44 protein-coding genes, 4 tRNA genes and 1 pseudogene (2 of these 49 cut by a window edge) are annotated in these 57,671 nt (G+C 49.8%); 22 read left to right on the forward strand and 27 right to left on the reverse strand.

Annotation, left to right across the window (positions count from 1 at the left end; translation table 11 throughout):
• The 5 genes from AAG834_RS02940 to glgB all read right to left on the reverse strand — a co-directional run.
• Positions 1-222 carry the 5' end (the start) of a glycogen/starch/alpha-glucan phosphorylase gene (locus AAG834_RS02940; protein ID WP_342031194.1) on the reverse strand. The gene continues 2,265 nt to the left of window position 1, outside the view, so the window shows 222 of its 2,487 coding nt (coding positions 1-222); the start codon lies at positions 220-222; its stop codon lies beyond the left edge, outside the window.
• Between the two features lie 318 nt (positions 223-540).
• Positions 541-2,541, reverse strand: coding sequence for a glycogen debranching protein GlgX (glgX, locus tag AAG834_RS02945; RefSeq protein ID WP_315338825.1), 2,001 nt, complete (start codon positions 2,539-2,541; stop codon positions 541-543).
• Between the two features lie 179 nt (positions 2,542-2,720).
• On the reverse strand, positions 2,721-3,776 hold the full coding sequence (locus tag AAG834_RS02950; RefSeq protein WP_342031195.1) for an HlyD family secretion protein: 1,056 nt from the start codon (positions 3,774-3,776) through the stop codon (positions 2,721-2,723).
• Between the two features lie 20 nt (positions 3,777-3,796).
• Positions 3,797-4,468 carry a TetR/AcrR family transcriptional regulator gene (locus AAG834_RS02955; RefSeq protein WP_342031196.1) on the reverse strand — a complete coding sequence of 224 codons (672 nt, stop codon included), beginning with the start codon at positions 4,466-4,468 and terminating at the stop codon, positions 3,797-3,799.
• 707 nt (positions 4,469-5,175) lie between these two features.
• Positions 5,176-9,486: a 1,4-alpha-glucan branching protein GlgB gene (gene glgB / locus AAG834_RS02960; protein WP_342031197.1), complete on the reverse strand. Its 4,311-nt coding sequence runs from the start codon at positions 9,484-9,486 to the stop codon at positions 5,176-5,178.
• A gap of 515 nt (positions 9,487-10,001) precedes the next feature.
• Between glgB and AAG834_RS02965 the strand changes: the two genes are divergently transcribed.
• Both AAG834_RS02965 and AAG834_RS02970 read left to right on the forward strand, forming a co-directional pair.
• Positions 10,002-10,247: a hypothetical protein gene (locus AAG834_RS02965; protein ID WP_003761186.1), complete on the forward strand. Its 246-nt coding sequence runs from the start codon at positions 10,002-10,004 to the stop codon at positions 10,245-10,247.
• Between the two features lie 58 nt (positions 10,248-10,305).
• On the forward strand, positions 10,306-10,635 hold the full coding sequence (locus AAG834_RS02970; RefSeq protein WP_003761187.1) for an NGK_0946 family protein: 330 nt from the start codon (positions 10,306-10,308) through the stop codon (positions 10,633-10,635).
• 161 nt (positions 10,636-10,796) lie between these two features.
• Here the strand turns inward: AAG834_RS02970 and nrdD are convergent, their stop codons facing one another.
• Together nrdD and nrdG are read right to left on the reverse strand one after the other, a co-directional pair.
• Positions 10,797-12,578 (reverse strand): anaerobic ribonucleoside-triphosphate reductase, encoded by a 1,782-nt coding sequence (nrdD, locus tag AAG834_RS02975; RefSeq protein WP_342031198.1) that lies wholly within the window; start codon positions 12,576-12,578, stop codon positions 10,797-10,799.
• Positions 12,579-12,612: 34 nt separating this feature from the next.
• Positions 12,613-13,149, reverse strand: coding sequence for an anaerobic ribonucleoside-triphosphate reductase activating protein (nrdG, locus tag AAG834_RS02980; protein WP_342031199.1), 537 nt, complete (start codon positions 13,147-13,149; stop codon positions 12,613-12,615).
• 549 nt (positions 13,150-13,698) lie between these two features.
• Between nrdG and uvrA the strand changes: the two genes are divergently transcribed.
• The 5 genes from uvrA to AAG834_RS03005 all read left to right on the forward strand — a co-directional run bounded on the left by uvrA (position 13,699) and on the right by AAG834_RS03005 (position 19,173).
• Positions 13,699-16,569, forward strand: a complete 2,871-nt coding sequence (gene uvrA, locus AAG834_RS02985; protein WP_342031200.1) for an excinuclease ABC subunit UvrA — start codon at positions 13,699-13,701, stop codon at positions 16,567-16,569.
• A 57-nt stretch (positions 16,570-16,626) separates the two neighbouring features.
• Positions 16,627-17,502 (forward strand): pentapeptide repeat-containing protein, encoded by an 876-nt coding sequence (locus tag AAG834_RS02990; protein WP_342031201.1) that lies wholly within the window; start codon positions 16,627-16,629, stop codon positions 17,500-17,502.
• Between the two features lie 4 nt (positions 17,503-17,506).
• Complete coding sequence (locus AAG834_RS02995) at positions 17,507-18,127, forward strand: nucleotidyltransferase domain-containing protein (protein WP_342031202.1); 621 nt, start codon at positions 17,507-17,509, stop codon at positions 18,125-18,127.
• Positions 18,117-18,416, forward strand: coding sequence for a hypothetical protein (locus tag AAG834_RS03000; RefSeq protein WP_342031203.1), 300 nt, complete (start codon positions 18,117-18,119; stop codon positions 18,414-18,416). The genes AAG834_RS02995 and AAG834_RS03000 overlap by 11 nt, the downstream gene beginning before the upstream one ends.
• A gap of 280 nt (positions 18,417-18,696) precedes the next feature.
• The gene (locus AAG834_RS03005) at positions 18,697-19,173 is read left to right on the forward strand and encodes an REP-associated tyrosine transposase (protein ID WP_342031204.1); all 477 of its coding nucleotides are present in this window, start codon (positions 18,697-18,699) and stop codon (positions 19,171-19,173) included.
• Here AAG834_RS03005 and AAG834_RS03010 read toward each other — a convergent pair.
• From AAG834_RS03010 to AAG834_RS03025, 4 genes and pseudogenes are all read right to left on the reverse strand, one after another.
• Positions 19,097-19,600, reverse strand: coding sequence for a hypothetical protein (locus tag AAG834_RS03010; RefSeq protein WP_342031205.1), 504 nt, complete (start codon positions 19,598-19,600; stop codon positions 19,097-19,099). The genes AAG834_RS03005 and AAG834_RS03010 overlap by 77 nt on opposite strands.
• A 155-nt stretch (positions 19,601-19,755) precedes the next feature.
• Positions 19,756-20,247: a hypothetical protein gene (locus tag AAG834_RS03015; RefSeq protein WP_070515494.1), complete on the reverse strand. Its 492-nt coding sequence runs from the start codon at positions 20,245-20,247 to the stop codon at positions 19,756-19,758.
• A gap of 485 nt (positions 20,248-20,732) precedes the next feature.
• Positions 20,733-21,494 (reverse strand): annotated as a pseudogene (locus tag AAG834_RS03020) (RHS repeat domain-containing protein); the annotation flags it as partial.
• Positions 21,495-21,507: 13 nt separating this feature from the next.
• Positions 21,508-22,479, reverse strand: a complete 972-nt coding sequence (locus AAG834_RS03025; protein WP_342031242.1) for an IS30 family transposase — start codon at positions 22,477-22,479, stop codon at positions 21,508-21,510.
• A 204-nt stretch (positions 22,480-22,683) separates the two neighbouring features.
• Between AAG834_RS03025 and AAG834_RS03030 the strand changes: the two genes are divergently transcribed.
• The 5 genes from AAG834_RS03030 to AAG834_RS03050 all read left to right on the forward strand — a co-directional run bounded on the left by AAG834_RS03030 (position 22,684) and on the right by AAG834_RS03050 (position 27,628).
• Positions 22,684-23,688, forward strand: a complete 1,005-nt coding sequence (locus AAG834_RS03030; RefSeq protein WP_342031206.1) for a 3-oxoacyl-[acyl-carrier-protein] synthase III C-terminal domain-containing protein — start codon at positions 22,684-22,686, stop codon at positions 23,686-23,688.
• Positions 23,685-24,665 carry an NAD-dependent epimerase/dehydratase family protein gene (locus AAG834_RS03035; RefSeq protein WP_342031207.1) on the forward strand — a complete coding sequence of 327 codons (981 nt, stop codon included), beginning with the start codon at positions 23,685-23,687 and terminating at the stop codon, positions 24,663-24,665. Before AAG834_RS03030 ends, AAG834_RS03035 begins: the two co-directional genes overlap by 4 nt.
• A 4-nt stretch (positions 24,666-24,669) precedes the next feature.
• Positions 24,670-25,494: an MBL fold metallo-hydrolase gene (locus tag AAG834_RS03040; protein WP_342031208.1), complete on the forward strand. Its 825-nt coding sequence runs from the start codon at positions 24,670-24,672 to the stop codon at positions 25,492-25,494.
• 59 nt (positions 25,495-25,553) lie between these two features.
• Positions 25,554-26,840, forward strand: a complete 1,287-nt coding sequence (locus AAG834_RS03045) for a F390 synthetase-related protein (RefSeq protein ID WP_342031209.1) — start codon at positions 25,554-25,556, stop codon at positions 26,838-26,840.
• Between the two features lie 332 nt (positions 26,841-27,172).
• Complete coding sequence (locus tag AAG834_RS03050) at positions 27,173-27,628, forward strand: hypothetical protein (protein WP_342031210.1); 456 nt, start codon at positions 27,173-27,175, stop codon at positions 27,626-27,628.
• Positions 27,629-27,810: 182 nt separating this feature from the next.
• On the opposite strand, the gene rtcR is transcribed toward AAG834_RS03050, so the two are convergent.
• From rtcR to AAG834_RS03065, 3 genes are all read right to left on the reverse strand, one after another.
• Positions 27,811-29,439, reverse strand: coding sequence for an RNA repair transcriptional activator RtcR (gene rtcR, locus AAG834_RS03055; protein WP_342031211.1), 1,629 nt, complete (start codon positions 29,437-29,439; stop codon positions 27,811-27,813).
• 88 nt (positions 29,440-29,527) lie between these two features.
• Positions 29,528-34,855: a RecQ family ATP-dependent DNA helicase gene (locus AAG834_RS03060; RefSeq protein WP_342031212.1), complete on the reverse strand. Its 5,328-nt coding sequence runs from the start codon at positions 34,853-34,855 to the stop codon at positions 29,528-29,530.
• Positions 34,856-34,868: 13 nt separating this feature from the next.
• A complete protein-coding gene (locus AAG834_RS03065) occupies positions 34,869-35,624 on the reverse strand; it encodes a tRNA(His) guanylyltransferase Thg1 family protein (protein WP_342031213.1) in 756 nt (251 codons plus the stop codon).
• A gap of 895 nt (positions 35,625-36,519) precedes the next feature.
• On the opposite strand from AAG834_RS03065, the gene AAG834_RS03070 reads away from it, so the two are divergent.
• From AAG834_RS03070 to AAG834_RS03095, 6 genes are all read left to right on the forward strand, one after another.
• Entirely contained in the window at positions 36,520-36,990 is a 471-nt protein-coding gene (locus AAG834_RS03070; protein ID WP_342031214.1) for a hypothetical protein, read from the forward strand.
• Between the two features lie 9 nt (positions 36,991-36,999).
• The gene (locus AAG834_RS03075) at positions 37,000-37,413 is read left to right on the forward strand and encodes a hypothetical protein (RefSeq protein WP_342031215.1); all 414 of its coding nucleotides are present in this window, start codon (positions 37,000-37,002) and stop codon (positions 37,411-37,413) included.
• A 235-nt stretch (positions 37,414-37,648) separates the two neighbouring features.
• Complete coding sequence (locus AAG834_RS03080; protein WP_342031216.1) at positions 37,649-39,220, forward strand: RNA-binding protein; 1,572 nt, start codon at positions 37,649-37,651, stop codon at positions 39,218-39,220.
• 72 nt (positions 39,221-39,292) lie between these two features.
• Positions 39,293-39,871 (forward strand): hypothetical protein, encoded by a 579-nt coding sequence (locus tag AAG834_RS03085; RefSeq protein ID WP_342031243.1) that lies wholly within the window; start codon positions 39,293-39,295, stop codon positions 39,869-39,871.
• Positions 39,872-39,897: 26 nt separating this feature from the next.
• Positions 39,898-41,376 (forward strand): RNA ligase, encoded by a 1,479-nt coding sequence (locus AAG834_RS03090; protein WP_342031217.1) that lies wholly within the window; start codon positions 39,898-39,900, stop codon positions 41,374-41,376.
• Between the two features lie 33 nt (positions 41,377-41,409).
• The gene (locus AAG834_RS03095) at positions 41,410-42,027 is read left to right on the forward strand and encodes a hypothetical protein (protein ID WP_342031218.1); all 618 of its coding nucleotides are present in this window, start codon (positions 41,410-41,412) and stop codon (positions 42,025-42,027) included.
• A gap of 182 nt (positions 42,028-42,209) precedes the next feature.
• On the opposite strand, the gene AAG834_RS03100 is transcribed toward AAG834_RS03095, so the two are convergent.
• Positions 42,210-42,653: an RpiB/LacA/LacB family sugar-phosphate isomerase gene (locus AAG834_RS03100; protein WP_342031219.1), complete on the reverse strand. Its 444-nt coding sequence runs from the start codon at positions 42,651-42,653 to the stop codon at positions 42,210-42,212.
• Between the two features lie 111 nt (positions 42,654-42,764).
• On the opposite strand from AAG834_RS03100, the gene AAG834_RS03105 reads away from it, so the two are divergent.
• Both AAG834_RS03105 and AAG834_RS03110 read left to right on the forward strand, forming a co-directional pair.
• Positions 42,765-43,439, forward strand: a complete 675-nt coding sequence (locus AAG834_RS03105; RefSeq protein ID WP_342031220.1) for a phosphoesterase — start codon at positions 42,765-42,767, stop codon at positions 43,437-43,439.
• Positions 43,440-43,893: 454 nt separating this feature from the next.
• Entirely contained in the window at positions 43,894-44,619 is a 726-nt protein-coding gene (locus AAG834_RS03110; RefSeq protein ID WP_342031221.1) for a metal ABC transporter ATP-binding protein, read from the forward strand.
• A gap of 131 nt (positions 44,620-44,750) precedes the next feature.
• Here AAG834_RS03110 and AAG834_RS03115 read toward each other — a convergent pair whose 3' ends face one another.
• The 10 genes from AAG834_RS03115 to AAG834_RS03160 form a co-directional block, all read right to left on the reverse strand.
• Positions 44,751-45,323, reverse strand: a complete 573-nt coding sequence (locus AAG834_RS03115) for a 50S ribosomal protein L25/general stress protein Ctc (protein ID WP_342031222.1) — start codon at positions 45,321-45,323, stop codon at positions 44,751-44,753.
• Between the two features lie 66 nt (positions 45,324-45,389).
• A complete protein-coding gene (locus tag AAG834_RS03120) occupies positions 45,390-46,373 on the reverse strand; it encodes a ribose-phosphate pyrophosphokinase (protein ID WP_045072760.1) in 984 nt (327 codons plus the stop codon).
• Between the two features lie 243 nt (positions 46,374-46,616).
• A tRNA-Gln gene (locus tag AAG834_RS03125) sits at positions 46,617-46,692 on the reverse strand.
• A gap of 11 nt (positions 46,693-46,703) precedes the next feature.
• Positions 46,704-46,779: transfer RNA gene (locus AAG834_RS03130), tRNA-Gln, on the reverse strand.
• Between the two features lie 11 nt (positions 46,780-46,790).
• Positions 46,791-46,866 (reverse strand) — tRNA-Gln (locus AAG834_RS03135).
• A gap of 6 nt (positions 46,867-46,872) precedes the next feature.
• Positions 46,873-47,721: a 4-(cytidine 5'-diphospho)-2-C-methyl-D-erythritol kinase gene (gene ispE, locus AAG834_RS03140; RefSeq protein WP_342031223.1), complete on the reverse strand. Its 849-nt coding sequence runs from the start codon at positions 47,719-47,721 to the stop codon at positions 46,873-46,875.
• Positions 47,722-47,735: 14 nt separating this feature from the next.
• Entirely contained in the window at positions 47,736-48,326 is a 591-nt protein-coding gene (gene lolB / locus AAG834_RS03145; protein ID WP_342031224.1) for a lipoprotein insertase outer membrane protein LolB, read from the reverse strand.
• A gap of 80 nt (positions 48,327-48,406) precedes the next feature.
• Positions 48,407-50,290 (reverse strand): tetratricopeptide repeat protein, encoded by a 1,884-nt coding sequence (locus AAG834_RS03150; RefSeq protein WP_342031225.1) that lies wholly within the window; start codon positions 50,288-50,290, stop codon positions 48,407-48,409.
• Positions 50,291-50,659: 369 nt separating this feature from the next.
• Entirely contained in the window at positions 50,660-52,024 is a 1,365-nt protein-coding gene (locus AAG834_RS03155; RefSeq protein ID WP_342031226.1) for a sodium-dependent transporter, read from the reverse strand.
• Positions 52,025-52,310: 286 nt separating this feature from the next.
• Positions 52,311-52,387, reverse strand: a tRNA-Pro gene (locus AAG834_RS03160).
• 408 nt (positions 52,388-52,795) lie between these two features.
• Between AAG834_RS03160 and AAG834_RS03165 the strand changes: the two genes are divergently transcribed.
• A complete protein-coding gene (locus AAG834_RS03165; RefSeq protein WP_342031227.1) occupies positions 52,796-53,113 on the forward strand; it encodes a helix-turn-helix domain-containing protein in 318 nt (105 codons plus the stop codon).
• A 49-nt stretch (positions 53,114-53,162) separates the two neighbouring features.
• Complete coding sequence (gene glnD, locus AAG834_RS03170; RefSeq protein WP_342031228.1) at positions 53,163-55,724, forward strand: [protein-PII] uridylyltransferase; 2,562 nt, start codon at positions 53,163-53,165, stop codon at positions 55,722-55,724.
• A 39-nt stretch (positions 55,725-55,763) separates the two neighbouring features.
• On the opposite strand, the gene AAG834_RS03175 is transcribed toward glnD, so the two are convergent.
• Positions 55,764-56,171, reverse strand: coding sequence for a DMP19 family protein (locus AAG834_RS03175; protein ID WP_342031229.1), 408 nt, complete (start codon positions 56,169-56,171; stop codon positions 55,764-55,766).
• Between the two features lie 127 nt (positions 56,172-56,298).
• A protein-coding gene (gene argH / locus AAG834_RS03180; RefSeq protein ID WP_342031230.1) for an argininosuccinate lyase crosses the window boundary here: on the reverse strand, positions 56,299-57,671 show its 3' portion. The gene runs 7 nt beyond the window's last position; only the last 1,373 of its 1,380 coding nucleotides appear in the window; the start codon falls outside the window, past its right edge; its stop codon occupies positions 56,299-56,301.

The raw sequence follows: 57,671 nt of genomic DNA on the forward strand, positions 1-57,671 counted from the left end.
GCCGTTGTCGATGTGGGCGCGGCGGGTTTGCAGGAAGTCTTCCGCAATCAGGTCGCGCGCGGCGAGCATGGCGGCGTTGAGCCATTGGTGTTCGGTCGCTTCTTTCGGATCGACGCCCAAAATGAAAATCAATTTATAGACGATGGACTTGCGGATGGTTTCGGCATCCGGTTTCGGCATGACATAATCAAAACCTGAAATGGGTTGTTTTTTCTTAGCCATGATAGCCTTTCTCTGTTGAGGATGGGGTGATGAAGCGGGGAATTTATCGGTTTGTATAGTGGATTAACTTTAAACCAGGACGGCGTTACCTCGCCTTGCCGTACTATCTGTACTGTCTGCGGCTTCGTCGCCTTGTCCTGATTTAAATTTAATCCACTATATCTTCTGACGGTCTGAGGTCGTCTGAAAAACCAAATGCCTTTATTTTCCGTCAAGCAAAGTCAATCAAGTAAATTTATTACTAATTCTCAGTATTATAACTGATACAGCAGGAATGATAATATTTTGTTTTAAAAACATATAACTAATCACAAAGTATTATTTATCTGGCGATGCATCCGTACGATGCAAAACCCAGATGCCCATATGTTCGACTGTCAGTTTGCCGTCTTGATTATAATTAAACTTCTCAGATGGTACGCAAGAAAGCTGCCAACTTCCTTGAGGCAGGTTAAATAACTGTCGGCCACGTTTGGCGTTGACCAACAGTAGCCACTCATCGTCCAGCATAATTTGCATGGCTTTTGCGCCGCGATTGTGCCAACAAATCTCGCTCATCGGTTCGCCTTCTGCATTGAGCCAGCCGACACGCTCTTTTTCCCACCAGACGTCATCGCCGAGTAATTTAATTTCTTGACGCAGGCGGATTAAATCGCGCGTATAGTTTTGCAACGCTTCGTCCGCCTGATGCCAATCCAGCCAAGTAATCGGGTTGTCCTGACAATAGCTGTTGTTGTTGCCCTGTTGGCTGTTGCCAAACTCATCGCCCGCCAGCAGCATGGGTGTGCCATTGGCAAGGAACAGCGAAGTAAGCAAGGCTTTGGCGGTGTAGGAACGGTCTTCCAAAACCGCCGCATCTTCGGTTTCGCCTTCGATACCGTGGTTGTAGCTGATGTTTTCGTTATGCCCGTCGCGGTTGTCTTCGCCGTTGGCGTGGTTGTGTTTTTCGTTGTAGCTGACCAAATCACGCAGCGTAAAGCCGTCATGCGCGGTGATGAAATTGATGCTGGCAGAAGGATGGCGGCCGCTGTGGTTGAAAATATCAGACGACCCCGCCAGACGTTCGGCAAACGCGCCCAAATTGCCGCTTTCCCATACCCAAAATGCGCGCATATCGTCGCGGAAACGTCCGTTCCACTCGGCAAAAGGCTGCGGGAAATTGCCCAAGTGATAGCCGCCCTCGCCGATGTCCCACGCCTCGACAATCAGTTTGCAGCGTGCTAACACGGGGTCTTGGTACACCACCTGAAAAAAACGTCCGTAAGCCTGAAAATCGGGTTCGCGCCCCAATACCGTTCCCAAGTCGAAGCGGAAACCGTCCACATGAAACTCCTCCGCCCAATAGCGCAGGCTGTCCGCCGCCCAACGGGTTACGTCGCGGCGGACGATGTTCAGCGTATTGCCGCAGCCCGACCAATTTTCATAGCTGCCGTCGGGCTTCATCCAATACCATAAAGCATTGTCTATGCCGCGCTGGCACAACATCGGGCCTTTTTCGTCCTGCTCGGCGGTATGGTTGTACACGACATCCAAAATCACTTCCAAACCTGCTTGGTGCAAGGTTTTGACGGCTTGTTTGAACTCCTCCGCCGCGCGTTTGGCATCGGCGGCATAAGACGGCTCGACGGCAAAATGGGAGTAAGTGTTGTAGCCCCAATAATTGCTCAAGCCCATTTTTTGCAGGTGGTATTCGTCCAAATGCTGGTGTATCGGCAACAGTTCGACGGCGGTCACGCCCAAAGTTTTCAAATAATCAATCACGCGCGGATCGGTCAGCGCTTGATACGTTCCCGCGTGTTCCAAATCGGGAAACTGCTTGGTAAACCCTTTAATATGTGCCTCGTACACTATTGTCCTACCCCACGGATGGTTCGGACGGTGGTCGTCGCCCCAATCAAAATCATCATCGCCCACTACCACGCTTTTGGGCGCTATCGCCGCATTGTCCCGTCCGTCTTCCGGACGAAACCACGCCATTTCCTCATCATCCCGATAACTCGGCTTGCCGTCGATTTTTTTGGAATACGGGTCGATTAACAATTTGTTCGGATTGAAACACGAGCCGCTCGGCGCATCAGCGCGTCCGTAAACACGAAAACCATACCGCTGACCTGCCCCGACCTCCGGCACAAAGCCGTAAAACACCGATCCTCGCCGCGAAGGCATTTCCAAACGGGTTTCTTCTCCCTTGTCAAAGAGACACAGCTCGACTTTTTCGGCATGGATGGAAAACAGCGCAAAATTCGCTCCTTCCTCGGTCAGCGACACGCCCATCGGATAAGGCGCACCTTCTTCAATGCGCCATGGTTTGGTTTTCATTTTGTTTGTCCTGATTTGATGGAAACGCGTTTGGCGGCGTTTCCGGATATGCGTTCTTTTTATAGTGGTGGTACTCAAGTTAAAAGAGGTCGTCTGAAAAACGAAATCCCGTTTTCAGACGACCTCTTTTAGCCATAAACCTTTGTTTTCATATCAAGGCCGTCCGAATCCGTCAGATGCTAATTCGGCAACCTCACCGCCAGCTCGGCGGGCCATACCCCTTTGTCGTCGGTTTTCACAAAACCGTTGCCCGTCAGCCCACCTTTCAGCAGACGGTTGTATTTCACCGCCGTCTCACGCGGCACTTGCAATTTCACTTTAAACATCAGCTTCGCGCGTTCATCGACCGTTTCCACCGACTTGGGCGTAAACTGGGCGTCCGTCGCGATAAATTTGATTTTGGCGGGGAACACCGCATCAATGCCGTCCAAACGGATACGCGCATCGTCATTGACTTTCAGACGGCTCATGCTGTCGGTCGGCAGGAAAATATTCATCGAAACATCGGCAGGATCAAGCAGGCTGACCACTTTAGAACCCGCCGCGACCACGTTGCCTGCTTCCGCAATGGTGTATTCCACCCTGCCGGCTATCGGCGCGCGGATATTCATATCATCGTTGGCTGATGTGGCCGATTTGACTGCCGCCCTCGCCTGTTCGACACCGGCGCGTGCTTCTGCTTGTGCGGCGGCACTTTGCGCTACCGTCGCCTGCGCTTCGTCCCGCGCCGCTTCAGCCGCCTTGACCGCCGCAACAGCGCGCTCATAATCCGCCTGACGCTTGGTGACTTCCGATTGCGACACCAGCTGGTCGGCAAGCAATTTGCGCGCATTGTCCAGCTCCATTTTCGCCACGCGCAGCTGCTGCCTGTTCGCGTCTACATTCGCCTGCGCACGCGCAACCGTCTGCTTCATCTGCGCTTCGGCAGCTTTGGCGCGACCGACCGCCTCTTCTTGCCGCAATTCCGCCGCCCGCGCTTCTTCCAAACGGCTGTTGCTGGTTTCAGACGACAGTTCCGCCAGAATATCGCCCTCTTTCACATCTGCGCCCTCTTCCACCAATACTGCCTTCACCCGCCCCGGATACAGGCTGGCGACATCGATGCGGTTCAGTTCCAACCGCCCGTTGGATTGCGCAATCCATGCCGGTAGGGTTTCTTTTTGGTTTTGAAGGACATACCACACGCCGCCCGCAGCCAGCGCGACGGCAAGAGAAGCAATAACAGCTTTTTTCATGTTGCGTTACACCTTAATCGTCAAAACGGACGCGCCTTAGAGCGGTAATGCGGAAACAGCGCGGCAAACGCCCAATCTATCCTTTGGTGGATGGACGAATCGGTCAGCAAATCCTCATGCCGCCCGTTCATCTCATCGGTCAGTATCCCCAGCATCCGATAGCGCGTGTTCATAATCATCGGCGAGATGACCGCGCCGTTGAGAAACTCAAACTGATTAAACAGAGCCAATTCCGGCACATCCTCCCTGCCGTTGCACGCCTTAATATGCTGAATCATCCCGCAGGCAAGCATCTTATGCTGCTTTTTCAAAGCCTTGGTAATCAAATCCACGCCTTCTTCGCTGTCCAGCAGCATCCTGTGTATCCACGCCAAATGCTCGCGTATCGTCACCGCCAGCCGCCAGACAATCTGATACAGCCGCTCCGTATCTTCGATATTTTGGGCAAAATCGAACGACACCCGCCCTAAAGCCCGATTGCTGTATTCGATCAACATCGCCTTCACAAATTCGTCTTTATCGGCAAACATCTTGTTAAACGTTTCCAAATTCGAATTTAAATGCTCCGCGATCGCCTGCTCCGACAGCCGCTTGTAGCCGCATCTAGGATAAAAACAAATGCCTGCGGAAATAAATTGCGCACTGGTCACACCGTTCATTATCTTCACCTCATCTGCCTGTATTGTTGTCATAGGACAAATATCCAAGACCCAAATGAAACAAAAATCTTCTGAAATATCAGACCGCCTGCGGACGCTGCCGTCGCAAACCACGCCTCATCCCAAGCCGAGCCGATACAAATGCCAACCAACCGTTATTTTATCAAGCACGCAAAACGCCCCGATTCCGTCATCCAGTCTGTTTTTTTATTTCACTATATAACAAACCGCCCCCGCCTTCAATGCAAGCCATCTTCCAATTATCATTAAAATCCGATAGTTAAATTTGTTTTAAGAGGATATGGGTCGTCTGAAAAAACGGTTTCAGACGATTTGAAGAAAGCATCAATATAAACCAATACCCTTAAAACCCTGCATCGTTGAACTGCAAGCCTGACGGTTTGCCGCCATTCTTGCCCGAGTAACAACGGCTGAGCAAACATAAATGAAAATATAGTGGATTAAATTTAAACCAATACGGCGTTGCCTCGCCTTAGCTCAAAGAGAACGATTCTCTAAGGTGCTGAAGCACCAAGTGAATCGGTTCCGTACTATCTGTACTATCTGCAGCTTCGTCGCCTTGTCCTGATTTTTGTTAATCCACTATATCAGGACGAAACTTTATTCGTTCCCCCAAAAAATTTCAGACGACCCCTTCATCTCAAAAGGTCGTCTGAAACAGGCAAAGCGGTTGGTTTGAACTTGTTTTTCTATATTAAAAAACCAAGTTCAGTTCAAGCTTACGCTTCGCCTTCTACTTTATCGGCGTCCTCTGTTCCACTGGCTTCAGCATCTTTGTAGAGGTAAACCGTTGCCAGCGGCGGTACTTTGACGGCGAGCGAGTTGGGTTTGCCGTGCGACCAGATTTCTTCGGTTTGCAGGGTTTGTCCGGCGGATACGCCGCTGCCGTTGTAGCCGGGGTCGTCTGAATTGATGATTTCGCGGTATTCGCCGGCTTCGTTTACGCCGAAGCGGTAACTGTCGTGGACGACGGGCGTGAAGTTGCTGATGACGATGACGCGGTTGCCTTCGCGGTCGCGGCGTTCGAAGACAAAGACGGAATTGTTGCCGTCGTCGGCGACCAGCCATTCGAAGCCTTCCGGCCATTGGTCGAGCTGGTAAAGCGGCGCGGTGTCTTTATAGACGCGGTTCAAATCGCGCACGAAGTTTTGTACGCCTTTGTGCCAGCCGCCTTCTTGGTCGAGCAGGAACCAATCCAGTCCTTCGTTGTAATTCCACTCTCTGCCTTGCGCGAACTCGTTGCCCATAAACAGGAGTTTTTTGCCGGGGAAGCCGTACATGAAGCCGTAGTAGGCGCGCAGGTTGGCGAATTGCTGCCAGCAGTCGCCGGGCATCCTTCCGAGCAGCGAGCGTTTGCCGTGTACGACTTCGTCGTGCGAGAGCGGCAGGACGAAGTTTTCGCTGTATTGGTACATCATGCCGAAGGTCATTTTGTTGTGGTGGTATTTGCGGTTGATGGGGTCTTCCATCATGTAGCGCAAGGTGTCGTTCATCCAGCCCATGTTCCATTTGTAACTGAAGTTCAAGCCTTCTTGACGGGTTACGTTGGCGAACGAGGTGGATTCTTCGGCGATTTCGGTAGCGGAGGGGACAACCTCTTTCAGCATGGTGTTGGTATCGCGCAGGAAGGCGATGGCTTCGAGGTTTTCATGGCCGCCGTATTGGTTGGGTATCCATTCGCCGTCTTTGCGCGAGTAGTTGCGATAAATCATGGAAGCGACGGCGTCCACGCGGATACCGTCGAAACCGAAACGCTCTATCCAATACAAGGCATTGCCTTGCAGGAAGTTTTTGACTTCGTTCCTGCCGAAGTTGTAAATCAGGGTGTTCCAGTCTTGGTGGTAGCCTTCGCGCGGGTCGGCGTGTTCGTACAGCGCAGTGCCGTCAAACTTGGCAAGCCCGTGGTCGTCGGTCGGGAAGTGTCCGACCACCCAGTCGAGGATGACGCCGATGCCTGCATCGTGTGCGGCTTTAATCAGGGCGCGCAACTCGTCGGGCGAACCGAAACGGCTGGTCGGCGCATACAATCCGGTCGCCTGATAGCCCCACGAGCCGTCAAACGGGTATTCGGAAACGGGCAGGAATTCGATATGGGTGAAGCCCATGTCTTTGACGTATGTGACCAATTCTTTGGCGAGCTGTTCGTAAGTCAGCCAGAAGTTGTTTTCAGGATTGCGTTTCCACGAACCCAAATGCACTTCATAAATACTGATGGGCGCGTCAATGGCGTTGGCACGGGCGCGGAAGTCGGGTGTGTCCACTTTTTCCGGCAAACCGCGCACGACAGACGCCGTATTCGGACGCAACTCTGCGCCGAAGGCATACGGGTCGGTTTTTTGCCGTACATTGCCGTTGGCATCGCGGATTTCAAATTTGTAGAGGGCGTTGAGTTTGACGGTGGGGATGAAGATGTCCCAAATGCCGTTGTCGCGGTGGAAACGCATGACGTGGCGGCGGCCGTCCCAGTGGTTGAATTCGCCGATGACGGACACGCGCTGCGCGTTCGGCGCCCATACGGCAAAGCTCACACCTTTCACGCCGTCCACTTCGGCAAAATGCGCGCCTAAAGTTTCATAAGGACGCAGGTGTTTGCCTTCCGCCAGCAACCAAGAATCCATATCTTTCAAGGCGGAGCCGAAGCGGTATGGGTCTTCTTCGCGCACAGGCTCGGCATCTTCGGTATAACGGACGTTCAAAGCATAGTCGGGCGCGCCTTCGGGCAGCACGGCAACGAAGAATCCGCGTTCATCGACTTTTTCAGACGACGTAATCACCTCGCCGCTTTCACGGTTGACAATATCCACGCCCCAAGCGTTCGGAATCAGAGTCCGCACGACCTCGTCGCCTTCGACAAGGCGGTGTCGTCCCAAATAGGCGAACAAATCGCTGTGGGTGGCAAGAAACAGGCTTTCAACCGTGTCGCGTTCGACTTGGTCAAGCTCGTGATAAGGCTTCATCCGGCTGTTTTTCTTCATGCGTACCTCTCCAATCATGGCAAGTTGGCCGCCCATCAGGCGGTTGTGGGGAAAATCTTCAAGCGCGACGGGCATTTTGCGCGCCCAGTTGGGATAACCCTCGGAAACGCCCGGCACATTCAGGTTGTCGCTCATGCCCAGCAGGTTTTCCAGTTGCACCGCATACAGTTTGCTGCGGCTCATGGCGGCATACCGGTGCAAGGCGGTTAACAGCGTTTCATCAATTTCAGACGACATCTCGGCGTCGGCAGGCAGGCAGCCTGCGTGTTTCAACTTATCGAACAAATCCGCCTTATCGTGTTCGCGCGCTTCCAAGGTCGTCTGAAAAGTTTCCGCATCGGGAATCGTACCCAAGCGGAACATCAAATCCAAATCCTTGCCCGTCCAATAGCCTGCCAAGGGCGCGACATCGTGCGTACTGACCACCGTAATCGCCTGTTCGGGATATTCTTCGGGCAACTCAAAGCCGTGCCAGCCTTTGCTGAAATACACGACCTTATAAGAAAACACCTGATAGCGGTTCAGCAAATACCGCGCTTGGTCGGGTACCGTTCCCAAATCCTCGCCGATGACCACGCATTGATTCCGCCGGCTTTCCAAAGCCAGGATGGCAAACATCACATCTGCGTCGTAATGCACATACGCGCCAAAGTCCGCCGTCTTGCCCGCAACCCACCACAGACGGCACAAAGCCATCACATGATCGATGCGCAAGATGCCGTAAAGCCGCATATTTTCACGCAAAAGGCGGACGAACTTCTCATAGCCCGTGTGCTTCAACATCATCGGATTGAGCGGCGGCAAATCCCAGTTTTGCCCCGTCGGGCTGAATGGATCGGGCGGCGCACCGACCGCCATATCCATGCAGTAATCGGCGCGGTTAAGCCAAGTGTCCGCGCTGCCGCGTGCTACGCCGACCGCCAAATCGCCGTAAATCCCCAGCTTCACGCCGCGCGCCGCAGCCGCCTCGTTCACTTCGCGCAACTGCTCCGCGCAAAGCCATTGCAGCCACATATAAAAACGGATTTCGCGGCGATGACCCTGTGCAAATCTTTGAACTGCCTCACCATGCGGATCATGAAACTCCGCCGGCCAAGACAGCCAACCCACTTCGCCGGAGCGGTTGTAATACTGATCCAACGCCTCAAACAAACCGAAGCCTTCCAAAGCCCAGCCACGTTCTTCGACAAAGGCGTCAAATGCCGCCCGCTCTTGTTCGGCGGCTTCGCATCCGTCGTTTTCAAACGCGTCAAACGCCCTCTGCAAAGCATCGCGCTTGAACGCCCAAACCGCCGTATAAGCGACGGTTTCCGTAATCCGCAACGCCGCAATGCGCTGGCAGATATTCGGCTGCTTGAGCCAGTTTTTCAGCTTTTCGTTGTAAGTAAACGCGCCGACCTTTTCCATATCCAGATAAATCGGATTGAGCCATTCGCGCGAAGACGGGCTGTACGGGCTGGCAAAAGCAGGCTTGGCGCTGAAAAGCGCATGCAGCGGATTGATGCCGACGAAATCCAGTTGCTTATCCGCCGCAAACGCCATCAAATCCAGCAAATCGGTAAAATCCCCGATGCCCCAGTTCCGTTGCGAACGCAGGCTGTACAAATGCGTCGTCAGCCCGTTCATCCGCAAACCGCGCTCCAGCATTTTCGGCTGATAAACCGATTGCGGCGCAACCACCAGCCGTACCTTGCGAACAATGCCTTCCACTTCCGCAGACAAAGTGTAATAGCCGCAAGCCAAAGCCGGCAGCGCAACCCAGAGCACGCCGTCTTCGCCATGGTTCAACGCCAAAACCTGCCGTCCGCCCGCTTCGTCTTCCAAGCAAATTTCAGCCGCGCCATAAAACTCAGCAGGAAGTTGTAAAGATTCCCGACCGTTTTCATGCGCAACCAAAGTATCCGTATAAAGGTCGTCTGAAAAACCGTCCTGCTGCAAAGCCTTAACAATCCCTTCCAAAACCTCGGGCTTGGTCGCATGATAAATTCCACCGATGTCGTGGAAACCCAAATCAATACCCAAGCTCGCAGCCTGCTCTTCCAAATGTTCGCTCATGACACAATTCGCCTATTTACAATAAACCGAATCTTAATATAAATAAGATTGAATGTTTCCCATAATTCAGAGAAAACAACCGTTCAGACCAGAATTTCCCTGCTTAGTTTGACTTATCCCAAAATTTTGATTGATGACTCTAAAGACATGCTGACAAAACGGCGGGAAAATTTCTATTATCATAATATTCTAAATAGCAGCCATCTTTTTCGTTGTTTCAGCAGCAAACCTAAGTATTTCTCATTTAATCTCTGAAATTCGTTTTTCGTAAGATTTAAATAAGTTTTCCAAGTAATAATTTATCGAGGAACTTCTATAAAACCCAATATTGTCATACAGTTTCATTGCAAAAAACGATTTGATTTGTTTCTTTCATATATGAAATAAATTCCAAAACATTCGTTAACATACTTTTTTGAATTACGACAGAAGTTTTAACTTGTAAATTCCATAAGATTAAAATAATATACAGAAAATTTTTCACCAGCCCTTCTTTTCATCTGAGATTATTACCTATGTTAAAACAAGCTATTTTACTGACTGCTCTGATTGGTGCGCTTACCGGCTGTACTTACGGCCATATGCACTACTCACCATCCTATGAACAAGAAGCCACCATGCGTGCCGACTCCCGCCGCGTTCAAGCTGACGAACGTGCAGAGCGTGCAGAGCGCCGCCGCGAACGCCGTCAAGAAATGATGGACGAAGCCGACGCTATCAACCGCGCCAACCGCAACAACCGCATCTACATCCTTCACTGATCACCGGTCCTTACGGATTATTGGATTCCTAATACTTATATTTCAAACAGGTAACATCATGAAAAATAAAATCGCAGCCCTGCTCCTGACTTCTTTCGTTATTACCGGTTGCTCTGCCCCCGGAGGCTCCGTAGGCGATTTGGCTATCGGTAGCGACTCTGCAGCCATCAAAGCAGGCCGCAACCGCGAATCTGCACAACTCTCCCGTGCCGAGCTGGAACAACACCGCCGTCAACGTACCAACGTTTCAGAAGAGCTGGCATTGGAACGTGAAAAACGCCAAGACAAACGTGACCAAGTCAACGGCGCAATGGGTACGGCAGCCAATGCAGTCGGCTTGATCGGCGGTATCGCAGGTACTGCCGCTCTGATCAAAGCTTGGTTCTAATTTAGCAGGTATTCGTAAAAACGACCGGTACGGCGTATCGGTCGTTTTTCTTATTCTCTGCTTCAAACTCGTTCATCCCGAATAAAGTCATAGACAAAACCCAAAAGGTCGTCTGAAACTTGAAACCCAAGTTTCAGACGACCTTTATCTATTGAATACCATCAAGCCGCTTTACGGTGGTAGTGCCGCAGCGCATGTTCTTTGCGACGACCGCTACTGAAGGCGGATACGCGTTTCAGATAACCAATAACGCGGGTGCCGTAGTCGATGTCGTGACTGCCACAGGCGGAGCAGGCATGCAGGGTGCGTTTGTCGATATGACCGCATTCGTTGCAGATGGTGATGCGCACGTTCACGCAGAAGTAGTTGCAGCCGGTTTGTGCGGCGATGTCCAACAGCGAGCGGTAGCCGGTTTCGGGCAGGGCTTCGTCAAGGTTCAGGTGCAGCGCAGAGCCGCCGTCGAGCCAGTCCACCAGTTCTTTGCCGTGCAGCAGGAATTTGTCGAGCGCGTTGATTTCTTCGTCTTCGACGACGTAGAAATAGGAGTTGTAGCATTCGCGACTGACTTTGTAGCCGTCGGCTTTGTCCCATTTGGCGTTTTTCACGCCGAGGTTTTCGGCGGGAACAAACTCGGTGTTGAACTTCACGCCGTAGTGTTTGCTGGCGGCTTGGTTGGCTTCGAATATGGTTTTCAGACGACCTTGGACAAAGTTGATGTAATCGTCGTTGTAGCCGACTTTGATGCCTTGCGATTCGGCGGCTTCCGCCATACCGTTGATACCGATGGTGAGGAATTGTTTGTCCAGCGTGATGAAGCCTGCATCATAAACGGGCAGCATTCCGGCGGCTTGGTATTCTTCCATCAGTTTGCGGTAGGCGTATTGGTATTTGTGGATTTTGGCGACTTCGGCGGCAAGGTCGCGCCCGTCTTGTTCCAGCCGGTTCATGTTGATGGTGATGACGTTGATGGAACCGGTCGCCACGCCACCCGCGCCGAGGGTATAGCTAAAAGTGCGGTCTTCGATGGCGTTACGCAGACGGCAGCAGGAAGCCAACGAGTCGGGATTATCGGAAAGATAAACGAAGAAGGAATTGCCTTCCGCCAACTCTTTCGCCATTTCGTCGGCAAACACGGTGTCTTTGCATTTGCCGCCGTCGGTCAGCATCGCGGCGGTCACGACGGGGAAAGTCAAAACGGCTTTGGTGCGTTCCTGATTGAACCATTTGAGGAAGAAGTTTTGCAGCTTCGCCACTCTCGCCCACACCGGTTTGCTGAAATCGGGGAAGACGAAATCGCCGAACATCGCATCGAAATAATATTGATCGTAAACGGAAATATTCCAAAATACGCTCTGATAGCCGCGCGCGGCAGCGGGCTGGTTGATGCTGTACACCACCTGCTGCATATGGTTGGCAATTTCTTTGCCGTGGGTTTCCAAATAATCATCACCGTAGTCTTTGCGGGCGAAGTAGTCGAAATAAGTCAGAAATTCCACCGTCGCCACCGCGCCGGCAAACTGCGCACTGATGGCAAACACCAGGTTGATAAACGAACCGCAAAACGATGCCAGATGCTGCGGCGCCTTGGATTCGCCGCCGAGTTTGCTTAAGCCGTCGAGCAGGAAGGGATACAGCGTAACCGACACACAATAAGGCTTGAGGCTGGTTTCGTCGTGCACATAAATCTCATGCGCCTCAATCTGGCGGATGTATTCGTCGGCAACGGATTGGTCGAAAATTTCGGCGATTTTGCGCGACACTTGGGCGCGGTTAATCTGCACGAAAAAGTCTTTCATGATTTCCGCTTCCATCGTGGCGATGTTTTTCTGGGTAACGTTGGCGTTGGCGTCCATTTTCGAACCGTCCGCCGCGTTTTGCGCACTGATGTAGTCGTGCATGAATTGCAGTTTGCCGTTTAACTGTTCGGGATGCAGCCGAATCATGTTAAGTCCTCCTGTGTGGGTTGGATAAAAAGCCTCAGGCCGTCTGAAAAGCCGCTGCCTGCGGCTGAGTTGTAATCGGGATAATTTTGGGCGCGGGTTGGTCTTTGATAAACAAGCGGTTCAATACCTCGCCCGTGCGCAAATCGATAAATTTCTGATTGGTTGTCGGGCTGTCCAAGCCGCCCAGCTCCATCTGCCAGCGGCCGGTTTTCAGATACGTCAGATAAGGCAGGATGCCGTCTGAAACCGCTTCCAGCTCCTCACGCTCCAGACCGGTGTACAAACAGGCTTGCAAACCCGCCTGCGTCACGATGCCCAACATTTTCTGCAAGGCTTCCGGCTGCCATTCCCCGCCCATAAACAACACGCAGCTAATCAACCCGCGATAGCGTTTCAGACGACCTCTCAAATAATCCTCAGTCAATTCCGTGCCGATACCTTCTTTCCACGCATCGGCACTGTGGCAACCCTTGCAGCGCAGCGGGCAGCCTGAAAACAAAAACGCCAGCGACACTTCGCCCGGCACTTCCTGCCATACGATTTGCTCGATTGTGAATTTCAACGCCGCCATGACTTGCTACTCATAAATACAATATATGGTGCAAATTAAATCATAAGAACACAAGATATGGTATTTTTATTTAACAATGCAACAAACCGATACGATAGTTTTTGATAATTCACTATATTAAAAATTCAAATCACAAAGCAGCTTAAATATAAAAAAGCCGTACTCAGAAACACGCTTCACATTTCCAAATACAGCCATTACGCCATCATGTTTTTTAAAATATAGTGGATTTAATTTAAATCAGGACAAGGCGACGAAGCCGTAGACAGTACAAATAGTACGGCAAGGCGAGGCAACGCCGTACTGGTTTAAATTAAATCCACTATACACTTCCTTTTCTTATAGTACGAACTTGTCCAGATAGCCAAAACCAAAAAGATAAGCAAACTCCGTAATAACAAAAGCCATTAACAATCCATTCCCTCCCAATGACCAAAGGTCGTCTGAAAATCCTCGCCTCCGCTTTTCAGACGACCTCCCACAATCTGAAATCGAAGCGAAAAGTGTTACAATAGCCGTTTTATTTTAGCCGCTTAAGACAGTCCGACCATGTGCAACCACCATCATCAAAACGACAGCAAAACTCCCCGTTCAGAAGCCCGCGACAACGACACCATCCGCATCCGCGGCGCGCGCACGCATAATTTGAAAAACGTCGATTTGGACATTCCGCGCCACAAGCTGGTGGTGGTCACAGGGCTGTCGGGTAGCGGCAAGTCGTCGCTGGCGTTTGACACGCTGTATGCCGAAGGGCAGCGGCGTTATGTCGAGAGCCTGTCCGCCTATGCGCGGCAGTTTTTGCAGATGATGGACAAGCCCGATGTCGATTTGATTGAAGGCCTGTCGCCCGCGATTTCCATCGAGCAAAAATCCACCAGCCACAACCCGCGTTCCACCGTCGGCACAGTAACGGAAATCCACGATTACCTGCGCCTTTTGTACGCCCGCGTCGGCACGCCGTATTGCCCCGAACACAAGCTGCCGCTATCCAGCCAAACCGTGTCGCAGATGGTCGATGCCGTGTTGAAGCTGCCGGAAGACACGCGCGTGATGATTCTTGCGCCGGCGGTGCGCGAGCGTAAGGGCGAGTTTGTCGATTTCTTTGCCGACTTGCAGGCGCAGGGTTTTGCGCGGGTGCGCGTGGACGGCGAAGTTTATCAGTTGGACGAAGTGCCGAAGCTGGAAAAAAACATCAAGCACAATATCGACGTGGTCATCGACCGCGTGAAAGTGAAGGCGGACATCAAGCAGCGGCTGGCGGAAAGCTTTGAAACCGCGCTGCGCCACGGCAACGAACGCGCGCTGGCGATGGAAATGGACAGCGGCGAAGAACATTGGTTTTCCGCGCGTTTCGCCTGCCCCGTGTGTTCGTACAGCCTGCCCGAATTAGAGCCGCGCCTCTTTTCGTTCAACAACCCGATGGGTTCCTGCCCAACTTGCGACGGCCTGGGCAACACCAATTTCTTCGACCCCGAAAAAGTGGTCGCGCATCCCGAATTGTCGCTGGCAACCGGCGCGATTGACGGTTGGGACAAGCGCAACCAGTTCTATTTCCAAATGATTCAGTCGCTGGCGCGGCATTACGGTTTCGATGTGCAGGCTGCTTGGGAAACGCTACCTGAAAAAGTCAAAAAAGTCATCCTGCACGGTTCGGGAAAGGAAGTCATTGATTTCACTTACCTGTCTGAACGCGGCACCACCTTCAACCGCAGCCACGCCTTCGAGGGCATCATCCCCAATCTCGAACGCCGCTACCGCGAAACCGACAGCGAAACCGTGCGCGAAAAACTGCGCGAATACCAAAACCACCGCGCCTGCCCAAGCTGCGGCGGTGCACGTTTGCGCAAAGAAGCCCGCTACGTTTACGTCAGCGGCGAACCTTTACACGAAGTTTCTGCCTGGCCGCTGACCAAAACCCACCAATTCTTTGAAACGCTGGATTTGGACGGCAACAAAAAACAAATTGCCGAAAAAATCCTCAAAGAAATCACCGAGCGGCTCGGCTTCCTGATTAACGTCGGGCTGGATTACCTGAATCTCTCCCGCTCCGCCGAAACCCTCTCCGGCGGCGAAGCCCAGCGCATCCGCCTCGCCAGCCAAATCGGCAGCGGCCTGACCGGCGTAATGTATGTGTTGGACGAACCCTCCATCGGCCTGCACCAGCGCGACAACGACCGCCTGCTCGCCACCCTCAAACGCCTGCGCGATTTGGGCAACAGCGTCATCGTGGTCGAACACGACGAAGACGCCATCCGCGAAGCCGATTTCGTCGTCGATATGGGCCCCGGCGCGGGCGAACACGGCGGCAACGTACTGATTGCCGACACGCCCGAAAACGTCGCCCAATGCGAAAAATCCGTTACCGGACAATACCTCAGCGGCAAAAAATCCATTGCCGTGCCGTCTGAACGCACGCCCGTCAATCCCGACCGGATACTCGTCCTCAAAGGCGCACGCGGCAACAACCTCAAAAACGTTACCCTCGAACTGCCGCTCGGTTTGATTACCTGCATTACCGGCGTATCCGGCAGCGGCAAATCCACCCTGATTAACGACACCCTCGCCAAAATCACCGCCCGCGAACTCAACCGCGCCCAAGAAGAACCCGCCCCATACGACGATATCAGCGGCCTCGAACACCTCGACAAAGTCATCAACGTCGACCAATCCCCCATCGGCCGCACCCCGCGCTCCAACCCCGCCACCTACACCGGCCTGTTCACCCCCATCCGCGAACTCTTCGCCGGCGTACCCCTCTCGCGCGAACGCGGCTACAACGTCGGCAGATTCTCCTTCAACGTCAAAGGCGGCCGCTGCGAAGCCTGCCAAGGCGACGGCGTGATCAAAGTCGAAATGCACTTCCTGCCCGACGTGTACGTCCCCTGCGAAGTCTGCCACGGCAAACGCTACAACCGCGAAACGCTCGAAATCCAATACAAAGGCAAAAACATCAGCCAAGTCCTCGACATGACCGTTGAAGAAGCCCGCGAATTTTTCGACGCCGTCCCCACCGTATCGCGCAAACTGCAAACCCTGATGGACGTAGGCCTCGGCTACATCCGCCTCGGCCAGTCCGCCACCACCCTCTCCGGCGGCGAAGCCCAACGCGTCAAACTCGCCTTGGAACTGTCCAAACGCGACACCGGCAGAACGCTCTACATCCTCGACGAACCCACCACCGGCCTGCACTTCGCCGACATCGCCCTACTGCTGGAAGTGATAGGCCGTCTGAAAGGCAAAGGCAACTCGATTGTGATTATCGAGCATAATCTTGACGTGATTAAAACCGCGGATTGGATTGTGGACTTAGGGCCGGAAGGCGGCGATGGAGGCGGCAGAATTATTGCGGAAGGTAGCCCCGAGCAGGTGGTGAAAGTAAAAGAGAGTTATACTGGAAAGTATTTGAAATTTATTCTATAAATATTCTAAATATGTTGCCTGCTATATATTTACTTAGAATTGAAAGTCACGATATATATGTATAAACCTTGTAATAAAAAACAAATTCCTGAAGCATTGAAACCAAGTGGAAAAAGAATCTATTTAGATTTATGTTTTTCAAAACCAGAGGGTAGCAATACCCTAGATATGCTCAAATTTCCTCAAGAACAACAAAATTTATACCGAAATTCCGTCTATGTTCGTGTTTATCCAGAAAAAAAAATAAAGTTTAAAAATTTTAATTTTGAACATTCTTTTTTTGAAGACTGTTCTATGAGAAATGTTGAATTTGAAGATTGTAATTTTACAGGTTGTAAATTTAAAAATTGCGATTTTAAGGGTAGTACTTTTAAAAATTGTAAATTATGGTATACAAAATTTGAATCAACTTATATTTATAAGGAAATTTTAGATGATTCAGGTCCAAGAGAAGAAAATTTAAAATTTAAACTAGCTAGAAATTTAAGAAAAAATTATTTTGAACTAGGATTATTACAAGAAGAAAATTTTGCACTTAATGAAGAGTTAGAAGCCCAAAGAATATATTTATATAAAAGTTGGACTGGGGAAAAACCTTACTATCATATAAAATATCAAGGAATAAAAAAAATTTATAAATTTTTTAGCTGGTTATTTTTTAAATTTAATCAACTAATTTGGGGGCATGGAGAAAATTTTTCCCGATGCCTGATGAGTATATTAGTATTTTTAATTTTTTTTAGTATACTAATTTCGATAGGAAACAATGGAACAGATTTTTTTCAAAATATTAAGTATATTTTCATGTACTTTATAGGTTCTGAAACAAATATAAAATTTGGAGAATGGATCGCTATGATATTAACCTTATTCAGAATGATATCATTTGGTTTATTATTAGCAATTATTATAAAAAAATTAAGCTCGAGATAATACTATGCACATTTATGCGTTTGGATCAATCTGTAGAGGCGAATACAGCCAAAATTCTGATATAGATATACTTATTTGTATCAATAAAGATGAATATCATGAATTTAGCCTAGACAAATTTTCAATTTATCATTACGAACGGATAGCTGAATTATGGAAAGAAGGTAACCCTTTTGCTTGGCACTTACATTTAGAATCTAAATTAATATACTCATCTAACAATATTGATTTTATTAATACTTTAGGAATACCAAATAGTTACAGGAATATAATTATAGATTTTGAAAAATTCAAAAACCTATATATTGAATCTAAAAATGATTTTATGAAAGGAAAAAATATTGTATTTAATCTATCTTGCATATTCTTAGCACTAAGAAACATTTCTACTTGTTATTCACTAGTCTGTAAGAAACCAATATTTTCGAGACATTCTCCTTTATTAATTGATAATCCTATAAGGATCGATAAATCTATTTTTTACATATTAGAGAATGCAAGAATTTTATCTACAAGAGGCATTGGTGAGAAAATTAATCAAGACATGACTTTAAAAGTAAAAGAAAATATTAAATATCTTGACATTTGGATGATAGATATGGAAAGGTTTTGCTATGCAATCTAACTTTAAAAATAGAATAGATACCCAACGTAATATTTTAGATATTGTTAACTCTTACTCTTGGAATGAAGAATTATACGGCTTATCAAATTTAGCTATTAAAAGATGGGAAAATAATAATCCAAATATTGATAATAATATTATCAATACACTAATAGAAATTAGTGATAATTTGTTTTTTCTTGGAGCCAAAAGCCAAGAGCAAATTACAGAGGATTATAGAAATTTAAGTACAAAAATTTCCTACTTAGAGGAACAGTTAATAAATTTATTAAATTCTAACCTAGAATAGCAAGCCGTAGTCTGCATACCCACCCAACCGCGTGCGTGGCTGCGCCACACACCCTACCTGTGAATTACGCGGAACTTCAAAACCAACGTGTAGGGTGTGTGCGGTACGCACGCACGCGGTTGTTTGATTGACGGTTTGCCGTTTCAATTTTTAACTTCGTTGAAGCTAGCGCTTTCAGACGGCCTCCAATGCCGTCTGAAAACGTCAAATTTAACAAAGCTAAAACCTAAAAACAATAAACCGTTCCTTCTCCAACACCCAAACCACAAGCAAAAATCCTATGGCGCGTTATCGCAGAAACTTCATTGCCGGCGGCACATTCTTTTTCACCGTCAAACTCGCCAACCCGAAATCGCGCCTGCTTGTCGAACATATCGACCTATTGCGTGCGGCTTATATGGATGTGCAAAAACAATATCCCTTTGAAACCGTCGCCGTATGCGTGCTGCCGAACCATATTCACGCTATTTGGACGCTGCCGCCCGACGATGCAGATTATTCCCTGCGCTGGCGGCTGATTAAAACCAAATTCTCCGCACATTTCCCGCATGCCGAAAACCTGTCCGCCAGCAAACAGCGGCGGAACGAACGCGGTATTTGGCAACGGCGTTTTTATGAACACACCGTGCGCGACAAAACGGATTTGCAACGTTGCACGGACTACATCCATTTCAATCCCGTCAAACATGGATTGTGCGGCAATGTCCGCGATTGGGCGTTTTCATCGTTTCACCGTTATGTGCGGGACGTTCTTTAACATATCCACTGCTACCAGCACTTAAATTACAAGATACGCGAGCTATATTTACATCATCTAAGTTCCCGGTTTTCGTCAAAACCGTACACTTCTGTCCCAATGCGTCAGTAACGGCGGGATGGTCTTTGCGGTAGTCGAACGTCCATTCTTCGCCGAGGTTGTTGCTGCTTTTAAGCACTTTGCCGTCGGTGTCGTAACGGTCGTATTCGTAGCGGGACACCAGTCCGTCGGGCCGGTTGTGTTCGACCATGATGTGGTTGCGGTAGGCGAAACCGCGCAGTTTTTTGCCGTCGCGTCCGTAAACGGCGGTCAAATCGCCGTAGCCGTCGTAGTCGTAGCGCACCAGTTCCTTGCCGTTGAAGGTGACGGAAGTGAGGCGGTTGACGTAGAAACGTTCGTCTTCGGAAACGAGATTGTTAAAGAACAAATGGTTCAGACGACCTCAAAGAAGATTGTGAGGTTGTCTGAAAAACAGGAACTGTGTGCGTGCGTACCGCACACACATTACGTTGAGATTAGAGGCTTCATGCGGGCTACGGCTTGCTAACACTCGCTGCGTAAGAATTTGAAGTCTCATACAGGCTACAGTTTGCTACTGAAGTCATCTATTAAATATATCAATTTTTGTATATCAGATTTATTCAAAAAATTAGAATTCTTAGATGATAAGTCAAGCATTAACTGTGCTATCCAAAAATCTTCTTCATTTCTAATTCTGTTTTTCTTGATGATACGTAAAAAATTTCTATAAAAAAAATTTTCAACTATTTCTTTTGTTTCATTATTACTTATTTCTTCATTATATATAGCCAAAGCCACCTCAAATTCCTTTTTCGTCAATAAGTTCTTAAGTATCAATGGTATTTCACACAGCCCTTGCAGTAATCCATTTTGTAACTTATACAATGGAGTATTTCCATCTTCAATAATTTGTTCATATTTGGAAACGCTAAAGTCGAAGCTATATTTTAATGGTTTAAGTTCAACAGGATAAATATCATACAATCTATTGATTATAAAGCTGTAAGTTTTAATTAGATTATAGATGCTTTGTTTAGTAATCTTTACTACCATAGTCTCATTCTCGCAGGGGAATTATCAGGCAAGGCTCCGAATTCTGCTGTAGAAGCCCAGTTATAATATGGTCCATTCGGGTTCCAAGCAGAAACCCCATTAATTTTATTTCTAGCAGTACCTCCAACACTTTGCGCACCTCCATGAAAATCAATCAACTGTTGCTCCCTGCCACGAATAGCTTGTGGACTAGTGGAATATTTATCCAACACGGGCGGTGAGAACCCTTCCGCATTTAAATGTTTTTGTTGTAACCCTCTTCTGTGTACTAAATAATTAGGATCTCCTATACCATGAGTTCTTCCGCAATAAACTTGTCCTGTAATAGGATGTGTTCTAGTGTAAGTAGCATAATAAAACGGTTCTTTATTAGGAGTATCTCCTGATAGTGATAAAACAACATCAAGAAGCCCCGCTCTACCAATTGGTTTAACTTTAGAAGTTGATAAAGTTACATTTTTAGGAGGACTTAATACTGCTTCCCCTGCAAGTCCTAATGGATCAATCCACGCTAAAGCATTATTACTAAAAGTATAAGAATTCGCCCCACCCAGCAACCCAATCGGATCCTGATTCACAAACCGCCCGGCCTCAGGCTCATAATAACGCATCAGGTTGTAATGCAGCCCGGTCTCTTCATCAAAGTACTGGTTTTGCAATCTGAACGGCTGGTGCGCATTCCGATAGACCCGCCCGTCCTTTTTCAGACGACCCCAAGCGGTGTATTCGCCGTACCATAAGAGATTGCCGTGGATGTCGGTCATCTCTTTCGGTATGCCGACTTGGTCGTTGTGGAAATAGGCGAGGTATTGGGTTTCGTCTTTGGCGTTGTCAAAGACTTGCGCCAACGGTTCGTAGCTGTCTTGGTCGGTGTAGATATAGGTGTAGCTGCCTTTGTAGGTGTACTCCTGAAGTAATCGCGTTCCGTCCCAGACGAAGTGGGTGCGTTTCGGTTCGGTACTCGTCCAGGCAAGTTTGTCTTGGCGTTCTTTGGAAAGGCGTCTTCCGAACGGGTCGTAGGCGTATGTCCAGATTTCGGTATTGCCGGCGGGCTTTTTGATTTCGGCGCGGACGAGTTGGTTTTCTAAATCGTATTGGTAATATTGGTTTTCGCCGTCGGGCAGCTGGCGGTAGATCAGGTTGCCCAGTGCGTCGTAGGTGTATTCGATGCCGTTGTATTCTTTGAGGCGGTTGCCGCTGACAAGGTTAGGGTTGGCAGGTGATTTCAGACGACCTTGGATTCGGATTTCAAGTGCAACACTAGTGTATCAGTGGTTTGAACAGATTCAAGAATAAAACACTTGGCGTTTCGTAGCCAAGTGTTTTTCTTGGCCGGTGGTTCAACTCATCTTGAACCCTGCGTATCTCCCGATCGCTGATGTTTCGGAAATCGGTTTGCTTGGGGAAATATTGTCGGATGAGTCCGTTGGTGTTCTCATTCAGCCCTTTTTCCCAAGAATGGTAGGGGCGGCAAAAATAAGTCTCCGCTTTCAATGCTTTGGCTATTTTGGTGTGTTGGTAAAATTCTTTACCGTTGTTCATGGTGATGGTGTGCACTCTGGCTTTATGTGCCCTTAATACCCTAATGGCTGCCAGAGCAGTGTCTTCGGCTTTGAGGCTGTCCAATTTGCAGATGATGGTGTAGCGGGTAACGCGTTCGACCAAGGTCAGTAATGCGCTTTTCTGTCCTTTGCCGACGATGGTGTCGGCTTCCCAATCACCGATGCGGGTTTTCTGGTCGACGATGGCGGGTCGGTTTTCTATGCCGACGCGGTTGGGCACTTTGCCTCCGGTCCATGTGCTGCCGTAGCGTTTGCGGTAGGGTTTGCTGCATATTTTGAGGTGTTGCCACAAAGTGCCGCTGTTGCTTTTGTCTTGGCGGAGGTAGCGGTAAACGGTGCTGTGATGGAGCGTGATCCCGTGGTGTTTGCGCAGGTAGGCGCATACTTGTTCGGGACTGAGTTTGCGGCGGATAAGGGTGTCGATGTGTTGAATCAGCTGCGAATTGAGTTTATAGGGTTTTCGCGGGTGCTGTTTGGTAAGCCGGTTTTGCCGTTGCGCTTTTTCGGCACTGTATTGCTGTCCTTGGGCACGGTGCCGTTTGATTTCGCGACTGATGGTGCTTTTGTGGCGGTTAAGCTGTTTGGCGATTTCGGCGATGGTGCAGTGGCGGGACAGGTATTGGATATGGTATCGTTCGTCTTGGGTCAGTTGTGTGTAGCTCGTGGCAATCTTTCTTGCAGGAAAGGCCGTATGCTACCGCATACTGGCCTTTTTCTGTTATGGAAAGTTGCACTTCAAATGCGAATCCCCGTCGTCTGAAAAGCCGTTTGCAGGTTTTCAGACGACCTTTTTTTGAGTTTGCCGCGGATATAAACGTTGACAATGACAAAATATTAATACTATGCTGAAGTATTACTCACTAGCGGATATATTATGCAAACGACTCATCCGAACCCATCCCTCCGTCTCAACATCATCGGCACAGGCAAAGGACTGCCTTCGCGGCTGGTTCCTTCCACCGAAATCGACGCCCTGCTCGGTATCAAAGAAGGCCGCACCGAAAAACTCAGCGGCTTGGCGCAACGCTACTTTCTGGCAGAAGGCGAATCTGCCGATGCGATGCAGCTTCAAGCCGCGCAAAGCGCAATGGCGGCGGCAGGCATCACGATTGACGATGTGGACTGCGTCATCAACGCTTCGGGTATCGACCGTCAATGCATTCCCTTCAACGCCGCGCATACCTTGCGCCTGCTGAAGCCCGCGCGCCCGATTGCCGCATTCGACGTCAATATGACCTGTTTGTCGTTCTTACGCAGCTTGGATTTGGCGGATTCTCTGTTACACAAATATCCCACCATTTTATTGATCAGCTGCGATGTCGCCTCTGTCGGCTTGGACTGGAACGATTTTCACAGCTCGACCATTTTCGGCGACGGCGCGGCGGCGACAGTCATCAGGTCGTCTGAACGCGGCGGCGTGCTGACAAGCAAATTCGAAGTACATCCCGAAGGCTACGAATTTTGCACCATTCCTGCGGGCGGCTATGAAAACCACCCATCCAAACATCCCGAAAGCTATGTCTCCCAAGCCTATTTCCACATGAACGGCAAAAAGCTCTACAAGCTTGCCGCCGAAGCCATACCCGGCTTTTTGGATGAAACTTTGGCTCAGGCAGATTTGACGTTGGCAGACATAGACTGGATCGTTCCGCATCAGGCAAGCCGCGGCGCTTTGCAACACATCATCAGTCGTCTGAAACTCGATCCGGCTAAAATCGTCGATATTTTCAATACCCACGGCAACCAAATCTCCGCCTCCATCCCCTCCGCGCTGCACCACCTGATGACCGATTTTCCTGTCCGCTCAGGTGACAAAATTTTGCTGTTCGGCACATCCGCAGGCGTCGGCTTGGGCGCATTGGTTTGGGAAAAACCATGAAAAAGGCGATCGTCACCGGCGCGACCGGCGGACTGGGGCGCAACCTCGTGCAGACGCTGCTTGCCCAAGGCTGGCAAGTAGCCGCCTGTGGGCGCAATGCCGAAATCGGCAAAATGCTGGGGACGGAATTTCATGCCTTCGATTTGTCCAACCGCAATCAGACCCTAAAGGCGTTTTCCGAAGCCGATATCGTGTTCCATTGCGCCGCCCTGTCTTCGCCGTGGGGGCGATACGAGGATTTCTACCGCGCCAACGTGACCGCCACGCAAAACGTCTTAGCGGCGATGCGGCACCACCATATCGGCAAGCTGATACACGTTTCCACGCCCAGCATCTATTTCGACTACCTCGACCAGCACAAAGTCCCCGAAACCTTCGTCAGCCGACACTTCGTCAACGACTACGCCTACACCAAATTCCTTGCCGAACAAGAAGTCACCGCCGCCACCGACATTTCCAGCGTCATCATCCGTCCTCGCGGCATTTTCGGTGAATACGACACAGCCGTCCTGCCGCGCCTGCTCAAAATTTCCGAAAAAGGCTTTCTGCCGCTGATTCGACGCAGTGGCCACGAAGCAGGCGGCGCATTAGTGGACGTTACCTATGTCGGCAATGTCGTTCACGCGCTGATGCTGGCTGCCGAAGCCGATGTGCCCCGCGCCATGCCGTTCAACATCACCAACGGCGAGCCGCAGACCATCGCCACACTCTACCGGCAAATCATCGACACCCTGCATCTCGGATGTCGTCTGAAACCCGTTTCCTACCGCCTGATCGACAGCGTTGCCCGCATCTTGGAAACGCAGGCGCGGCTGACCCGTTCCTTTCGCGAACCCCTTGTTACCCGTTACAGCATAGGCACGATTTCCTTCGACCAAACCCTAGACATCAGCCGCGCCCGTTCGCTGCTCGGCTACGAACCCCAAATCAGCGTTGCCGACGGACTGCGGCAATACGCCCGCTCCTTGAAAGGCTGAATCCATGGACATCCGCTTCTACCACACCGGCTACTGCACCCATCCCGAATGTATGGTCGAACGGGGCGGCAGCCTGCGTAAAGCCGCCTTTCCCGCCATGACCGCCCACATTACCCACCAAGGCGGCAAACTGCTTTTCGATACCGGCTACGCACCCCGCTTTTTCCAAGCCTGCCGCCGCTTTCCCGAGAAATTTTACGCGCTGACCACGCCCGTCACCCTCAGCCAACCGACCATACGCGAGCGTTTGGGCGATGCCGCACACGACATCAACCAAATCTTCCTGTCCCACCTGCACGCCGACCATATTGCCGGACTCAAAGACTTCCCCGACGCAGAAATCATCCTTTCCCGCGCCGCCTACGATTTTGTTTACCGTACCGACAAACCCGAAAGCCTGACCAACCGCATCATCGAAGTCAAACAAGGCTTCCTGCGCGAGCTGCTGCCCCAAGACCTGCCGCAGCGCGCCCGCTTTATCGAAGATATGCCCGAAGTCCGCCTTGACGAAGCGTTTTACCCGTTTGAACAAGGCTACCGCATCAGTGCCGATTTGATTGCCGTCGCCCTGCCCGGCCATGCCGCCGGACAATACGGTCTGATAGCCGGAGAATTTTTCCTGATTGCCGACGCCGTTTGGCGGTTTGCAACCATCAGCCACAACCGCCGCCCCAACCCCCTTACCAGCCTTATCGCCCAAAACCGCAACGCCGTCCAAGCCACCATAGACCTCCTGCAACACCTCCACCGCCGCAACCGCGAAATCATCCTCGTTCCCAGCCATTGCGAACCCACCTTGCGTCGATTGGGCATGGAAGGCTTGGATTAAAACAGGTCGTCTGAAAATCCGACGAGCCAACGCCCCTCAACCGCCTCAAAGAACACACCATGAAACCTTCAAAATGGCAAATCCTCAAATCCTTCTTCAACACCCGAGATTACACAGACCGCGCCGCCCTTGAAGCACACCAGCAAAAACAGCTCGACCGCCTTTTGAATAACCACAACAGCCGCTTCTACCCGCACAGAGCCAAGCTGCAAGACTACCCCGTTATCAACAAACGCATCTTCATGCAGCATTTCGTCGATATCAACGCCTACGGCATCAGCGAAAAAGATGCCCTCTCCGTCGCCCTCAAAGCCGAAGAAAGCCGCGACTTCAGCCCCGTTTTTCAGACGACCTCGGGCAAAGAAATCACCGTCGGACTTTCCTCCGGCACCAGCGGCAACAGGGGCATTTTCCTCGTTTCCCCCGAAGAATCCGCCCTGTGGGCAGGCTATATGCTCAAACGCATGCTGCCCCGCCCCTACCTCGCCCGCCACAGCATCGCCTTCTTCCTGCGCGCCAACAGCAACCTCTACACCGCCGTCAAAAGCCCGCTGATACGCTTCGAGTTTTACGACCTGCTCGACACCTTGGATGCACACATCCCAAGGCTCAACGCACAAAACCCCACCATCCTCATCGCCCCCGCCCAAGTATTGCAGCAGCTTGCCCAGCATTCCGACCTCGCCATACGCCCCAAAAAAATCATCTCCGTTGCCGAAGTCTTGGAACCGCAAGTCAAAACCCGCATCGAACAACGCTTCGGAACACAGGTTCACCAAATCTACCAATGCACCGAAGGCTTCCTTGCCCACACCTGCGCCCACGGCAACCTGCATCTGAACGAAGACATGGTCTATATCGAAAAAGACTGGATAGACCGCGAAAGCGGCCGCTTCGCCCCCGTCATTACTGACTTCAACCGCAAAAGCCAACCCGTCATCCGCTACCGCCTCGACGACGTTTTGATTGCCAACGACGCACCCTGCCCCTGCGGCAGCGCATTCGCCCGCATCAACGCCATCGAAGGACGCTGCGACGACATCCTCGACGCACGCACGACAGGCGGCAAACCTTACGCCCTCTACGCCGACTTCATCCGCCGCGCTATGATTTCAGACGACCTCATCCAAGAATACCGCGTCGAACAACACGGCAAAGCCCTGTACATTTTCCTCACGCCCGACACAGAGCAAACCCGCACCGCCGCCACCCGTGCCCTAGACCGCCTGTGGCAGACGCTGCAACTTCGCCCCTTTGATTACGTTTTCCAGTCGGAACAAACCCGCCCCCTGCACCAAAAACGCCGGCGCGTGACGAAAATTTCCCCGTATAGCGAAAATCCGTAATCGTTTAAATCCTTATCCTTCAAACTAAAGACAATAAAGGTCGTCTGAAAAAATTTCAGACGACCCTTCCAGTAAAAAGAAAAACGCCGTACCCGACCTTACCTTCCTATAGTGGATTAAATTTAAATCAGGACCAGGCGACGAAGCCGCAGACAGTACAAATAGTACGGAACCGATTCACTTGGTGCTTCAGCACCTTAGAGAATCGTTCTCTTTGAGCTAAGGCGAGGCAACGCCGTACTGGTTTAAATTTAATCCACTATACTTTCCGTAATACCTGCCATGTTAAGCTTGCAGTAACGCCCAACACTCTTTCAGACGACCTAAACCTTATGCGCCACCTTATCCCCCTCTTCTTCCTGTCATTTCCGTTAGCAGCCTATGCAGGCGGTGATTTTTCAAAAGCCCAAGTCCTCAGTATTGTAGGCAGCCACGGTTACTATCGAATTTCCGTCCGCCAAATAGAACACCCAATTTATAACGATGGATGTACGACATACAATATCCGTATTACTCCTCCTAGAAAAACCTTTTGGGATCTGCTTGGTCTGGGACGAGCCGACGACCATCCCACCGCCGAACAAACACAAGCTGCTGCCGCAGTGTTGAAACAGTATGCTGCCAATCAGCAAACGCTAGAAATCGGCTATTTGGGCGGCGGACTATATCCCGATCCTCGACAAAAATGCCTTTATCACGGTACTGGGATGAGGTTTGATGCACCGGACTATTTAGCCGTACTTCAAGACGGACGCATGGATCTATATCCTTATCTGACCAAACCATAAGTCCATCCTCGCCACAAAGCAAAAGGTCGTCTGAAAACGGACGCAGTCAGTTTCTGCAGAGCTAAAACGAACTCAGTGAATCTTGAGAACAGTTTTTTCAGACGACCTTTCCCTCGTTTGACCATACCAGCCAATCGAAATAGAAACCTCTCCCGCTCCAACCCGCCAGCACCAATCCTCATCTACTGCACGATATCGCCCCACTCCAAACCGAATTTCTGCAAATATTTGCGCAGCCTGTCGCTGTCATTGGTTTTGGCACGGCTGTTTCGGGAAACATGAAACAATGCCCTTCCCGCCTGCGCCATGTTTTGGTGTTTGCGGCATTCATCAATCACGCTCTGCAACTGCAACTGGTCAAACAAATCCAAATTTTCCCAATCGATTTTGTCGGGGTAGTTATCCGCCTTTTCAGACGACCCCTTGTGTAAAAGGTCGTCTGAATCCGCCTCTTCAGCCCACAACCATTTGAGCCGCTCAATTTCCGCCGCCACTTGTTCCGTCTGTATCCTGCCCTGCGGGGCAAGTGTGGCAAGACGCATGATGCTGGCGGCAAGATCGCGGAAATTGCCGCGCCATCGGGCTTCGCTTGAATGGGCGAAGGCAAGGTAGGCGGACAGGGCTTCTTTATTGAAACGGGTGGCGCGACCGAGTTCCTGCGAAGCGAGTGCGAGCTGGTGTTCGATGTTCGGCTCGATGTCTTCGCGGCGGTCGGCGAGCGCGGGCAGTGGGTAGTTCCAGATATTGATGCGGGCGAATAGGTCTTCGCGGAAGCGTCCGGCGCGGATTTCCCGCCTCAGGTCGCGGTTGGTGCCGGCGATAAGCTGGAAGCTGCTTTGCACTTCCTTGTCGCTGCCGACGGGATAAAAATGTTTTTCTTCAATGGCTTTGAGCAACATGGCCTGCTCGTCCAAGCCCAATTCGCCGATTTCATCCAAAAACAACACGCCGCCGTCGGCGGTTTTCAAATAGCCTTCGCGCTTTTCCGCTGCGCCGGTAAACGCGCCTTTTTTGTGGCCGAACAGGGCGGAAGCCGCACCGTCGCCGCGCAAGGTGGCGCAGTTCACATCGACAAACTCGCCTTTAATCAGATGGCGCGCTTTTTTCAATTCGAAAATCCTGCGCGCCAGCATCGATTTGCCCGCACCGGTAGGGCCGGAGAGCAGAATCGGCGACGGGGAATGCAACGCGACTTGCTCGATTTCGGCAATCATGCGGTTGAAGGCGGCGTTTTGGGTGGAGATGCCGCTTTTCAGATAGCGCACCGCGTCATCACGCACGGCGGCGAGGCGTTCGGCAAGCACGTCGTAACGTGCCAAATCTAAATCGATGATTTCATAACTGCCGACATCGCCTTTTCCCATGCTGCGTTTTTGATTTTTCGGCGGCGCAGTCTGCAACAGCACGCCGGGGATTTGGCGCGATTCTACCAATAAAAACAGGCAGATTTGCGCAACGTGCGTACCCGTGGTGATGTGGGTGAGATAAGTTTCTTCTTCAGTATCAAATGTATAGCCCGCCGCCCAATCGTGCAGTTTGGTGTAAACCTCAGAAAAATCCCACGGGTTTTCCAGCTCCATAGGCACGAGATTGACGGCGGTGTGCGGCGACACCTGCTGAATATCGGCTTTTACATGATCCGCCAGATCGCGGTATTTCTCCGAATAAAACAGCTCTATACGGTCAAGATGAAAATCCTGACGCTGATTCATGGCGACATTCGGCCGCCACTTCTGCCAACGCCCTTGACCGAAACCGCTGTCCAATACCGTACCGAGAAAGCTGACGGCGACTTGTTTTTTGTTACTCATCTTTTATTCCGTTTATTCCGTTTGAGTCTCAGACAGCCTTGTATTCAAGCTGCCTTCTTCATGTTTGAGATAGCCTGAAAAACTCTTTTTACTCAGGCGGTATCACTAACATAGGAATAACAAGCGTCCATTTTTCCAGCTTTTTAGTGCCGATTTTTTCTGGAATACGTTGGCGAAATGATTCTCCGACTTCGTCTAAATAACGTACTCTGAAAGTGTTGGCATAGGCGGTAGTTTTTGTCGGCAACGGTGGTAATTTGACGGTACGGGCAACTTCAATATCATCAGAAAGGAAAATATATCTGCCATCCTCCGTCCGCTTCATTTCCAGTGGGTCGTCTTTTTTCAGCTTCGCAGCAGCAAACAGACGTTGTTTCACAGTTTCGACATTGTTGTGACAGACAATGAAGTCGATATCCAAATCACTTTTGCTATCGGTTTCTCCCTCGACTGCCGTGTTTCGATAAGCTGCCAAACGTCTGTATTCGGTATTCAACTCAGGTAATTCGGTAAAGATTTGAGCCACGTTTTCAATATCATCAGGTAGCTTTGTCATCCAAGGATGCTCTGGAGTAGTTTGCAGTAGGGTCAGTGTTTCTATGGCACGAGTCATAGCGACGTAATAAAGCCTCTGTTCGGCTTCGTCAACTCCCTGCCAACCGCCGTCTAAAATGAAGACGTGCTTAAACTCCAACCCTTTGACTGCGTGCGCCGTGCCTAGAAATATACCTTCCGAACGGGTTTCATGTTCATCACCTACATATTCGTAGAGCCAGCTTTTCAGAAAGGCAGACGAATATCGGTTAACAGTGCCACTACCGTTTTCAGACGACCCGTTGTCTTCTATGAGCGACGCTTGGATTTCTGCCTCACGACTCTCTGCAAAGTTATCCGACTTTTCAGGTAGCTTCTCATCTTGCAGTGGATATTCGTTTAAGAAATCAGTTTGTAATTGCCTAAACCAAACGCACCAACTGCCACCGCTTTTTTTCACTTGTTCACTAATAAGTTCTGCAAAAGCTTGTGATGTAAAGCCTTCGGTTTGTTTTTCCACGCCATCAATCAGGCGGACAAACTCACGGGTGTGGCGCAATTTGATTTTGCTGCTTTTGTCGGCACTCAAAAAATAAGGTATGCCGTTTTGTTCACACCATGCCTGCAGAGGTTTGAGACTGGCATTATGACGGGATAAAACTGCAATCTCATTCCATGCGACTTCGCTCAAGGTTTTCAGACGACCTATTTCGGTGATAACAGCTTGTGCCTGTATGTTGCTGCTGCTACCGAACGGCAGGCTGATGTGGCGCACACGCCCCTGCCTTTCGCTGTCTGTTGCAGCCCGTACACCACCGTTGGGCTGTGTTTGACGTTCAGGGTTGATAACAATCGGATGCAGCGTTTTCAGACGACCTGTCATGCCGTTTATTACGCTGTTAGCAGCGCTGATGATGTATTGTGTACTGCGGTAGTTGTAGGTCAAATAGTCGGGTTGGGCAACGTCGTAGTCTTTTTGGAAACGGTGTATGTACTCGTTGCTCGTGCCATTGAAGGCGTAGATGTTTTGGTCATCGTCACCGACCGCCAGAATCGTCAGCTTGTCTTCTTCAGCCCGCTTCCTACCCGCAAGCGCAGAAACGAGCCGGTAGTGTTCTTCGCTGATGTCTTGGTATTCATCTACCAGAATATAGCGGAAACCTGCCATGATACGTTCGCGTGTCTCGTCGCTACCATCATCGTTTTCAAGGTCGTCTGAAAGCATAGCGGCAGCCTGCCTGCACCATTCTTTAAACTGACTTTTGCCATATTCACGGTTATTGCCATCGAAACGCACCCCCAAAAGCCGCATTGCCATACCGTCATAAGTCATGACCGTAACGGCAGCAGCAAGAGGACCGACCAGTCCGAACAGGCGGCGCTTGACCTCCTGCGCCGCCAAACGGTTGAAAGTCAATACAATGATGGCGGATGCGGGAACATGTTGCACCCGTAAAAGGTAAGCAACACGGTGCACAATAACTCGCGTTTTGCCTGAACCCGGTCCGGCAAGAATAAGACGGTTACTGCTGCTTTGGTCGGTAACAACGGCTTTCTGCATCTCATTCAGCCCATCTGTAATTTCGCGCAGAGTTTGTGGCGATGCAGGCTCGTCCAATTCTTTCAGACGACCTTTAAACCATTTATTTTTAAAATTCTTTTCTTCCAAGCCAAAGTAATCACGCACCAAATTCAATCCTTCGGCAAGGTTTTTCAATGCACGAAGGGCGTATTCCTGCATCACATGGATTTGAAAACGTTTTTCGCTGTAAAAAACAGAAAGTGGTTTATAGTCCTCCACAAGATATTGGCGTTTAGCTGAGAGTGCTTCAGGATTAGGGATAATAGTCATGGCATGTCTTAGAATGGTCATGCCGTGGTTGAGTTTGATCACACCTTGTTTGTGCATAAACAGCAAAGCCTGCTTGAGCAGAAGCTCACGACGGTCGGCGGGGATTTGCACCGACAATACCAAATCGTCGGCAATCTGTTGTACCAATTCACCCATGCGGGTTTCCACCATTACGTCTTTTTGACGCACTCCGTTGGTTTTTGCCATCAAGAATGGTAAGAGGCACAGGTTGATATTACGGCGCAGCTCTGCGTTGTTTTGCACGCTTTCCCAACTGTCGCTCTTAGAATTCTTGAAACGCACTTTCAAAAGGTTGTTGCCAACATCGCGGATTTGAAAACTTCCACTGCTGTTTGTCTGCTGTGCCGCCTTATCATCGGCGAGCGACTGCATCAAAAGTTTGATTTCAGCCGGATTGGTTTCTAAACCCGCTTCATGCATTTGGTGGCAGACAGCGCTCAACGAGAGATTTTGCCAAATACCTTGGTCTGCTTCCGGAATTTCGTTTTTTAAAATCTGCCAAAGTTTCTCTTCCCAAGCGATAACTTGCGCCAGACGTTTATCAGCAGGCTTTTTGTTATCAGTACGCAAAATAACGGTCATGTGTGTATCGTTGGTAAGAATGTCCAATTCTTCCAGTTTTTTTAGATGACCGCGCAATTCAGTGAAACTGCATGCTGTTGCCAGCATCAAATCGTCGGTACTCAAAGGCGCATCTTCTGGCGCTTGAAACACGATTTCGACAATAGTTTGGTAAATTTCCGAGATACGCTTGCTGAACTTGTTTTTTTCAATAATCGCCAGCGCCTCATCTAGATTCAGACGACCTGAACGTGCGGGGAAAATACGGGTTTGATTTTCCTTACGCTCCAATAAGTCTGCGCGTTCCAGCCATGCCAGCACGGTTTTGACTTTGGTATCTGCCTGTCTATCATCGCTGTCAAAACTCATGTGCTCCTCGGTGTCGCGCAAAATTTCGCCACCTGTTGCCACGATTTCACCGCAATGGTCTTTGCCGTATGCCGCCTGATTCAGCCAACCGACTTTCTTCCACACGGATTTCAAATCGCGCAATTCGATTTGCGACATTTTGCTGATGGAAAACTGCGTATCCACGTCTTTTCCGTCATAAAGCAACACGCATTTTGCATCTTCCTGATCCCTTCCTGCCCTACCTGCTTCCTGCAAATAATTCTCCAGCGAACCGGTAATCTCGGCATGAATCACTAGGCGCACATCAGATTTGTCCACCCCCATACCAAAGGCGTTGGTGGCGACAATAACGCGCAAACTACCGCCAATAAACTGGTTTTGAATATCGGCTTTTTCGTTGTTGCCTAAACCGGCGTGGAAATGCTCACATGCCCAGCCTTGTTCTTTCAGATAATTCGAATAGGTTTCCGCACTTTTACGCCGTCCGACAAATACCACGGCTCCACCGCTTTGATGATCAAGCTCACGATGCAACAGCTCGTTGATTTTTTGTTTTTTGAGGTCGTCTGAAATTTCCTGCACATCGTAAAACAGATTGTCGCGCGCGTTGTCACCGATAAATTGGCGAAACTCAATACCCATTTCCTCTCGAAAATGGTGGGTAATATCAGCAAGGACGTCGGGCTTGGCGGTAGCAGTGAAACAACTGACCGGCGCAACCGCACCACTATTTTTGCTGTATTCAGCAATAAATTTGACTGCATATAGATAATCAGGACGGAAATCGTGCCCCCATTTAGACAAGCAATGCGCCTCATCAAATACCCAGCCGTTGATTTGACGCTGTGAAATAGCAGTAATGAAACTTCTGTTGCGGAATTGCTCAGGTGCGACGAACAAGATGCCGATATCGCCCAACGCGGTTTTGTCTAAAATTTGGGCACGTTCAACCACCTCAACCAAGCCGTTAAGCATAGCAGCGCAGGTAGCACCTTTTTTCTCCAAACCGTCCAATTGATCTTTCATCAGCGATTGCAAAGGTGAAACAACTATTGTCAAGCCTCCGTTGCGGTAGTAGCGGTTGAGCGCTGGCAACTGGTAACACAAGGATTTGCCGCCGCCCGTAGGCAACACCGCCAGCGTGTGCAATCCCTTCATACTGGATTGCACCACCGCACGTTGTCCACCATCAAATCCCTTTACATCGCGGAAAGTAGGCAGTTTGAAATAACGCTGCAACTGTACATCTGGATTGAGCGTATCCTGACAATAACGACATTCCGTACTGCCACAATCATAATCACGCAACTCGGCAATCAACCGAGCCGTCTCGGGAAATTGATGCCGCACCCACGGTGCCAGTACAGAATTCCCACCAGAAACTTTTAACCACGACAAAGCGTAGCCGAGGGAGGGATATATATCAGGATTATGGATATCAGTTTTCATCAACTCCGTAAAACGAGTGCGGCAAACTTTCAGACGACCTTGGTCATCGTTGTCCTGCATCATCAGCCAAATGGTGCTGATCAGCCGCTTGACATCAGGGCATACGACGCGTTCGGGAATGGTAATGCAATCTAAAATCTGGTATGGCAGAGGCATGTCGGACAAGGTCGCCCACAACTCAAACTCTTCGGGACTTTCTGCCTTGATTTTGCCGAACGCCGTGCATTGGTCTTGGAAAAGTTGCCAGCATGCGTGGCAGTCGGCAAGCGGGGAATTAATTTCAGAAGAGATGATCTTATGGTTTTTGATCAAGCGATGATACGGATTTTGCGGAAATGCCAAAGGCGAGAGCCGCAGCGTATCGATAACAGGCAATTTAAGCCATGCAGCTTCAGGCATTGCAGCCTTCAAATATTTCAAATCGTGTTCGAGAAAGTTATGCCCCATCAGCCACTTCAATCCATCAGTCATATGCGCCATTTCAACCAAGGCAGCATGAAAACCCTTTTCTCCACGAAAAGCTTTTTCAAAAAATAAACCAGAGTCGGGGCGGAATGCACCGATTTTGAACGGCTTGTCGGTTTTCGGATCAACTTCCAAATCAATGATGAGAACAGCAGGGATGTGTACTTTTGTAGGAGTATTCATTTTCAGACGACCTCTAAACGATTCTTTCCAAGACAAATGCGCCGTAATCATCGCCTAAAGGCAGCTCGAAATCAGTATGTAAGATTTGGCGTTCCACCTGCACGTTTTCGCCGGTTTGCGGGTTGAAGCCCTCTTTCAAGGCCGTCTGAAAATACACGCCGAAGCCGCGTTTCTGCCATGCGGGCAGTTCGTTGAAATTAATGCTGTTTTCAAACAGCAAATCGTGTTTTTGCGCGCGTGTCAGCCCGCTGACGGCATCTGTGGCACGGGATACGCTTTCGCCTTTTTTGCGCAGCATCCAATAGCAGTGGGCGTTGAGCGCGTTGCGGTATGAGTCTTCGTGCCGCCAACGGAAATAATCGACCACCAATTTTTCGTTCGGCAAAACGCAAACTCTGGCATCAAAAGCGGCGGGCTGCCCGTGCGCTACCGAAAAGGCGGCGCTGGCTTCGCCCGCCAATACCGAAATGATTTTGCGCGTTTTGCGTTTGAACGTATCGTCGTCGCGGCGCAGCAGCAGCGAGATTTCGTCACTTTCGGAATAGCCGTACGCCACATTGAAGCCGCATTGCATCAGATGTTGGACAGTGTGCGCCATCAAATCGCGGAAACGGATGTCAAACGGGGCTTCAAACTGCCAAATTTCCTTGGTCAACCGTGTAAACCCGCGTCCGTCCAAGCGCACTACGATGAAATTTTCCTGCGGCACGCAGAAATCGTAAGCAGTTTCGTATTGCCGCAGGTGTTTATCCAAATCGTCGAATCGCATCGCATCTCCTTAATTATCTTATTTTCTATATAACTATCAAAAATTATATTTTTTAGCATTCTACGCTTTTTGCCACAAAAGACCACATTAAAATATATTTTCTTTATATTCAATAAATTAAAAATTAATTTTGAAATTTTTTTATCGTTGGCACGCTGTTGGCTATGTTGTAAATGTAACGATGCAGCAGATGCCGCGGGAAATACAGTTCTATAGGAAAGATTTTTCCGTAAATTTTTAGCTGCCGTGTCGTTACAGGGCGAATGCCGACAAGACTACAAGGTTTCTGCAGGTTCGACTCCTGCCTCGCCTAATAGGCGTTGACGTCTTGTTTCTCTAGTCGCCCACCTTTTCTGATTCAGCAGGCAAATGCCAGCCTTATTTCCCCGAATGGTTGATGGCTTGCTGTATCGCTTGATCACTCAAGGCCGTCTGAAACTTTTCAGACGACCTACGATGAAAACCGTTTTAGGTGCATTCGGCAAATGCCGGAGGAATTACAGCCTGCCAACGCTCGAGGTCGCGGGTTCGAATCCCGCCTCTGCCGCCAACTATGGCAGAGTAGCTCAGAGGATAGAGCGCGTAAAAATTTCTCTACTTCTTGTTGCCAGATGTACCACCCCTTACGGGCGGATGCCGGCAGGATTACAGATCGGTTATTGCGGGTTCGATTCCCGCCGCCGGAAACGGCGTAAATCCTGCCAATCTAGCCGCCCACCTTTTTCGCAGTATGGCGGACAAATGCCTTGGAAACTACATCCGTCGCAGGTTCGAGTCCTGCCCCGCTTTCGGCGGGTAGCTCAGTCGGTTAGAGCAATAAGGCGTTTCCAAAAACTCGTTGTTTGCCGTGCTGCACCTTATCGATACTTTCAGACGACCTGAAGGAGGCATAGCCATGACCGAACCATTCCATATCGCTTATCAACTGCATGATGCAGGCTGGGCAAGCGTTACCGTGAAATATGGCGGAGAAAGCCATCAGCAAGCCGTTTCCTATCTGCATGATTCGCTGAAAGATTTATGTGATTTAGCAATTGCCCTGCAAAGCGGCGGCAGCATCACTGAGGCGAAAGTCCTGTTTTTAGACGAACCTGGCGAACTGGCCTTACTGGTATCTGCAGCCGAACAAAGCAACGAAGCCGAAGTGAGGCTGATTTATTCAGACGACTGGTTTTTCAGTTTCAACTTCAATCGCAGTCCACAACAAACCTTATGGCACGGCAAAGTAGGCCGGTATGAATTGGCTGAAAATATCCGTCTGATTTTAGAAGATATTTATCTGAATATCGGCGAAAAAGAATATTTGGAAAGATGGGTAGAACATCCTTTTCCGAAAGAAGGCTACCTGAAACTGAGCCGACTTTAAGGAATAGATATGAACACTTGGCTAATCATCGGCGTCATCGTTTTTTCAACTCTGGTTTGCGGGTCGTTCCAAAACAGCCGCAGCCGCAAACGCGAGCAGGCTTGGCGGAAACAGGCTTTTCCCGAAGCGGAATGCAGTTTGATAAAGGAAGGCAGCCGTTACGACATCGCGCTTTCAGACGGCCGCACCTTCCACCAAGCCGAAATACTCGGCACGGCGCAGGGCAAAGAGGCAGAGTTTCTGTTCGGCTATGGAAGCATGCTTGTGCTGCTTCTTTCAGACGACCGCAAAGCCTATGTGCGGCAGGCATGTATCCGCTGCATGATTGAAAGCGAAAGGTCGTCTGAAAGTACAGCTTCAATGAAGTTAAAACCAATATTTACAAGTTTTACGGGCGGATGCCGGCAGGATTACATTGGATAAACAATCGTCGTACTAATAATACGAAGCAGAAATCCTGCCACAGACTAGCCGCCCCCCCCCCCTTTTTTTACGGCGGCAGGCGGATGCCTGAAGGGATTACATTAACCTTCCACGTTAAAAAACCGTATCCCTTCAAATATTAGCCGCCACGCCGCCACCCATTCGAGGCCGTCTGAAACGCTGCTTTTATAAAGCTAAAACATCAGACCACCCAAAAACAACAACACAAAAGGAAATGAAAATGGCTAACACCACCTTGTTCCAATCCGTTAAAACCCGTTTGACTGCCGCCAATACCCGCAACGAAGCAGGCGGCATGGCCTACACGCTGACACCCAAACAACAGCTCGCCCAGCTTGCCGCCACCGGCTGCCTGAACAGCACCTACTACACCGATGCGCAAGACCAGCTTGAACAAGTATTGGAATTGGCGGAAAACCTGGATGCCGAATTTATCGCCAAAACCGCCGTGTACGCCCGTCAAAAAGGCTTCATGAAAGACATGCCCGCGCTGTTGCTTGCCGTGTTGGCGCAAAAAGACGTGAACATGCTTGCCCGCGTATTCGACCAAGTGGCGGACAACGGTAAAATGTTGCGCAACTTCGCACAAATCATCCGCAGCGGCGCAGTCGGCAGAAAATCCTTCGGCAACCGTCCGAAAAAACTGATGCAGACTTGGCTTTTGACCACCACTGAAAAACAATTGTTGAACGCAGCCATCGGCAACGCCCCGTCGCTGGCGGACGTGGTCAAAATGGTGCACCCCAAACCGCGTGAAGCATGGCGCGCCGCCTGGTTTGCGTGGCTTATCGGCAAACCGTACGACCGCGAAGCATTGCCGCCCATTACCCGCGCCTTTGAAGACTACAAGCAAAGCCGCCAAGGCGCATTGCCCGACGTTCCCTTCCAAATGCTCACTGCCTTGGAATTGAACAGCGGCGACTGGGCGCAAATCGCCCGCAACGGCTCATGGCAGCAGGTTCGCCAAAACCTGAACACTTTCCTGCGCCACGATGTGTTTGCGAAAAGCAAAAACATCAAAATGGTGGCAGAAAAACTGCGCGACAAAACCGCCATCCGCCGCGCCCGCGTCCTGCCTTACCAATTGCTGACCGCGTATCAGGCGACATCCGAAAAGATGCCGTTTGAAATCTGCGAAGCGCTGCAAGACGCGATGGAAACCGCCGTACAAAACGTACCGGCCATCCGAGGCAAAGTCGTGGTTTGCCCGGATGTCTCCGGTTCCATGCACAGCTCGGCTACCGGCTATCGCGGCAGCGCAACCAGCAAAACCCGCTGCATCGACATCGCCGCACTCGTGTCCGCCGCCATGTTGCGCACCAACCCGAAAGCCCGCGTAATACCGTTTGAACGAATCACGGTAAACGTGCAGCTCAACCCGCGCGACAGCATCATGACCAACGCCCAAAAACTCGCCAATATCGGCGGCGGCGGAACGGCATGCAGCGCACCGCTCGCCATGCTGAACCGCGAAAAAGCCGATGTGGATTTGGTTGTTATCGTGTCTGATAACGAAAGCTGGGCAGACCGCGAACAATGGGGCGGCAAAACCGGCCTGATGAAAGAATGGGACATCCTGAAACAACGCTGCCCCGAAGCCAAACTCGTCTGCTTGGACATCCAGCCCTACACCACCGCGCAAGCGCAAAACCGCCATGACATCTTGAACATCGGGGGCTTCTCCGACCAAGTGTTCACGCTCATCGGCTCGTTCGCCGAGCAAGGTATGGGCGCGGATTTCTGGGTGGAAGAGATTGAGAAAACTGAGCTGGCGGCGGTAAATTAGCCAAGGGGTCGTCTGAAAATAGGGTTGCAACGTTTTCAGACGACCTTACCGATAAAAGATTGAGTGGCAAACATGAATGCTGACGAACTTGCCCTGATTGAAACCTTTCCCACGACCTTGCGGCATGAAGCAGAAACGCTGATTTTACGGCAGCCCTACGGGAGCCGCTTGCCCGTCCGCCAAGGGGAAACCGTTGTTTCAGACGACCAGACAATCCGTCTCGTCAGCCGTCAATATGTTGTTTTTCATCCGACAGGGAACGAGGTTCGGCAACTGATGGCACACTGTCTGAATACCCGCCATCACGACGGTCATGTTCGCGAACGGTATTTCAAACAGCTGCTCGCCGCCGGACAGCCTGAGTTCGTCCTGCCTTTTGCCGCACAGTTGCTCGGCGAATACGTTTTGCCGATACAATTTGACGTTGCCGTATTTTTCGAAAACAACGCCGCTGCTCTGGCACGCTTCTTCGCTGACAACCCGCTTTATTGGCAAAAGCAGAAAGACCGTATCCGCAGCTATTGGCATTGTTATCACAGCCGCCGTTATCCCGATTGGCAAAGTTATCCCGTCCGTTTGTTGGCGGAAAAAATCGATAAGGAAATCGCCCGTATTGTTTTCAGACGACCTCCTACGACAAACCTCGTCTGAAAATCCAAATAAGGAAACCAAACACCATGCAAAAATTCATCTTAATCCGTGGACACCAAGGTTCGGGAAAATCGACTTTCGCCGAACAAAAAGCCGCCGAATTTAAAGCGAAGTACCGTGATGCCGAAATCGTCCATATTGAAAACGACTTGTTCATGACCGATGAAAACGGCGTGTACCGCTGGTCGGGCGAGGCGGTGGATAAGGCGCAGAAGCGCGGTAATGCCTTGATGACCGAAACCTTAAAAATCGGACGCCAAAATCCGAACCGCAATATTCTAATCATCCATTCCAACACCAACCAAAAGGCTTCGCGTTGCCGCCATTTGTTGGATCTGGCGAAAAAAAGCGGTTTTGAAACAGAAATCTACCGTATGCACAATTTCTATCCCAACCTGCACGGCGTGAAAGAGCATGATGTGTTGGCGGCGTATATCAAGCTGAACCAAAACCGTGTGGCAAACGAAATCCACGTTGAAGCCGTACAACCCGCCAGCGCGGAACAACTGGAAAAAATCAAGCAAATGCAGGCTTTCCAGCAGCAACCCTTGTCGTTTGACGAAGCGCAGCAAACCTTCGTCACCGAAAATTATCTGCAACACGGCAGCCGCAACTTTACCGCCAAAGCGTCCAAACGTTACCCCGAATTGCGCGTGTTGAAATACGCCCGCAGCGTGTTCTACGACAACCGCTTCGACGATGCGCTGCTGGAAATGCGCGGTTTGATTATCGACGCGCACAACCGCATCATCGTGCGTCCGTTTAAAAAAGTGTTCAATTATTCGGAACGTATTGCCAAAGGCAGCCGTTATCCGATCCGCATTAGCGACGAGCGATTGGTGGATGCGGTGGTAAAAGTAAACGGTTTCCTCGGCTGCTGCACTTTCGTCTCGCTTTCAGACGACCACCCGTCCCACGGCGCGGCGTTTGACGGCAAAGTGCTGTATTCGACCACCGGCTCGCTTGATAGCGCGTTTGCCGACATGACCGCCGCACACTGCGCGCAATACGAAACCCTGTTCCGCGCTTATCCGAATCACACTTTTTTGTTTGAAATCACAGACGCGAAAGATATCCACATCATCCGCGAAGAATTGGGTGAAACCCTAATCGGCTGCATCGACGTGGCGACAGGTCGTCAATTTTCTGAAGCGGAATTGGACGAAATCGGCAAACAATACGGCATCCGCCGCCCCGAAACGCTGAAAAACATTACGTTCGGCGAGCTGAAAGGTCGTCTGAAAAACGTGGAACACGAAGGCTTTATGGTATTTGATGCGCAAAACGGCGAAATGCTGTTCAAACTCAAATCGCCGTATTACTTGATTTCCAAGTTTCTGGGACGAAGCAACGAAGGCAACATCGGACGCAAGCTCGACAAACGCCACGTCGATGAAGAGTTTTACCCCTTAATCGACCACATCCACGAGCATCGCGAAACGTTCAACGCCATGCCTGAACTGGATAAGATTGCGTTTATTCAAGCATTTTTAAGACAACTGTAAGGTCGTCTGAAAACGCTAGACGCTTGTGATAATATGACGGCGGCGGATGCTTTGTTTCATCCGCCCCTCATTATTGCAAAAGGAAAAACGATGAAAAAAACCAATATTGTCAAAAAATTGATGCTTGCCGCCGTAATGCTCCCTCTGGCAGCACAGGCGGCGCAAGCTGCGGAGAAAGCGTCTTTCGGTGAACCGCCCAAAGACTTCAAAATCGGCTATCAAACCCAACAAAACGGCATGATCATGGTCGAGCTGGTACCGCAAAAACAGACCGTCGACAACTGGACACAAATGATCACCCTGCAATCCATGGCAGGCGCAAACCCGGGTGCAGAGGGATTCCGAAACAATATGGCAAACTTATGGCAGAATGCCTGCCCCAAAAGCAGCTTCAATCCCATAATTGAAGGCGAAGAAAACGGCTATTCCGGCGCCCTGTGGCAGCTTACCTGCGAACACAACCCGCAAACCGGCAAACCCGAATACACTTGGTTCAAGGCAATACAAGGCAATGACAGCCTGTATGTGAAACAATACGCCTTCCGCTACGCGCCGAACAAGAAAGAAATACACAACGCTTTGGATCAGCTGCGCAAATTTACCGTCTGCGACAACAGCGAACAACATCCTTGCAGCAAAAGCGGAAAATAAGCGTTTAAACGTTTTCAGACGACCTTGATGGCAGGGTACAACAAGGTCGTCTGTTTATAGCGGATTAAAATTGCAATGATACGGCGTTGCCAACGCCCTTATGTACTATCCGTACACGGCACCCGTTGCCGCCTTGTCTCATTTTTATTTTAATCCGCTATAAAACCAAAACAATAATGCGCTTACGCCCCGCGTTCGAATGCCTCGATTTCGCCAACCTTAGGCGCATAACTGCTGCTTGTGTCGTGGCGCAAATCCAACCAAATATCCACCAGCGCCCAAGCGGCAGGCGCGGCAATCACATTCTGCCCCATGCACAACACCTGCGCGTCGTAGTTTTCCACCGAGCCGCGGACGGTAAGCAAATCGTGCGCCGTCGCCGCCCGTATGCCGCGTACCTTATTGGCGGCAATCGCCGTACCCACGCCCGTACCGCAAATCAACAGCGCGCGGTCAGCACGTCCCGCCGCCACTTCCTGCGCCGCCGCAAACGAAAGCTGCGGATACGTTCCGTCCGACGAGGATAAATCAACCAAACTACCGACACGCGGATCGTTTTGCAAATGCGCTTTGAGCGCGTCTTTTAATAGTGCGCCGTTGGCAGGCGCGGCAATAACCAAACGCATACATACTCCTCAATCACATAATAAACAAACCCAGCATACGCCCGCTTGCAAGACAGTTCAAGCCGGACAGCCGCACCATAAACCGCATCGAAAAATCACAGGAAACGCAACATGAGCAAAATCTTTTTCACATCCGACCTACATTTTTCGCACAAAAACATTGCCAAATTCTGTCCGCAGTTCCGTCCGTTCGACAACATCGCCGACATGGACGAATACCTGATCGAAACATGGAACAACACCGTTTCCCCCGACGATGACGTATACAACTTGGGCGATTTATCTTTCGCCCACGACATCAAAAAAATCGCAGCCGTCCTATCGCGCCTCAACGGCAAGCACCACCTGATTTACGGCAACCACGACGACATCATCCGCCGCCACAACAAATACCTGTTTGAAACCATCAAACACGACGGTCATCCGCTGCTGTCATCCGCCCGAACCTACCGTAAACTCAAATTGGACGAGATAGACAACACACTGATTCTGTTCCACTACCCGATTAACGAATGGGACGGCTGCCACAGAGGCTGGTATCACCTGTACGGCCATTTGCACGACCGCCTAGCAGAAATCCCCGGCCGCGCCTTAAACGTCGGCTTCGACCTGCACGGCCGTTTCCTCACCCCGCAAGACATCGACAGCTTCCTCAGCCCGCTGCCGAAAATCTCATATTTCGGAGAAAACCCGACCGTTCCGTCCCAAGTAGAGGCTGCCAAGGATTTCGTAGCACACCAGTTGCGTTCACTCAACAATAAAGTCAATCAGAAGGCGCAAAAATAAAAATCAAACTGATGCGGGTAGCCATGTTCAAACACGGATAGTGTGACCCCATCCAATATCAAAAAGGTCGTCTGAAAAACATTTTCAGACGACCCCAAGCGTCAAACAAACCATGCCGCCTCCTTTTCAATCTTGTATTGTCAAAAACAAATTTACAGTCAGAATGTTATACAGTATCATCTCAAAACTCATTTACTTTCTTTCAGACGACCTATCCCTCTCTTAGAGCAGACCGATAATTCGGTAGCGCATTACTTTAGTTTCATAGCAAAATCAAAATTTGTTATATGCCGCCGATGTTCTTATCTGCTTGCGCCAACTCATCACCTTAAGGTCGTCTGAATGCTTTACGACTTATGAATTCCATTCTCTTAACCGGCCTATTCCAACGGCTGCTGATTGCCCTTCTTGCAATTGCAGCATTATGGGCAATATATTTTTGGGCAGTCGCATCATGAGCATCAAGGTAGAAAATCTGACGGTCAGCTACCAACGCCGCCCTGCCATCCACCATATCGATATTACTTTTGAAGACCACAGCATGTGGGCAATTTTCGGTCCCAACGGTGCGGGAAAATCCACGCTGCTCAAAGCCATTATGGGACTTCAAAACATCGATACGGGCAAAGTGTCCCTTGAAGGATTGCAACGTAAAGATATCGCCTATCTGCCCCAGCAGTCGGACATTGACCGCAGCCAGCCCATGACTGTCTTTGAGCTTGCCGCGATGGGTTTATGGTACGAAATAGGCTTTTTTGGCCGCGTGAACGCCCAACAACACCAACGGGTGATGGCTGCATTGGAGCGCGTCGGCGTTCAGGATCTTGCCGACCGTCAAATCGCCCACCTTTCCAACGGGCAATTCCAGCGCGTCCTATTTGCGCGGATGCTGGCTCAAAACGCTAACTTCTTGCTCTTGGACGAACCTTTTAACGCGGTAGATGCCCGGACAACTTACGCATTGCTAGACGTATTAAAACAATGCCATGAAGAAGGTCAAGCCATCATCGCCGTTTTGCATGATTACGAACAAGTCCGAACCTATTTCCCCCATACCATTTTGATTGCACGGGAAAAAGTTGCTGCTGGCGCAACTAACGCCGTACTGAGCGACTTGCATTTAAGCCAAGCCAACGCATTGATGCAAAGGCAAGAATCAGCAGATTGGTGCGAGGTATAACAAAAAAGCATTGCAACTCTCTATTGCAATGCTTTTTTTATTGAAGTTCAATCAAAAACTACCTTGCGACAACAAAACAAAAACTGCACTATCACTAGTGCAGTTTTTTCAAATCATCCTTGAAACGATGATTAGCGTTTTTTACCGGTAACGGTAGCAACAGCCAGGTTTTCGTTACGTTTCAGAGAAACGCTTTCTACACCTTCAGGCAATTGGATGTCAGACAAGTGCAAGATGTCGCCGGCGACAACTTTAGCGCAATCCAGATCCAAGTATGCAGGGATATTGGCAGGTAAAGCAACCACTTCAATAGTAGTGTTCAACAGAGATACGCGACCGCCTTGCAGTTTAACGGCTTGAGAGCTTTCAGCGTTAACAATGTGCAGAGGAACGCGGATGCGTACAGGTTGGTCAGCTTTAACAGCTTGGAAGTCGATATGTTGAACTTCGCGACGGAACGGGTGCATTTGGAAATCGCGGACGATAACGTCTTTGGTTTCACCGTTCAGAGACAGTTTGATCAGTGCAGTGTGGAAAGATTCTTTTTCCAATGCGTAGAATACGGTTTTGTGATCCACAGCAATTGCAACGGGCTCTTGACCTTCACCGTACAAAATGCCGGGGATTTGGCCTTCGCGACGCAGGCGGCGGCTCGCACCAGTGCCTTGTGCTTCACGAACAGAGGCTTGAATTTCATAAGTCATGTTAAATACTCCAAATTAAATAAAACTACCGTCATCGGCCGCGACCAGCTTAAGACGGCTTCGGGGTTATGGCAGCAACATGCTGCCTGTCATCACTTCTTCATTGAAAAGATATGAGACGGATTCTTCATTGCTGATGCGGCGGACCGTTTCAGCCAAAAGGCCGGCAATCGTCACTTGACGGATACGGTCGCATTGTTTGGCCGCTTCAGACAAAGGGATGGTGTCGGTAACGACAACTTGGTCGATTTCAGACGAGGCAATACGGCTGACTGCCTCTCCGGAGAATACGGCGTGGCTGGCATATGCCAAGACACGCTCCGCTCCGCGCTCTTTCAAAGCGACGGCGGCTTTACACAGAGTATTCGCGGTATCAATCATGTCATCTACAATCAGACAGGTACGACCTTGGATGTCACCGATGATGTTCATAACTTCAGCCACATTGGCTTTCGGGCGACGTTTGTCGATAATCGCCAAATCGGCATTTAATGATTTGGCCACAGCGCGGGCGCGGACTACGCCGCCAATATCCGGGCTGACTACGGTCAAGTTTTCAATCCGCTGCTGTTTGATGTCATTCAACAGAATAGGAGTGGCATAGATGTTGTCGACAGGGATATCAAAGAAACCCTGAATTTGGTCGGCATGCAAATCAACAGTCAAAACACGGTCGATACCTGCGGAATACAACATATTTGCCACCAGTTTGGCGGAAATCGGAACGCGCACAGAACGCGGGCGGCGATCTTGGCGGGCATAGCCGAAATAAGGGATTGCTGCAGTAATACGACCGGCAGAAGCGCGTTTTAGCGCATCAGCCATCGTCAGGATTTCCATCAGGTTGTCGTTGGTTGGAGCGCAAGTAGGCTGCAGAATGAAAACATCACGACCACGAACGTTTTCCATTAATTCGATGGCGATTTCGCCGTCTGAGAATTTGGATACGGAGGCTTCGCCTAACGAAATATCCAAGTGTTTGACAACACGTTGTGCCAATTCCGGATTTGCATTACCGGTAAATACCATCAAACTGTCGTATGCAGCCATATCTTCACCTGATTTTATGTTTAACTTCCGCTCAGAAAACGTCATGCTTCCCTCTGCCTATGTCCAAGACATTACGGGCGTTATTATACGCACAATGAACGGCATAGTGAATTAAATTTGTAGCGTTACATCGCTGCTTTGCTCTATCCCAATCCAAATTTATCACTATCAAACAAAGCTTTTCAGCGTTATCACTGATTTTCAACATAAAAGAGCGTGTAAGGAAACTTACACGCTCTTATTTGGCTGGGGAGGAAGGATTCGAACCTTCGCATGCTGGAATCAAAATCCAGTGTCTTAACCGCTTGACGACTCCCCAATAAAGGGTGCTGGCTGGGGAGGAAGGATTCGAACCTTCGCATGCTGGAATCAAAATCCAGTGTCTTAACCGCTTGACGACTCCCCAACAAAGGGATTTGGCTGGGGAGGAAGGATTCGAACCTTCGCATGCTGGAATCAAAATCCAGTGTCTTAACCGCTTGACGACTCCCCAACTTTATCAAATCATTTGAAACAAAGGATGAGAGTCTAAACCTTCAACACAATATGCTTCATATGATTGTAAAACTTGTTGGTATATATTGTTTGCTTCTTGCTGACTATCCGTAGAGAGGTATATACATGCTCCAGACCCTGTCATTAATGTAGGACCATATTTAGATAATTCACAATAAGCTTTCCAAACTTCAGGATACTCCTGAAAAACAACAGCCTGCATATCATTCCTGAATGGCTGCAAAGATTGGAAAGTCGGCATTATGCTTGGTTTGGAATTTCGTGTCAAGTTCTCATGCGAGAAAATTTTAGCCGTAGAAACATGTACCGACGGTTTGACTATCACATACCATTGTTTAGGAATTTCTATTTTGACTAATTGTTCACCGATTCCTCGTGCAAAAGCACTTTGCCCAAAAACAAAAAACGGCACATCCGCACCCAAACCGACCGCCAAATCAATCAACTCCTGCCTTGTCAGCCGACATTGCCACCATTGATTTAATACGGTTAACACGGTTGCCGCATCGGAGCTACCTCCGCCCAATCCTCCCCCTGTCGGAATCTTTTTCTCCAACCAGATTTCCACACCACGACAGGAACCGGTATGTTGCTGCAAAGAAAGTGCGGCACGATAAGCCAAATCTTGTTCGCAGGGAATACCTTCGGTGGGATTATGCAGAATAATCTTTTTATCGTCTCGTGGTTTCAGGCAGACGGTATCATACAGCCCGATAAGGCAGAAAATACTTTCTAAATTATGGTATCCGTCATCCCTTCTGCCCGTAATACGCAAATCGAGATTCAACTTAGCAGGCGCGGGAAAGGCTTGAGCGTCGGCAGGAATATCCATATCAAGCTCTTTTTTTATTTTTTAAGGCGGGCTGCACATTGAGTCTGATCGCTGGCAGCAGGTTCGTGGTTGACTTCGTCAAATACCAGGCGGACATTTAATTTAGCATTTTCCAATTGAAGGATTTTCGGCTTGCCTTCGCTATTGGTGCTACGTGTAATAGTCCAATCAAATTGTTCCAAACGGCCATCAGGCAACAATCGATATGGTGCATTGGCAACGCGTTTGCCATCCGCCCAAATATGCAGATATTGAACAGGCAACTCATAGCCCAAAAGTTTGTTGCTGAGCTCTTCTGCTGTTTCTGCCTGATAGACTCGACCTTTACTGTCTACAGCCAATACGCCTTGATTGTCTTGACATAACTGTCCGACCGTACTGCCCAAAGGCGTATTGACGCTAATGGTTTGGACTTGATTTTGATAGGACCAGTCAAAATTGGCGTAAGAGCCTTTTTCTTCGACTTTTACTGCCAATCTTCCGTCTGCAGTAAAATCATTGACATTCTCTGCCGGCTTCCAATCATTTTGTTGAGACAAATTAGGATGCACACAAGCGGCAAGCAAAGTCAGTGTTGCAATAGATACAATGGTTTGTAATTTCATAAATACTCCCAAAAGGTCGTCTGAAAACTGTCTATCATCCCAGCTTCTTCCAAAGCCTTGTTTTCAGACGACCCCTTTCATTATTTCGTTTTTACGGAACGTCCCGATTGGGCTTTTTTCGCTGGTTTAGGAGCCGCTTCCACGCCAAAACGCTTCATGGTTTCCCGCAATATTTTCATATCACCTTCACCCTTCAGGCTGTCCGTCCATATTTTTTTGGCTTTTTCCTGATCTCCAGATGCCCACAATGCTTCGCCCAAGTGTGCAGCAACTTCTGCATCAGGATATTTTTCAAACGCATATTGCAAATAAGGCAATGCGGTTTGCACATCATCTTTCAGGAAATACGCCCAGCCCAAACTGTCGTTGATGGCAGGGTTTTCCGGTTCGATTTGATAAGCAGCCTGAATCAATTTGAAGGCTTCGTCTAAATGCTCCTTGGTCGGAGAAAGCAAAATATAGCCTAAAGCATTCAAACCGTTGGCGTTATCCGGTGCCAATTCGACTACACGGCGCAAATCGGCAATGGCTTTGCCCTGATCGCCCATACGGTCATAAATCATAGCGCGTTGGTACAAAGCATCAGGCAACTGCTCCGCTGCATCCGGCTGTCGGCTGATTTTGGGCAACATTTTATTCAGTTCGGACAAAGCCTCTTGCAAATTATCGTGTTTGGACAAAGCAAACAGGGTAACCCGTTGCAATTCCTTACTGCCGAAATAACGCCCCTCCTGCTCGGGCAGGCTTTGCGCCCTACGCGCTTCCGCTAAGGCTGCCTTACCGTTTCCTTGTTCGGCTTCTAATGAGGCACTAAAAACTGCTTTATCAAAAACATAACTGGGGGCAACCACTTTGGCGAGCCATTGTTTGGCTTTGGGATAGTCCTTAACATCGGCATAAGCCATCGCACCAATCAGAGCGGCACGGCTTTGCTGCTCGCTTGTTCCGATGTTATACGCTTTATCTAAATAATTGATGATTGTCGAAATATCGTCTTTGCGATTGTTTGCCAACAACGCCGCCTGAATATACAGGTCTGGATTCGGATTGTTTTCCAACAGCGTACGCAGGCGCGCATAGGCTTTGTCGTTTTGCTTATTGGAAATCAGATTAACGATTTCCAACTCCTGCCATACGGGCGAAAGATTGCGCGTATCGGTTTGATCGAAGAAACCATTTAATATCTCGGGACTGCGTTGCGCCATCAGCCGCAAAGTCAGTAAAGTCGGCGGCAGCATCTCTGCATCAAGCCCTGCCAAACGTTGCAATGCCGCAATGGCATGCTTCTTTTTACCGCCTTGCGCGCTGAAAATCACATCGGCAATCGCAGCCTCGGGCAAATCTTTATATTTCAAAGCTTCTTTGTGAACTTGTGACGAAGCTTTCTCTGCCAACCCCGGCTGCTGGATTGCCGCTTGAGCCAACAGCAGGAAAATACGCTGATTCTGTTCTTCGCTGGCATTGGCCAAAATATCATCCAAACCATTCAAGGTCTTATCGCCCTGCCCCAGCAAGATATTGCGCAGCCAGGTCATACGTTTTTGCGCATTACCCGGAACAGGTTCGATTTCACGCCATTTTTGATAAATCATCTCTGCCTGCTGGAACGCATTAAGCGAAACCGCCATTTCCAAAGCACGCTCCGCCACCTCCGGCGATTTGGTATTGTTCAACATCATCATGTATGTTGCCAACGCCGTACCGGCATCACCTTTTTGCAGCAGTATTTCGCCGCTCAACAAGGTAAATATCTGATTTGCACGGTTTTGTATATTCACTCGGCGGGCTTGCTCGGCCTTGAATTCGTCAGGCGTAAAGCGGTTTCTCTTTTGAATAATCTGTTTCACGTCTTTAGGTGTTTTCACCTCGACGGCATTATCCTGTCTGGCGGCGGAAACTTGCACCGCAAACAACATCATGACCGCAGCGGCAATGGTGCGGGCGCGGGTTGGGGACAGCAACATAACAATCCTTTGTGTACAAAAAAGCCGCATCAGAATTCATACGGCCATAATCAAACGTAACTTTATCACAAGCAGCCAACTTTGTAGATTTAAGCAACCGTAAACCTAATGTAATAATCCTCCGTTTCAGACGACCCCTTCTTCTAAGTTTCTCTATACAGACTGGTCTTTTCAACCACGCAAACACCACTTTTCATGTATGCATACATAATACACTTACCCCTTTACAGATATCTGAACGCAAAAAAAATCGCGCTCGATGCAGTTTAAAATAAAAAAAAGCCGGGCTCTGTTATTTACAGAACCCGGCTTTTATAACTACGCCGAGAATTTTGGCAGTTTCAAATTTTCAGACGACCTTATATGCCATTACAACAGGTTGCTGACGAAAATCAGCAAAATCACCAACGGCACAAGGTATTTTACATAGGCAAACCAAATATTGACCGTCGTATGGTTGCCTTTATAAAGCAATTCGTCCTTCGCTTCGTCCTTCATCACGAAACCGACAAACAGCGCGGAACCGAGAGCGGTCAGCATAAACAAGATGTTGCCGCTGATGTAGTCAAAAGCATCGAAAATATTTTTGCCGAACACGGAAACGTCTTTCCACGGGCCATAGCTCAAAATGGACGGAATGTTGCCGAAGATGAAGATGGCAGCCAATACAATCGTAATCGCGGCGGTACGGCGGATTTTGGTTTTCTCCTGAATCGTCGTAATCAATACTTCATAAATCGTCAGCGAAGTTGTCAGCGCGGCAATCAGGAGCAACGAGAAGAAAATCACGGCGAACACAGGTCCAGCCCACATATTCGAGAACACAATCGGCAAACTTTGGAATACCAAAGTCGGACCGGAATTGGGGGCGACGCCGAAGCTGAAAAGTGACGGGAAAATCATAAAGCCCGCAAGTACAGCGATGATAGTATTGGTAATTGCCGTAATGACTGCGGTTTGAACCAGATTTTCGTTTTTATCCAGATAGCTGGACAAGGTAATCATCACGCCGAAACCCAAGCTCAGGGCGAAAAATACTTGTCCCAAAACGAAGACGAAAAGTTTGGCGGTAATCTTGCTGAAGTCAGGCTTCAGATAGAAAGTAATCCCTTCCATCGCGCCCGGCAGGGTAACGTTGCGCACGACCATGGCAATCAGGAATAAAAACAGCAGCGGCATCAGGTATTTCGCCGCTTTTTCAATGCCGCCGATGACGCCTTTGACCAAAATCCATTGGTTCACAACAACAAACAAGAAAGTGTAGAACGCAATTTCCCAAGGGCTGTTTTCGATATGTTCAGTGAAAAAGTTTTTCGTTATTTCGCCGCTGACAGGGCTGGAAATATTCAGATTTCCACCAATAATATTAACGATATAGCTGATCACCCAGCCGCCGAGTACCATGTAATACGCCATGATGCCAAACGCACCAATCAAGCCCATCCAGCCGACCAGTTTCCAAATTTTGGCGACAGGTTTGCCGTTCATCGAGCCGCCGAACGCATCCAGCGCGTTCACACCTTTGCGCCGTCCGATGACGTTTTCCACCAAAATCATCGGAATACCGATAACAAACATGGCGATACAGAATAAAAACACATACGCGCCGCCGCCGTTTTCACCGACCAAATACGGGAAACGCCACGTCGCGCCGAAACCGACAGTCGCGCCGGCAACGGTAAGGATATAAGTCAAACGGTTGGACCAAGTTTGACGGGATTGGTTGGAAGACATAAAACACCATCTGCCTTATTGAGAAAACTTGGAATTATACGCGAACGGATTAACGGTTCTTAACTGAATATCAAAAAGCAGTATAGTGGATATATCTAGTAAATTTGTATTTTTCAGAGGATAACCATGAATATGAAGGTCGTCTGAAAATAAAACAGGGGATATAGCTGGATACACCGGCAATCCATTGTCATTTTCTACCTTGTTAAAATTGCAGTGTCCATACTCGAATCTACGATATGAAAAAACCTGCTTTGATCATGAAATCAAAGCAGGTTTTGATATTTGGTCGGAATGAGAGGATTCGAACCTCCGACCCCTTCGTCCCGAACGAAGTGCGCTACCGGGCTGCGCTACATTCCGAATGAGCAGGCATTATAGAGGAATTTTCGGCAGGATGCACGGATTTTGTTCACAATCTAAAATAAAAATAGATGAATTGCCTTCAATCTGCCCCTGTTTTCAATTAACATAACCTATCTTTAAAATTTATTTTATAAATAATCCTCAGACTTGATTTGAATCAAAGCTCCAAATTGAGTTTCATTTATAATCGCCGACATTGGAACTGAGACGACATTTCTCAAAGTCCTCAAGATTTTCTGATCAGTAGATGATACATCTGCTTTGATTTAATACTCTCTATCTCTTTCCTCTTGATGTGTGTGTGTTTGGGTGTGGCTGTTGCCACCCCTTTTTTTTGGCTTTTATGTGAAGTAAAATCCGTAACAGCAAATTCTTAACTTTAACCATTTATCCGGAAACAAAATCATGAGCAATAAATTGACTCCGCCTGCCGAACTGCCTAATGAACAGGATTTACGGGCGGTATTGGCGTACAACATGCGGCTTTTCCGCGTGAATAAGGGTTGGTCTCAGGAAGAGTTGGCGCGGCAATGCGGTTTGGACAGGACTTATGTATCGGCTGTGGAGCGCAAACGCTGGAACATTGCGTTGTCGAATATTGAAAAGATGGCGACGGCTTTGGGCGTGGCGGCGTATCAGTTGCTGCTGCCGCCGCAGGAGCTGCTAAACCTGATGACCAATCCCTCTGATGCCCAACAGAGGTCGTCTGAAAACGATATTTGACCGCCGAATCATCCACCTCCCCTCTCCCCATAACTCGAAAGAATAAAAAATGTCTGCAAACCTGTCTTCAGCATTGGAAACCTTCAAACAGCAGCGTGCCGCCGCCGAAGCGCATTATTTGAAAGCCAACCGTGTGTCGGTATTTTTCAGGGAATACACGGCGGCAGTCGAAACCTTGCTGGCGGCACTGTGGGCGGAGCATTTTCAAAACATCGCTTTATGCCTGATGGCAACCGGCGGCTTCGGGCGCGGCGAGCTGTATCCTTATTCTGATTTGGATTTGGCGGTCGTGTCGTCTGAAACCGTTTCAGACGACCTCAAAGAGAAAATCGCGGCTTTTGTACAGGATTTGTGGGACATGAAACTTTCGCCGTCGGTCAAAAGCGGCAGTGTTGACGAACTGTGCGAAAGCGTGCGCGATGATATTACGGGGGACACGGCGTTTTTAGAGGCTCGTTTTTTGTTCGGCAACCGCCAGACAGCAGACGAGTTGACGGAAAAAATGAACGCGCAACGCAATGTAGCGGCGTTTATCGAAGCAAAACTGGTAGAGATGGAACACCGCCATGCCAAATCGCAAGGTTCGGGAACGGTATTGGAACCGAACATCAAAAGCTGTCCCGGCGGTCTGCGCGACATCCATACCCTGCTTTGGATAGCGAAAGCGCAAGGCTTGGCTGCCAACCTTCCTGCGCTGGTCAAACAAGGCATTCTGACGCGCACCGAAGCCGGCATGCTTTCACACGGCTACCGTCGCCTCGCCCACATCCGCATCCATCTGCATTTAAACGCAAAGCGCGCCGAAGACCGCCTGCTGTTCGATTTACAGCCGCAAGTCGCCGAAAGCATGGGCTATCAAGGCTTGAATCTCCGCCGTCAAAGCGAAGAACTGATGCGCGTGTTTTACCGCACGATTAAAACCGTCAAACAACTGAGCGGCATCCTCACGCCTATGCTGCAAAGCCGCGTTTCCTCGACGCCGATGCGCGTTACCCTGCGGATTGACGACGACTACATCCAAGTCAACAACCAAATCGCCGCGCGGCACACCGATATTTTTTTCAGACGACCCGAACACATTTTCAAAATCGTCGAAATCATGCAGCAGCGCAACGACATTACCGCGCTCGAACCGCAAACCCTGCGCGCATGGTGGGGCGCGACGCGCAAAATCAACCGCAGCTTCTACCAAAATCCCGAAAACCGCCGCCGTTTCGCCGGCTTTTTCCGCAGCGGCAACGGGCTGACCCAAACCCTGCGCTTTCTCAACCTCTACGGCGTGTTGGGCCGCTATCTGCCCGCATGGGAAAAAATCGTCGGACTGCTTCAACATGACCTGTTCCACATTTATCCTGTGGACGACCACATCCTCGCCGTCGTCCGCAACGTCCGCCGCCTTGCCCTAGACATGCACAGCCACGAGCTGCCTTACGCCTCTGCACTGATGCAGTCCTTTGAAAAACAAGACATCCTTTATCTCGCCGCCTTCTTCCATGACATCGCCAAAGGACGCGGCGGCGACCATGCCATACAAGGCATCGCAGACGCGCGCCAATTTGCCGCCGACCACTTCCTGACCGAAGAAGAAAGCGACCTGCTCGCCTGGCTGGTCGAAAACCACCTGCTCATGTCCACCGTCGCCCAAAAAGAAGACATCCAAGACCCCGACGTACTCGATGCCTTCTGCAAACGCGTACAAACCCACGAACGCCTCAGCGCACTCTACCTTCTGACCATTTCCGACATCCGCGGCACCAATCCCAAACTCTGGAACGCATGGCGCGCCAGCCTATTGGAAAGCCTGTTCCATGCCGCCGGCCGCTACCTCGCAGGCAACGGCGGCAACCCGCACGCCCTCTTCGGCCGCCGCCAACAAGAAGCCGCCGATTTACTCACCCGCGCTGCCGTCCCCGAAAAACAGCAGAAAAAACTATGGAACGCGCTCGGTTCCGCCTACTTCGCCCGCCATCAGTCCCGCGAAATCCTGTGGCACGCCGCAAACCTCGTACACGACTTTGAAACCCCCATCGTCCGCAGCCGCATCCTGTTCAAAAGCGACAGCTTTCAAGTCATGGTCTTCATGCCCAACGGCCCGCGCCTGTTCGCCCGCCTCTGCCGTATCTTCAGCCGCCACGGCTTCGACATTCTCGCCGCCCGCGCCTTTATCACCGAACACGACTACATCCTCGACACCTTCATCGTGCAAATTCCCTCGCAGCACGCCCCCGAAGACTACCCCGACATCCAAAGCGCGCTCGAAGCCGAACTCAACAGCTTTATCCACGGACACACCGTTGCCGAAACCTCCAGTCACAGCCGCCGCATCAGCCGCCGCAGCCGTTACATGCCGATTGCGCCGAGCATCACCATTACCCCCGAAGAAGACTACCCCGACTGGTACTCCGTCGAAATCACCGCCGTCAACCGCCCTTTCCTGCTCGCCGACATGGCGGAAGTCTTCTTCGCCCACAACGTCAGCCTGCGCTACGCCAAAATTTCCACGCTGGACGAACGCGTCGAAGACAGCTTCATCGTCTTCAGCCCCGATTTGAAAAACCCGAAAACGCAGTCGTCGTTGAAACAGGCTTTGTTGGAACAATTGTCGGTGTGATGGTTGGATTTAGAGGAAAAGTATGAGGTCGTCTGAAAATCAGCTCAAATAATGTTGCCAGCCTTTTTGACATAAATTATCAGGGTCTTCCCAATATTGCTCGTCTAAGTCCTCAAGGAGATTTTCACTTTCCAAACTGAGATATTTCGGAATATCCCATGTTTCCTTTAAAACTTTTCCTTCTTTTTGCACTCTCTGCACCTCAGACGTAACTGTCTCGAGTGCCTGGCGTATCAAGGCTGCACTACGATTGGCCTTCATTTTTTCTAAAATATCGCAGGTCGTTTCGGCGGCAGAAAAGCCCCAATTACATAAAAACTGGAGCATGCCGCCGTTGTAAATATCGGCTTCCGCGCGCCAAATGTAAACCAATTCTTGCTCTTGTTTATCCAAACGGTCGAAATTTCCATCGTATTTATCGAACAAACGGTCAACAGTTTGTTGCAACAGTGATTCAAAAATTTCTACTTGATCTTATTCGTTCATCATTTTTCCCAATAGATACAGCCGGATTACAAAAGGTCGTCTGAAACCCTGTTTCCAGTTTTCAGACGACCTTTCTATCTATTCCTCTTTAAGCCAACAATTCCCGCCAGCGTTTCACTTGGAAGCGGACTTGCTCCGGCGCGGTTCCGCCCAAGTGGTTGCGCGCGTTCAGGCTGCCTTCGGGTGTCAGTACGCCGTACACGTCGTCTGAAATCAGGTTGCTGAAACCTTGCAGGACTTCGATCGGCAGTTCGCTCAAATCAACGCCCGCTTGGTCGGCGTGGCGCACGGCTTGAGCGACGACTTCGTGGCTGTCGCGGAAAGGCATGCCTTTTTTCACCAAGTAATCCGCCAAATCGGTGGCGGTGGCGAAGCCCTGCATCACGGCGGCACGCATATTGTCGGGTTTGACGGTCACGCCGCGCATCATGTCGGTGTAAATCCGCAGGGTGTCGATGAGCGTGTCAGCGGTGTCAAACAGCGGTTCTTTATCTTCCTGATTGTCTTTGTTGTACGCCAAGGGCTGAGATTTCATCAGGGTAATCAAGCCGATAAGGTGTCCGATGACACGGCCTGATTTGCCGCGCACGAGTTCGGGAACGTCGGGATTTTTCTTCTGCGGCATGATGGACGAACCCGTACAGAAACGGTCGGCAATGTCGATAAAGCCGAAACGCGGACTCATCCACAAAATCAATTCTTCAGACAGGCGGCTCAGGTGGATCATAATCAGCGAGGCGGCGGCGGTGAACTCGACGGCAAAATCGCGGTCGGATACGGCATCAAGCGAGTTTTGGCAGATTTGTTCGAAACCCAGCAATTCGGCGGTGATTTCGCGCTGAATCGGATAAGTCGTACCGGCAAGGGCGGCAGCACCGAGCGGCATACGGTTGACGCGTTTGCGACAGTCGGTCATGCGCTCGAAATCGCGTCCGAGCATTTCGACATAGGCGAGCATATGGTGTCCGAAGCTGACGGGCTGGGCGACTTGCAGATGGGTAAAACCGGGCATGACGGTTTCGGCGTTTTGTTCCGCCAAATCGACCAAGGCCGTCTGAAGGCTCCGAATCAGGTCTTGAATGACGGTAATCTGGTCGCGCAGCCACAGGCGGATGTCGGTGGCGACTTGGTCGTTGCGGCTGCGGCCGGTATGCAGACGCTTGCCCGCGTCGCCGATTTTGTCGGTAAGGCGGCGTTCGATGTTCATGTGGACATCTTCCAAATCCAGCGACCAAGAAATAGTACCGTCCTTGATTTCTGCTATAATCTCCGCCATTCCTTGACGAATCGCCGCCAAATCTTCTTCACTCAAAACACCTGATTGAACAAGCATTTGCGCGTGAGCCAGCGAACCCTGAATGTCCCACTCGGCAAGCCGTTTGTCGAAATCGATCGAACCGGTGTATTTTTTCACCAGTTCGGAAACAGGCTCGTTAAAACGGCCCGACCAGGTTTTGTCCT

Source organism: Neisseria sp. Marseille-Q2251 (assembly GCF_940793045.1).
Lineage (GTDB): Bacteria > Pseudomonadota > Gammaproteobacteria > Burkholderiales > Neisseriaceae > Neisseria.

Coding starts and splice junctions, on each gene's coding strand:
- glgX (WP_315338825.1), bottom strand. CDS start 2,541: ATGAAAACCAAACCATGGCGCATTGAAGAAGGTGCGCCTTATCCGATG.
- AAG834_RS02950 (WP_342031195.1), bottom strand. CDS start 3,776: ATGAAAAAAGCTGTTATTGCTTCTCTTGCCGTCGCGCTGGCTGCGGGC.
- AAG834_RS02955 (WP_342031196.1), bottom strand. CDS start 4,468: ATGACAACAATACAGGCAGATGAGGTGAAGATAATGAACGGTGTGACC.
- glgB (WP_342031197.1), bottom strand. CDS start 9,486: ATGAGCGAACATTTGGAAGAGCAGGCTGCGAGCTTGGGTATTGATTTG.
- AAG834_RS02965 (WP_003761186.1), top strand. CDS start 10,002: ATGTTAAAACAAGCTATTTTACTGACTGCTCTGATTGGTGCGCTTACC.
- AAG834_RS02970 (WP_003761187.1), top strand. CDS start 10,306: ATGAAAAATAAAATCGCAGCCCTGCTCCTGACTTCTTTCGTTATTACC.
- nrdD (WP_342031198.1), bottom strand. CDS start 12,578: ATGATTCGGCTGCATCCCGAACAGTTAAACGGCAAACTGCAATTCATG.
- nrdG (WP_342031199.1), bottom strand. CDS start 13,149: ATGGCGGCGTTGAAATTCACAATCGAGCAAATCGTATGGCAGGAAGTG.
- uvrA (WP_342031200.1), top strand. CDS start 13,699: ATGTGCAACCACCATCATCAAAACGACAGCAAAACTCCCCGTTCAGAA.
- AAG834_RS02990 (WP_342031201.1), top strand. CDS start 16,627: ATGTATAAACCTTGTAATAAAAAACAAATTCCTGAAGCATTGAAACCA.
- AAG834_RS02995 (WP_342031202.1), top strand. CDS start 17,507: ATGCACATTTATGCGTTTGGATCAATCTGTAGAGGCGAATACAGCCAA.
- AAG834_RS03000 (WP_342031203.1), top strand. CDS start 18,117: ATGCAATCTAACTTTAAAAATAGAATAGATACCCAACGTAATATTTTA.
- AAG834_RS03005 (WP_342031204.1), top strand. CDS start 18,697: ATGGCGCGTTATCGCAGAAACTTCATTGCCGGCGGCACATTCTTTTTC.
- AAG834_RS03015 (WP_070515494.1), bottom strand. CDS start 20,247: ATGGTAGTAAAGATTACTAAACAAAGCATCTATAATCTAATTAAAACT.
- AAG834_RS03030 (WP_342031206.1), top strand. CDS start 22,684: ATGCAAACGACTCATCCGAACCCATCCCTCCGTCTCAACATCATCGGC.
- AAG834_RS03035 (WP_342031207.1), top strand. CDS start 23,685: ATGAAAAAGGCGATCGTCACCGGCGCGACCGGCGGACTGGGGCGCAAC.
- AAG834_RS03040 (WP_342031208.1), top strand. CDS start 24,670: ATGGACATCCGCTTCTACCACACCGGCTACTGCACCCATCCCGAATGT.
- AAG834_RS03045 (WP_342031209.1), top strand. CDS start 25,554: ATGAAACCTTCAAAATGGCAAATCCTCAAATCCTTCTTCAACACCCGA.
- AAG834_RS03050 (WP_342031210.1), top strand. CDS start 27,173: ATGCGCCACCTTATCCCCCTCTTCTTCCTGTCATTTCCGTTAGCAGCC.
- rtcR (WP_342031211.1), bottom strand. CDS start 29,439: ATGAGTAACAAAAAACAAGTCGCCGTCAGCTTTCTCGGTACGGTATTG.
- AAG834_RS03060 (WP_342031212.1), bottom strand. CDS start 34,855: ATGAATACTCCTACAAAAGTACACATCCCTGCTGTTCTCATCATTGAT.
- AAG834_RS03065 (WP_342031213.1), bottom strand. CDS start 35,624: ATGCGATTCGACGATTTGGATAAACACCTGCGGCAATACGAAACTGCT.
- AAG834_RS03070 (WP_342031214.1), top strand. CDS start 36,520: ATGACCGAACCATTCCATATCGCTTATCAACTGCATGATGCAGGCTGG.
- AAG834_RS03075 (WP_342031215.1), top strand. CDS start 37,000: ATGAACACTTGGCTAATCATCGGCGTCATCGTTTTTTCAACTCTGGTT.
- AAG834_RS03080 (WP_342031216.1), top strand. CDS start 37,649: ATGAAAATGGCTAACACCACCTTGTTCCAATCCGTTAAAACCCGTTTG.
- AAG834_RS03085 (WP_342031243.1), top strand. CDS start 39,293: ATGAATGCTGACGAACTTGCCCTGATTGAAACCTTTCCCACGACCTTG.
- AAG834_RS03090 (WP_342031217.1), top strand. CDS start 39,898: ATGCAAAAATTCATCTTAATCCGTGGACACCAAGGTTCGGGAAAATCG.
- AAG834_RS03095 (WP_342031218.1), top strand. CDS start 41,410: ATGACGGCGGCGGATGCTTTGTTTCATCCGCCCCTCATTATTGCAAAA.
- AAG834_RS03100 (WP_342031219.1), bottom strand. CDS start 42,653: ATGCGTTTGGTTATTGCCGCGCCTGCCAACGGCGCACTATTAAAAGAC.
- AAG834_RS03105 (WP_342031220.1), top strand. CDS start 42,765: ATGAGCAAAATCTTTTTCACATCCGACCTACATTTTTCGCACAAAAAC.
- AAG834_RS03110 (WP_342031221.1), top strand. CDS start 43,894: ATGAGCATCAAGGTAGAAAATCTGACGGTCAGCTACCAACGCCGCCCT.
- AAG834_RS03115 (WP_342031222.1), bottom strand. CDS start 45,323: ATGACTTATGAAATTCAAGCCTCTGTTCGTGAAGCACAAGGCACTGGT.
- AAG834_RS03120 (WP_045072760.1), bottom strand. CDS start 46,373: ATGGCTGCATACGACAGTTTGATGGTATTTACCGGTAATGCAAATCCG.
- ispE (WP_342031223.1), bottom strand. CDS start 47,721: ATGGATATTCCTGCCGACGCTCAAGCCTTTCCCGCGCCTGCTAAGTTG.
- lolB (WP_342031224.1), bottom strand. CDS start 48,326: ATGAAATTACAAACCATTGTATCTATTGCAACACTGACTTTGCTTGCC.
- AAG834_RS03150 (WP_342031225.1), bottom strand. CDS start 50,290: ATGTTGCTGTCCCCAACCCGCGCCCGCACCATTGCCGCTGCGGTCATG.
- AAG834_RS03155 (WP_342031226.1), bottom strand. CDS start 52,024: ATGTCTTCCAACCAATCCCGTCAAACTTGGTCCAACCGTTTGACTTAT.
- AAG834_RS03165 (WP_342031227.1), top strand. CDS start 52,796: ATGAGCAATAAATTGACTCCGCCTGCCGAACTGCCTAATGAACAGGAT.
- glnD (WP_342031228.1), top strand. CDS start 53,163: ATGTCTGCAAACCTGTCTTCAGCATTGGAAACCTTCAAACAGCAGCGT.